The organism is Enterococcus sp. AZ177 (assembly GCF_050544585.1).
GTDB classification, from domain to species: domain Bacteria; phylum Bacillota; class Bacilli; order Lactobacillales; family Enterococcaceae; genus Enterococcus_L; species Enterococcus_L plantarum.
Genome location: NZ_CP172944.1, coordinates 3,050,610 through 3,108,280, shown reverse-complemented (window position 1 = coordinate 3,108,280; position 57,671 = coordinate 3,050,610). Strand labels below are relative to the sequence as shown.

Sequence of the window (57,671 nt, the reverse complement as noted above, 5' to 3'; positions counted from 1 at the left end):
CAATGTAAAAGATCTGACAAAAGATTACGATGCGATGCAAAAACGAATTATGGAAGAATTGAAAAAAGCATTTCGTCCTGAGTTTTTGAACCGTGTGGATGAAACAGTTGTCTTCCGTTCATTGGATCAAGAAGAAATTCATGAAATCGTAAAAATCATGAGTAAATCGATCGTTCAACGATTGAAAGAGCAAGACGTTAATGTGAAAATCACCGCAGCGGCTATTGAAGTGATTGGAAAAGTTGGATTTGATCCAGAGTATGGAGCACGACCAATTCGTCGAGCATTGCAAAAAGAGGTTGAGGATCGTTTAAGTGAAGCATTACTTTCTGGTCAAATCCATCTAGGTGATAAAGTAACTATTGGTGCCAGTAAAGGTAAAATAACGTTGAATGTTAAATCACCTAAACCTGAACAAGTATTACAAACAATTTAATCATAAAAACTGTGCAAAACGAATCTGTTTTGCACAGTTTTTGTGTTGATAACTCTAAATCAATAGTCTTTATTTTGTGAAAAATAAGCGGTAAAATAAAGAGTGACTATTGGAATGTTTGTGAACCTGTGCTACTATAAAACAGTTGTTAGAAGACTGTGTAAAAAGATAAACATATTATTTTTAAACAAGTTTGTTCATAAACGAACAGAGTGATCAAGCTTTTAAATTATCTAGCTTTATGAGCTAGCTCCTCAGGAAAAAGATAAAAATGGATTGTGGCAGAGAGCGCCACCCTCAATTTTTCCTATTTTCCAGTCAGAGCTGAACATGCTCATACAGCTTTTAAAGGAGGACACAATATGATTGAAGTTATTGCGACTGCTGAATCTATTGATCAAGCGGAGGCATTATTAGCAGCCGGTATTGACACGATATATATTGGAGAAGAGGTGTTTGGATTACGCTTGCCGACGTCTTTTTCACGTGAAGAACAGCGAACTATTACTGAAAAAGCACATGAAGCCGGTAAAAAAGTGACGGTGGCATTAAATGGGATCATGCATCCTGAAAAAATGAAGAAAGTTCCAGAATATTTATCATTTTTGCAGGACATAAAAGTGGATCAAATAACAGTCGGTGATCCAGGGGTTGTCTTTGTGATGCAGCGTGATGGAATCGGTATTCCCTATATTTACGATGGTGAAACCTTAGTGACGAGCTCTCGCCAAATCAATTTTTGGGCAAAGCGTGGAGCAATTGGTGCAGTATTGGCACGAGAAGTTCCTTTTGAAGAGATGAAAGCAATGAAGGATAACTTGATGGTTCCAGCTGAAGTTCTTGTGTATGGTGCTACATGCATCCATCAATCAAAGCGCCCCTTACTACAAAACTACTATAATTTTACTAAAAATGATGAATCAACTGGTAAAGAGCGAGGTTTATTCATATCAGAACCTAAAAAAGAAGAGACACACTATTCAATTTATGAAGATAGTCACGGTACACATATATTTGCAGATAATGATGTGAACTTAATAGGTGAACTGGACAAGCTTCATGGACATCATTACACAAAGTGGAAGCTTGACGGGATCTACGCGCCAGGAGAAAACTTTGTGAAAGTTGCTAAATTGTTCGTAGAAGCTAGAGAAAAACTAGAATCAGGTATTTGGTCCAGTGAGCAAGCACAAAAAGCGATTGAACAAATTGAGACCCTTCACCCAGAAAATCGTGGGTTAGATATCGGATTCTTTGATTTGGATCCAGACGAGATAAAATAAGGAGAAAAAACACATGACAAACGAACGAACATTGAAGCGTCCTGAGGTCTTAGCACCAGCAGGGACGCTAGAAAAACTAAAAACAGCCATTCATTACGGTGCAGATGCGGTATATATCGGCGGAAATGCTTATGGTTTACGCAGCCGAGCAGGTAATTTCACAAAAGAAGATATGATTGAAGGTGTAGCATTCGCTAATGAACATGGAGCGAAAGTTTATGTGGCAGCAAATATGGTCACGCATGAAGGTAATCAAGAAGGAGCAGGGGACTTTTTCAGAGAAATTCGCGATGTTGGTATTTCTGCAGTAATCGTATCTGATCCGGCTTTGATTGAAATTTGTGCAGCGGAAGCACCGGGCTTACCAATCCATTTGTCTACACAAGCTTCAGCTACCAACTATGAAACACTGGAATTTTGGAAAAATGAAGGATTAGAACGTGTTGTTTTGGCGCGGGAAGTATCGATGGACGAAGTGGCAGAAATCCGTAAAAATACGGATGTTGAGATAGAAGCCTTTATTCATGGAGCGATGTGTATTTCTTACTCAGGTAGATGTACGTTATCTAACCACATGTCGATGCGGGATGCAAACCGCGGCGGTTGTTCACAATCTTGCCGCTGGAAATATGAGCTTTATGATATGCCTTTTGGTGCTGAACGTACAAGTTTAACAGATAAAGGCGAAGTTGAAGAAGAATTTTCAATGAGTGCAGTGGATATGGCGATGATTCAGCATATTCCAGAGTTGATTCAAAATGGTGTCGATAGTTTTAAAATAGAAGGAAGGATGAAATCAATCCACTACGTTTCAACTGTAGCAAATGTGTACAAAAAAGCAGTAGATACCTATATGGAAGATCCTGAAAATTATGAATGCAAACAAGAATGGATCGATGAACTCTGGAAAGTGGCACAAAGAGAACTTTCAACTGGTTTTTATTATCATGTACCGACGGATGAAGAACAATTATTTGGAGAACGCCGCAAGATCCCTCAATACAAATTTATCGGGGAAGTTATGGCATACGATTCTGAAACAAAAGTCGCAACAATTCGCCAAAGAAATCATTTTAGTGTGGGTGATGAAATTGAATTTTACGGTCCTGGGTTCAATCACTTCCATCAAACAGTAGAAGTTATGTATAATGAAGAGGACGAGTCGATTGATCGAGCACCAAATCCAATGATGATTTTAACGATGCCAGTTGAAAAACCAGTGGCTGTTGGTGATATGATTCGTAAGAAAAAATAAATACTATGATTGAGGGATTCGCTATTACAGCTTATCCCTTTCATTGCAAGGAGGATAAGTAACTATGTCAAAAGAATATGATTATATCGTCATCGGTGGTGGGAGTGGAGGAATTGCTTCTGCTAATCGTGCCGGTATGTATGGCGCTAAAGTATTACTAATTGAAGCTAGTGATATTGGTGGAACATGTGTCAATGTGGGCTGTGTACCTAAAAAAGTCATGTGGCAAGCAAGCTCAATGATGGAAATGGTAAAACGCGATACACAAGGGTACGGAATGGATGTAGAAGTAAAAGGCTTCAGCTTTAAGAAGCTTGTTGAAAATCGTGAAGCGTATATTGATAACTTACATGCGGCTTATTACCGTGGATTAGATAGTAACAAAGTAGAGGTTTTAGCTGAGTACGCTACATTTATTGATGATCATACAATTGAAGCCGGTGGTGAAAAGTATACAGCACCTCATATTTTGATCGCTACAGGCGGACGACCTAAAAAATTAGGCATTCCTGGTGAGGAATACGCGATAGATTCTAACGGTTTCTTTGCTTTAGAAGAACTACCAAAACGAGTTGTATTTATTGGTGCGGGCTATATCGCAGCTGAACTTGCTGGAACTATTCATGGATTAGGTGCGGAAACTCACTGGGCATTTAGAAAAGAACGGCCATTGCGAGATTTTGATGATATGCTATCTGAAAAAGTAGTTGAACATTACCTTGAAGATGGAATGCACATTTATCCGAATTCAATACCTCATTCAATTGAAAAACTTGAGTCTGAAGAATTAGTGATTACCTTTGAAAATGGGACTAAAATTACGGCAGACAGTATTGTTTTCGGAACTGGTCGCCAACCAAATACAGATAATTTAGGATTAGAAAATACCCACATTGAATTGTCGGATAAAGGCTATGTGAAGGTTGATAAGTTCCAAAATTCAACACAGGCTGGCGTTTATGCAGTAGGAGATGTCATTGGAAAAATAGATTTGACACCAGTTGCTATTGCTGCAGGAAGAAGATTATCCGAACGTTTATTTAATGGAAAAGAAAATGAATATTTGGATTATGAAACAATCCCTACAGTTGTCTTTACTCATCCAACAATTGCGACTGTTGGACTAACAGAAGCACAAGCAAAAGAAAAATATGGTACTGAAAATATCAAAATATACAGCTCAACATTTACACCAATGTATTTTGCACTAGGGGAGTATCGCCAAAAATGTGATATGAAGTTAGTGTGTGTTGGGGAAGAGGAAAAAATCGTTGGACTACACGGAATCGGTTTAGGTGTGGACGAAATGCTGCAAGGATTTGCAGTAGCTATAAAAATGGGTGCTACGAAGAAAGACTTTGACAATACAGTAGCCATCCACCCGACAGGTTCAGAAGAATTTGTCACAATGAGATAAAAAATAAGGATGAGAAAAAACTGAGTTTAGTTTTTCTCATCTTTTAATTTTTGATAGTTCAGTGTGATTTATTTATACAGACAAATTATATTAGGAGTAATAGTTTAGTATGAACTTTATAAACAGCTATGTTAAAAAAATAGTTAAGAAAACTATTTTCCTTAGTACTACATTGGTGGTTTTTATGACAGTAGGATTAGTTTTCATATTTATTGTTAAGGGGTTTAAAATGCCTCATGCAACGATAGAAGATATAGTAATAGTCCTTATTCTGGGTTTTTCATTGCCAATCATAATTCTTGGAATAGTAATAGGGTTACCACTTTTAAAAATAAATTATCAGATCAATAAGTACCTTACTGAGAGTCAAAAGCTAGAGCAAGAGGAATTATATACTTTGCTTAAAAGAGAATGTTCAGACAAAGAGGCTAAGTGGCATCTTCAAGCACGCTATAGCAATCAATTTATGGTTCTCTTACCAGATGTTATTATAAAAAGAGATGACTTGTCATCATGCAAACGGTTTGGCACAAAGCAGTATCGGAAAGGGACCTATTATCGGGTGAAATTTAAGTTAAAAAGCGGTAAAGAGAAAGTGATTGACTGTTCTTCGACACTTAGCGTGGATGCTACCATCAGATGGTGGGAACAAAAATAGGTTAGGCCTATCATTGATCATGGCCTAACCTATTTTAATTTGTTCGTGCAAGAATAGCCTGTGTGATTGTGAACAATTTATTTTTAGCATCAGTAGATGTTTCAGGTAATTTAGTAATACCTTTCAAAGCTTGTTGTGTATACTTTTCAGCAAGTTTTTGCGCTTTAGTGACACCGCCAAATGAATGAACAAGTTTGTAGATTTTATTTGTCTCAGCGTCTGTTAGCGCTTCTCCTTTTTTAAGGTAAGGAAGTAACGTTCCACGGCCTTCTTCTAAAGCATATAAAAGCGGCAATGAATAAATCCCTTGACGGACATCTTCTAGAACAGGTTTGCCGATTTGTTCTGGACTTTGTGTATAGTCTAAAATGTCATCGATAATTTGAAAAGCAATCCCGATATTTTCCCCGATCTGACCACAATTTTTAGCAAACCGCTCTGAAGTTCCACTTTCGTAAGCGCCGACGAAGCAGCTTAATGAAAAAAGCTCAGCAGTTTTACCAGAAATATTTTCGAGGTATTGATCGATCGTCATATCAAGATTATAGCGATTATCCATTTGGCCCAATTCACCGCTCAATATTTTTTCCATACTTCTAGAATTCAGTTGAATACTCTTTAAAGAAGATGAATAGTCAGCAAGTAGTTTAAAACAGCTGACAAATAAATAATCACCAGCATAAACGGCTGTACTATTACCGAATTGAGAACGTATAGTTGGCAAGCTGCGTCTGATATCTGAATCATCTACAATATCATCGTGAATCAGCGTTGCAGTGTGCAGTAACTCGATAGCTGCAGCTAAAGCAATAGCTTTTTTGCTCTCTCTATTCTCGCCAAATTGTGAAAATAAAAGTTGGTATGCTGGTCGTAATAGTTTGCCGCCAGAGTGGATCATGGACATAACAGCATTTTCGACCTCTTTATTTTTTAAATTAACGCTATTTTCCATCAACTTCAGTGTAGTATTTAATTCTTTAGCTAGTTCAGGATATGTTTTCCACATAGGATGAATGTTCATAAGATGACTCCTTCGATTGTACTCAGTCAAGCCAAAATGTTACTGGAAATATTGGCTCCATTTATGTTTCGTTGTCGATTCGTAATTTAATTGAAATTGCCGTAAGGTTTGAACATGGCGTAATAGGTAATTTGCTGCGATTCCTATCGCGATTCCGGATAATAAGCCGATAAATGAAAGGAACGGTAGATAAAGCATCGGAGCCCACGATTGAGCAAAGAAACAAGTGGTCAATAGTTGTCCAACATTATGTAAAAATCCACCAGCTGCACTGATTCCGATAATACTGACACGTTTTGGTCCTAATTGCATGATGACGAGCATACCTAAATAACTAAGTAATGCACCACTAGCACTATAAAAGAAGGTAGAAATTGTTCCCCCAAGTAACGTCGTTAAAATCAACCGCAGACAGACTAAAAAGAAACTGTCCCTTTTTCGCATGGTAAAAATGGCAATAATAGTAATCAAGTTAGCCAGTCCTAGTTTTGCACCTGGAGCGAAAGCAAAGGGATAGGGAATCATATTTTCAATTAAGCCGATAATCACGCCTTGGGCAACCAACATGGATATATAGATGTTTTTTTGTAATTTGCTCATAATATACTGGCTGCTTAATAAATCAAACTGCCATCCTCACTCCCGTCAGAAGCTTCAACTGTGATGAATAAATTATGTGGTAAGCAAGCAATCGGTGTTTCTCCTGCTTTAGATATCCATCCTCGTTGTACGCAAATTTGATCTCCGCAGTTGGTTTCAACCATACGGATTCTGTCTCCGCTGACTTCGATCAAGTTGTAATCACCATCAGCTGCTTCGTATTTGTATGTATAAGTGGGGCCATCTTCTTTTAGCTCGAAGACTTTTATGACTTCGCCATCCACTTTTAAGACTGCTTGCTTTGAAGCATCGTCTTGGGCAGTATTTTGTATGCCAAAAACAACAAGGGGCAAGAAAGAACTAAATGTTAAAAGTAAAATAATGGCAATATCCCATGGACGTATATAACTTTTTTGAATAAATTCTTTAAAATTCAACTCTTTCCTCTCCTTTGTAGTTTTTAGTTGAATATATCTTATCATAATGAGAAAAGAAAGTTCTAGGAGCAAACCTAGAACTCTCTTAGATTGTTACTATAAATAGGACTTATTTACTGCCGTATCTAGATTTAGGTGTTCCGTACCACCATTTACCTAGTGTACGTTGTACCCAAGGGATAACCCAGCGGTCTAAACCAAGTGCACGTCCAGAGCCATTCATTAAAGCGAAGGCTACAAAGATAAACCAGATGTTTACCCAGTAGAACATACCTGATAGACAGAAGGCAATTGTTAAACCGATTGTAGCTGCACTACTTATCCAAGTGAACAATCCAGCGATCAATGCTAAAGCGATCAAGACTTCAACAATCGTCATGAATTTTTGCATGAATAACGCAACTTCTTGGTTAGGCATCATGAATTTCATCACACTCTCAAACCATTTAGGCATGTGATCGAATACTTGCATTGGTTCTTCACCATATGCGTAGCTTAAACCAAATTGAGCAGCTTTTGCTGTAGTCTCAGTTGTTTCAGCTCCTGCAGCAGATGCACCAGTTGTTACTTGTTCTTGTAACCATGGGAATGGGAAGGCAACTTTGTCCGTAAACCATGAACCATCACCGAACCAAGTGCTTGGTTTCAAGTAATCGCCAGTTCCGACAATTTTCTTCATCGACTCGACTAACCAAACCATACCGTAGAATACACGCAATGGAACGCTCCATAAAACATTACCATAACGAGAAGAATGTCCACGTGTTACATTGCGGTCATCTTTAATATGGAAGAACTCGTGCATGATATATTGGAACATGTAGTAACCAGAACGGATGTCAAAGAAATATTTCAAGTTAACGATATGTTTCATAATGATTGCTAAGAAACCGCTAAGGTGGATTTTATCAAATAAGTTTGCTACACCCCATTTAGCGCCGACAGAAACCATAAAGCCTTGATAATTTCCTTTGAATTTGTGTTTTTCACTACCTTTGATGTCAGCTACGATATTTGCAGCCGCTGTATGGCCAGTTTGCTCAGCAGCTTGAACGATTTGCGGAGTTGGCGTTTCAGGGAATTCTTCGTAATACACCAAGTCACCAACGATATAGATGTTTTTATCTTCATATCCTTTAGCTTGCATAAATTCATTTGCAATCAAACGATTGCCACGAGCTGATTCTAAACCGAAGTCAGCAGCATCAGAAGTTGCTTTAACACCAGCAGTCCAGATCAATGTGTGCGTTGCAACAGAAGAACCATCTTTTAATTTGATATGGTCTGCAGCGACTTCTACGATTGGCGCATTAAGTAATAATTTTACATTTTTCTTCTCTAAATAACGTTCAGCTTTAGCTGCATCATTGCGAGATAACATGTTTAAGATTGTCGGCATTGCTTCAACGACCATTAATGTAAATTCATTGGGATCAAGCTTGAAATCTTTTGCAAGACGATCTTTCCAGTCGATTAATTCACCGATCATTTCGATACCAGTAAATCCTGAACCACAGACAACAAATGTTAGCATTGCCTTACGAACTTCTGGATCGGGTTCGATTGCTGCTTTTTCAACTGTTTCCAAAATATGTTCGCGAATTTTCAGAGAGTTTTCAAACGACCATAAAGTAAATCCATGTTCCTTCACTCCAGGAGTACCAAAATCATTTGGCTCGCCACCCATACCGATAATCAATTGGTCAAATTCATAAGAACCTAACTTGGTTTGAACGACTTTTTTGTCTTTATCGATACCAGTTACAGTGTCTGTTACAAGGGTAACGTTCTTTTTACGTGAGAATAAACGTTGCAAGTCATATTGGATAGCAGAAGGCTCAACACGTCCTCCAGCTACTTCATGCAACTCAGTCATCATGGTGTGGTAAGAGTGACGATCAATTAAAGTAATCTCAACGTCAGAATCTTTTTTCAATTTTTTTGCTAAAAATTTAGTAGCTGAAACTCCAGCATAACCAGCTCCCACAACGACAATTTTTTGCTTTGTCATTGATAATCCGCTCCTTAAAAAAATAAAATAGAAAATGATAATAATTACACAATCGAATTCATTATATAGCGATAATCGGGATTTGTCTAATAACAATTTATAAATATAGGAAATAAACTTTTATTATTAAAAAAGTGTGAAAAACGGGTAAATTTTTGTCTTTCTTTTGTAACTTTAATTGACATAATTGAATTTTTCTATAGAATGTAAATTATATCACAAACTTAATTTGTGAATGTTTAAGAAAAGGAAAAGGTGAACAAAAATGAAAATGAACAAAATTGTAAAGGGCTTCACAGCTATCGCACTTTCATCTCTTTTACTAGCAGCATGTAACTCAGACAACAAAAAGGATACCGCTAAATCATCTGATTCAAGCACGGCCACATCAAAAACAGCTGAATCTTCTAAAGCAACAGAAAAAGAAGCTGGTGCAGATTTACAAGATGGTACGTATAAATTAGAAGAAAAGAACGAATCGAACGGTTACCGTGCAACATTTGAAATGACTGTTAAAGATGGTAAAATCACAGAATCTAACTACGATAATATCAACGCTGATGGTAAATCAAAAGCGGATGACAAAGACTATAATAAAAATATGAAAGAAAAATCAGGCGTAGGCCCAGCGGAATACATCAAAGAATTAAACGATTCTTTTGTTAAAGCACAAAGCGCTGATGGTGTAGAAGTAGTAACAGGTGCGACTCACTCTAGTGAATCATTCCAAAACTATGCACAACAATTAATTCAAGCAGCTCAAGCTGGTGACACTAAAACAATCGAAATCGATAATGGTGCTGATCTTAAAGATGGCACGTATTCATTGAAAGAAAAAAATAATTCAAATGGCTACCACACAGAATTTTCAATTGTTGTTAAAGATGGTAAAGTAACTGAATCTAACTACGATAATGTGAATGATGAAGGCAAATCTAAAAAAGATGATGCTGATTACAACAAGAACATGAAAGAAAAATCAGGCGTAGGCCCAGCGGAATACATTAAAACATTAAACGAAGAATTAGTAAAAACAATGGGTGAAGAAGGCAAATCAGCTGCTGATGTAGAAGTCGTAACAGGTGCAACTCACAGCTCTCATTCATTTGTAACGTATGCAGAACAATTGATCAATGCTGCTGAAAAAGGCAATACTGATGAAATCGTTGTAGACAACATTGTAATGAAAAAATAATTTTTCATAGAATAAATTGAAAGATAATGATGTGAGTCTGCGACAGAAGCATTTCATCCCGAGAAATAAGAAGGGATTGCTTCTGCTCTCACCGTTTATTCGGATTTAGGGTGTGAAACAAAAGTGATTTTTACTTTTGTCCCACACTCTTTTTGCTTTGAATCTCCACGACTGGCTTTTTGCAAAGTGGATGATGAACAGTACTTGGCGACAGGAGGAAGAGAAGCAACCACACTAGGAATCACCAAGCGCTCTTATTCCGAATATCCAAATAGTAATCAGTGGAAGATATCGTACAAACGAATTGCCAAGAATCGAAGAGCATGTGACTGCAAGGAGCGTTGTTTCATTGTCTTGATTTACATAGTGCGATGTCCTCCTAGAAAATATTATTTTTAATTGATCTAAAAACACCAACAAAAATAGAAAATCCTTCCCATTAATGCCAAAAAGCGCTACTATAAATAAGACAATTTTTCTATTTAGAAAGAGGGATACGATGAAAAACAAAAAATCGCTAATCATTTTAATAGCAGCACTATTTTTAGTCATTTTAGCAGGATGCAATGCGAAGAACCAAGGGACAAAAATCAATAAAGAACCTTATTCGGATCAACAATCATTGTTAGGAACCTATGTCCAAGTGAGGATTTATGACGACGGTAAAAAAGATGTATTAGAAAAAGCCTTTGATCGTGTCAAAGAATTAGGCGATAAAATCACAGTAAACGAAAAAGGCTCAGAAATTGATGCAATCAACGAACAAGCTGGAATCAAACCAGTTAAAGTTTCTGATGATATTTATCCATTGTTAAAACGAGCATATGAATATAGTGAAGATTCTTCAGGTGGTTTTGATATGGCAATCGGACCAATCACGCAATTGTGGCATATCGGCTTTGATGATGCCCGCAAACCATCGCAGGGAGAGATTGACCAAGCATTAAAATTAGTTGATTATCATAAAGTAAAATTAAACGATGAAGATAAAACAGTTTATCTTGAAGAAAAAGGTATGCAACTGGATTTAGGTGCAATCGCAAAAGGATTCATTACAGACGAGGTCGTGAAAGTGCTAAAAGACAATGGCGTAACAACAGCAATCGTGGATTTAGGTGGTAATGTTTATGTACTTGGACATAGCCCACGTGGTAAGGATATGGATTGGAATGTTGGAATTCAAGATCCGAACAAAGCACGCAATACGGTGATAGGAACAGTTCAAGAAAGCAATAAGACTTTAGTAACTTCTGGTATCTATGAGCGCTTTTTAGAAGTAGATGGTAAAAATTATCATCATTTATTTGATCCTAAGACGGGCTACCCTTTTGATAATGATATTGCTGGTGTGACAGTAATTACAAAAGAATCAATCGATGGTGACGGATTATCAACAGCTGTATTTTCTATGGGGGTCAAAAAAGGGTTGGAGTATGCTGAAGGATTGAAAGATGTTGACGTGATTTTTGTGACAAAAGAAGATAAGGTCTTTGTAAGCAAGGATATTGAAAAAGAATTTGAGTTAGGAAAAGATTCAGGTTATACGATGGGTGATCGTAAAGATCTGAAATAAGGAGAACAGATATGTCATTGAAAGTATTTTTGCAAGTAGTGGAAATTCAGACAAAGTTAGCCAGTCTGTTTCCCTTTGCAATTGGGGTATTATTTTCTATTGCTTATTTCAATCAGTTTCAATTAGGGTACACAGTTCTTTTTTTCACTGGGATGGTCGTCTTTGATATGGCGACAACAGCGATAAATAATTATATGGACTTTAAAAAAGCGAAGTCCGAAGTATATAAATATAAAGAGAATATTATTGGCAGTTCTGGAATCGCACCCGTTATTGTAAGAAATATGATCTTTGGGATGATTGCTTTTTCAGCAGCGATCGGGTTCTTTTTAACCGTCAAAACAGGTTGGTTGTTCTTAGTGATGGGCGGTGTATGTTGTTTTATCGGTATTTTTTACACCTTCGGACCGATCCCGCTCTCTCGAATGCCTCTAGGTGAGGTGTTTAGTGGATTTACCATGGGACTTGGGATCTTTGCGATGACAATTTATTTGAATGTACAAGAGGATCGTCCGTTCTACCTAATGCTTGATTGGCAGCGTGGAACATTCGCTTTGAACGGAAATTTATGGGCGTTATTTGCTATTGTTTGGGCATCTTTACCCATGGTGTTTACGATTGCCAATATTATGTTGGCGAATAATTTGAGGGATTTAGATACGGATATTGACAATCATCGCTATACGTTGGTTTATTATATTGGACGGAAACAAGGCGTGATAGTATTCCAATTATTGATGTTTGCTTGTTATTTAGTTATTTTGATTGGCTTACCATTTGGTGTATATCGTTGGCCAATTCTGACCGTATTTTTATCGTTGCCTATTGTTTGGAAAAATCTCCAATCATTTAAGAAAGACTTACCACATCCTAAAAGTTTTGGGTATTCAATAAAAAACTTGATGGCGTTTAACGGAAGTTATTTATTAGGTTTGTTACTGACGATTAGTTTAGAAAAAATATAAATAAAAAGAAGGAAGCAGAGACCAACAACGGTTTTGTTTCCTTCTTTTTTAGAAAAGTACTCTATACTTGCAACGGATTTAAGGAATTTCTAATATTTTTTATGGTGTAAATTCTAAATCGTTGGATTGATACTACTTAGGCTAATTTCGCCAGAAGACAGCACTTTGTCTGTTTTATCTTGAAGTGTTACAACAAGCTCACCGTGTTCGTTGATTGCTGTGGCGATTCCTTCGTAGTTGACACCTGCTTGTGTAAATGAAACAGTTTTACCAAGGACAAAGGATTTTTGACGATATTCTTCTAGAAAATTTTGATCAGGTAAGTGATTCAGTATGCGATAAAATTGGTTCCAGATAGCACCAATTAATTCATTACGTGTCATTGTAGGTTCTTTTTCTGGGAATAAAGAAGTAGCTTTTTCTCTCAGTTCTTCTGGAAAATCATCTTGTTTTAAACAAAAATTGATCCCCATACCAATGATGACATTTGAAATTTGTCCTGATTCAACATCGCTCATGGCTTCTGATAGAATCCCACAGACTTTTTTGCCATTGATATAGATATCGTTGACCCATTTGATTTCAGTTTGTACAGAAGTGAAATCATCCATGGCTCTAGCGATTGCTACTGCCATGATTATGGTATATTGTGCCATTTCTTCAAAGTTTTGATTAGGCCTCAATAACATGCTCATATAGATACCGCTACCTGCTTTTGAGAAAAAAGGTCGGCCGAATCGTCCTTTAGGGGCTTCTTGAATGTCGGCTACGATCAAAGTATTGTCTGGTTCGCCATTAATCGCTGCGAGTTTAGCATCTTTCATCGTAGACTCTGAGGCACTTAAAACGGTGATTGAAAGTTTAGGTGTTTTCGAATCTAGTGATAAACGAATTCCTTCTGCAGATAAAACGTCGGATTTATCATAACGATAGCCTTTGTTTCGGCTACTGGAAATAAGGTGTCCTTCTTTTTTTAATTCATTGATTGCTTTCCAAATGGCTGTTCGAGATAAGGAAAGTTGTTGCGCCATTTCTTCTCCGGAAATAAATGAGGGTGTTTGTTTCATTAATAGGGTTAACACCTGACTTTTAGTAGACATAATATTCGCTCCTTTATAATAGTTTCATTGTATCTGATGAAAGGAATGGGGGTCAACCACAATACGGCTGAATGAGGAGAAGAAAATCCATCTAAGGATGTATGTTTTCTTTTGAAAGGCTTGCTATACTTAAATAGCAGGAACGAAGAACACAGAGCAAAATTGTTCTGGGAATAGAGAATTTCAGAGATGGAGTGGGGAAGAATGGAAAAGCAACAATACGTTTGTGATAAGTGTGGAAATGAACAGTATGTTTCCGATCAGTTTCAAGCAACAGGAGGAAACTTTGCGAAAATATTTGATGTGCAAAATAAAAAATTTATCACAGTCAGCTGTACGAGATGTGGCTTTACGGAACTATACCGTGGCCAAACGACAGACGGTTGGAATGTGTTAGACTTTTTGATGGGTGGTTAATAGCCTCTAGATAAAAGTGGCTGGGACTGAAACTGTTAATCCTTAAAATAAGAAGGGATTGCTTCTGCTCCCATCGTTTATTCGCATTTAGGGTGTGAAACAAAAGTGATTTTTTACTTTTGTTCCACACCCTTTTTTAACCCAATAATAATTGATCGTCTTTTAATTCGGTACCACTATTTTTGTGGAACATATCCATTAATTCATTGACAGTCAACTCTTTTTTCTGATCAGCAGGTACATCTACCACAACTTGGCCTTGGTGAAGCATGATCAAACGATTGCCGTAACGAATCGCATCTTCCATGTCGTGTGTCACCATAAATGCCGTTAAATTTTGTTCTTGGATCAACTGTTCAGTTAGCTCCATAACAGTGATCGATGTTTTAGGGTCAAGTGCTGCAGTGTGTTCATCCAATAAAATCAATTCTGGTCGAATCAAGGTAGCCATGAGCAACGTGATTGCTTGTCGCTGTCCGCCAGATAGTAACCCAATTTCTGTGCCTAAACGGTTTTCTAGTCCTAAATTCAAACTAGCTAATTGTTCTTTGAAGAAATTGCGGTCATGTTTACGCACACCATTTCCTAAACCACGTTTTTTTCCTCGTTTCATAGCAAGGGCCATATTTTCTTCTACAGTTAAACGAACAGCGGTCCCCATCTTAGGGTCTTGAAAAACACGGCTGATTTGTTTAGAGCGAGCAACGACACGTTGTTTTGTGATGTCTTTGCCATTTAAAGCTAGCTGACCTTCTTCTATCGGTAATGTTCCAGCAATACTGTTTAACAAAGTAGATTTACCAGCGCCGTTTCCGCCTATGATCGTAATGAATTCACCTTGGTTGATCGTTAAATCGATTCCTTTTAATACGTGGTTTTCATTAACCGTTCCGCGTTCGAAATATTGGTGCAAATTTTTGATTGTTAATACAGGTTCCATTAGTTTGCCCCTCCTTTACGTTTTCCTAGTTTAGAAAAGCCTAATTTTTTTTGAATCAAAGGTGAAGAAAGACAGATGACCAGGATAATCGCTGAGAATAATTTCAAATCTGCCGGATCAACACGTAATTCTAAAACGCATGCAAGGATAAAGCGGTACAAGATCGCACCGATCACAATCGTAATCAACCTTAAACCAAGTGATTTATTCTTAAAGAGAACTTCGGCGATGATGATTGAGGCAAGTCCGATAACGATTGTTCCAATACCAGAGTTTAAATCGGCAAAATTATTATTCTGTACAAGTAAAGCACCTGCCAAAGCAATACAACCATTTGAAAGCATATAACCGATGATCTTCATGTTGTCTGTTTTAATTCCGTTCGCTTCACTCATCTCAATGTTGTCACCCGTAGCTCGCGTAGCCAGGCCAATTTCAGTCTTGAAGAATAAAACAAGTAGAAGGATAACGATAAATACAATAATTGCACCGACAACTATCGCGCTGTTGATTTTAGAAAAACCTAATGATTGTGCATGAGAGAAAATGGAGTTTGTGCCAATCAAAGAAATGTTTGGAGCGCCCATGATTCGTGAGTTGATACTGTAAAGGCCAGTCATCGTAATGATTCCCGCCAATAACGCAGGGATTTTTAGTTTTGTATGCAGAAGGCCTGAAACAAGACCCGCCAGCATACCAGCAATAAATGCAAACAGTAATGCAATAATAGGTGCAACCATATAATGGACATCAAATAAAGACTGGATCGATGTAGGCCAAGTAGTTGGGTCTTTTGCTAAAATAACAGCGGCAACAGCGCCACCTAATGGAAAGCTCCCTTCAGTGGTTAAGTCGGCAATGTCTAAAATACGGTATGTCAGAAAGACTCCGATGGCTAATAGTGACCAAAGAAGGCCTTGAGAGGTTGAGGAAAGTAATATGTCTAACAATAAAATCAGCTTCTTTCAATAATATTTATGTATTTCCCGCAAAAATGCGGAGAAATTTAAGGTGCTTTGATCGTATCTGGATCGATGTCCAAAGCTTTTGCCATATCTTTATTTACGAAAAGTGTTAAGTCTTTTGCTTTTTCAACAGGCATTTCGGCAGGTTTTGCTTCACCTTTTAGAATTTTTGCCGCCATAGCACCTGTTTGTTTACCAAGTGATTGGTAATCGATTCCCACAGTTGCCAATCCGCCTTCTTCAACTTGCTCAATTGAACCTGCGATGACGGGGATTTTGTGTTCTTTTGCTACTTCGCCGATAACCGCAGAGGCCGAAGCGAAGGTGTTGTCGGTTGGAATGTAAATCGCGTCGACATCTTTTGCTAAGCTAGTTGTTACTTGTTGGACATCATTTGTAGAGTTGGCAGTTAAAACTTTAGAGTTGATTCCAGCATCTTTTAGGGCTTTTTCAGCCATATCCGCTTGAATTTTAGAATTTGCTTCGCCTGCGTTATACATGATCCCAACGGTTTTCGCATCAGGTACGATGTTCAATAATAAAGAGATTTGTTTATCAATGGGTACGATATCAGTGGTTCCAGTAACGTTACCTCCAGGTTTCTCATCTGATTTGACTAATTTCGCACTAACTAAGTCAGTAACTGCTGTGACTAGAATTGGAATATCGGTTGTTTCGTTTACTAATGATTGAGCGGCAGGTGTTGCAATTCCCAAAAGTAGGTCGGGTTTTTCTTTGACCAATTTTTCACTCATACTTTTCAATTGTGCCTGATCGTTTTGTGCATTGCTGTATTCAATAGTTAGGTTATCGCCGTCTTTAAAGCCGTTTTCAGCTAACCCTTCTTTGAATCCTTCAAACGCTGCATCAAGTGACCCGTGTTCAACAGGCTGTAACACACCGATTTTCTTACTGTCGCTGTTTGCGCCATCATTTGCTTTTTTACCGTCGCCACATGCGCCAAGAGCCAATAAAGCTACTGCTGATACGATACTTAATCCGACTAATTTCTTTTTCATTTTGATTCCTCCAATTATAATTGATAAAACAAAAAATCCATTCAGACAATATGCCTAAATGGATTGATAAAAGTCGTAGATAAACACTTCTTCATTCGCCACTTAGGATTGTCTACGTGGCTGTTTGTTCAGTACAAAGCGCTTTAGCCATCATGGATACAAAAACAGGTTTTTGCTGTTTGTACCCACGATTGCATGAATACAAAACTATCTAAAGTAGCTAAAGTAAGCTTTATTCAGTTGTGGGTTGATTGAATGTGTCATAGAAATCCCTCCGCAAATTGAATTGTGTATAGTATAAGGGAAAAGGAAGCCAACTGTCAACAGATTATTTTAAATTTTCTGAACATTCATTTAACAACGATGAATAAAAAAGAGTATATATTTGTGAATTATTTAAATTAATAGTAATAAATCATTTGAAAATAGATATCTTTATGAATGTAAACGGATTCGTGGTAATATTTAGTTGAATAAATAGCAATTACTTAGGAGGATGTATATGATTTCGAAAAAATTAATTACATTAGGCACGTTAGCAGCAACAGTGTTGGTATTAGGCGCATGTAATGGTGATAAGAAAGAGTCTAAAGATAGTTCTTCTGATAGCAAAACAGAAACTCCAATGAGCTCAAGTGTGGATGCAGTGAGTGGCGCTTCAATTAGTGATAAACCAGAAGTGATCGAAAAAGCGTTGAGCAAAGACGGTAACTGGATTGTTGCAGCAACAGCGGATCTTACGTTTGATAAAGATGTAACAGTTGCGGGTGAGTTCCATGATAAAGGGGAAGCTTCAGGCGATATTTATAGAAAATTAGCGTTATATGCACAAGATTCAGATAAAAAAGTTACAGCTGAATACACTGTAACGGTTCCTCAATTAATTGTTGAAACAGAAAACTTCAACATCGTTAATGGGACTGTTAAAGGTGATATCTTAGTTAAAGCGAATGGATTTGTCTTAAATGGAACAAAAGTTGAAGGGAATGTAACGTTTGAAAAAGAAGAATACAAAACTTCAGCAACATTAGACAAAGAAGGCGCTGAAATTACTGGAGAAACGACCGTTCAATAGAGAAAAAACAGTAGAAGACATTCGATCTTTATCGAGTGTCTTTTTTCGCAGTTGATAGGGTCTTTTAGACTCGCGAAAACCCTTGACTTTTGCTATAGAAGGAAGTACAATGTATAGATGCAAAAACTATCTGAAAAATGACAAAGCAGGAGCGAAATATTGTCCGTTCCGGTTTTTAATAGGGAAACAAAAGTAGAAACGCACGAGAAATTTTCAAGAGCACATTCTATTTTTGGTTTTTTTTTGCCTAAAAACTGCAAAAAATGCTCAATATTACAGATATTTAATATTTGTAATATTAAAGAAATATTTTCGGTTAGTGTTTTGATAGACTTTTAATTAGAGGAGTGAAGAGCTTGGCTGGACACGTAGTAAAATACGGAAAACACCGCGAACGTAGAAGTTTCGCCCGGATCAGTGAAGTGTTGGAATTACCCAACTTGATCGAGATTCAAACAGACTCTTACCAATGGTTTTTAGATGAAGGACTAAGAGAAATGTTTGAGGATATTTTACCGATCGATGATTTTCAAGGGAATTTATCTTTGGAATTTGTGGATTATGAATTAAAAGAACCTAAGTATACGGTAGAAGAAGCGCGTGCACATGACGCAAACTATTCTGCACCGTTACATGTTACTCTACGATTGACAAACCGTGAATCTGGAGAAATCAAATCACAAGAAGTATTCTTCGGTGATTTCCCTCTAATGACTGAAATGGGAACATTTATCATCAATGGTGCAGAACGTGTTATCGTTTCTCAATTAGTCCGTTCACCAGGTGTTTATTTCCATGGAAAAGTAGATAAAAATGGTAAAGAAGGCTTTGGCTCAACAGTGATCCCTAACCGTGGCGCATGGTTAGAAATGGAAACTGATGCAAAAGACATTTCTTATGTACGTATCGACCGTACACGTAAAATTCCTTTAACTGTATTAGTTCGTGCCTTAGGTTTTGGCTCTGACGATACAATTTTTGAAATTTTCGGTGAAACACTAAGCTTACGTAATACGATCGAAAAAGATTTACACAAAAACGCGAGCGATTCTCGTACTGAGGAAGGGTTAAAAGACATCTATGAGCGTCTACGACCTGGCGAGCCAAAGACAGCAGACAGTTCTCGTAACTTGCTGAATGCTCGTTTCTTCGATCCAAAACGTTATGACTTAGCGAACGTTGGTCGTTACAAAGTCAACAAAAAATTAGATTTAAAAACTCGTCTATTGAACCTAACTTTAGGAGAAACATTGATCGATGCTGAAACTGGCGAAATCATTGTTGAAAAAGGGACAGTATTAACTCACCAAGTAATGGAAACATTAGGTGAACATATCGATAATGGCTTAAACAGCGTCACTTATTACCCAAGTGAAGATGGTGTGGTTACTGAACCAATGACAGTTCAAGTAATCAAAGTTCTTTCTCCAAAAGATCCAGAACGCATCGTGAACGTCATCGGTAATGGTTATCCTGATACAAGTGTGAAGACTGTTCGTCCAGCGGATATCGTGGCTTCAATGAGCTATTTCTTTAACTTACAAGAAGACATCGGTAACGTAGATGATATCGATCACTTAGGAAATCGTCGTATTCGTTCAGTGGGTGAATTACTGCAAAACCAATTCCGTATTGGTTTAGCGCGTATGGAGCGTGTGGTTCGTGAAAGAATGTCGATTCAAGACACTGAAACATTAACACCACAACAACTGATCAATATCCGTCCAGTAGTAGCAAGTATCAAAGAATTCTTTGGTTCTTCTCAGCTATCACAATTCATGGATCAAACAAATCCTCTAGGTGAGTTGACACACAAACGTCGTCTATCTGCCTTAGGACCTGGTGGTTTGACTCGTGACCGTGCCGGCTATGAAGTTCGAGACGTTCATTATTCCCACTATGGCCGTATGTGTCCGATCGAAACACCTGAGGGACCAAATATCGGGCTGATCAATAGCTTATCAAGTTATGCCAAAGTGAATAAATTTGGGTTTATCGAAACGCCTTACCGTCGTGTTGATCGTGCCACAGGAAAAGTAACCGATCAAGTGGATTACTTAACTGCTGACACAGAGGATCACTATATCGTAGCGCAAGCAAACTCACGTTTGAATGAAGATGGAACATTTGCTGAAGAATTAGTAATGGCTCGTCTGCAAAGTGAAAACCTTGAAGTAACCATCGATAGAGTCGATTACATGGACGTTTCACCTAAACAGGTAGTAGCTGTTGCGACTGCATGTATTCCTTTCTTGGAAAACGATGACTCCAACCGTGCCTTGATGGGTGCCAACATGCAACGTCAAGCAGTGCCGTTGATCCAACCTCGTTCACCACTTGTGGGAACTGGTATGGAATACAAATCAGCACATGACTCGGGTGCCGCTTTACTATGTAAACATGATGGTGTCGTTGAATATGTGGATGCATCAGAAGTACGCGTTCGTCGTGACAATGGCGCATTAGATAAGTATATGGTCACAAAATTCCGTCGTTCAAACTCAGGAACAAGTTACAACCAACGTCCAATCGTTCTTTTAGGCGAAAAAGTTGAAAAAGGCGATACATTAGCTGATGGACCTTCTATGGAAGAAGGCGAAATGGCTTTAGGGCAAAACGTCCTTGTTGGATTTATGACATGGGAAGGGTACAACTACGAGGATGCGATCATCATGAGTCGTCGTTTGGTGAAAGATGATGTCTATACTTCTATCCATATCGAAGAATATGAATCAGAAGCTCGTGATACAAAATTAGGCCCTGAAGAAATCACGCGTGAAATTCCAAACGTCGGAGAAGATGCTTTGAAAGATCTTGACGAAATGGGCATTATCCGAATCGGTGCTGAAGTTAAAGATGGCGACCTATTAGTAGGGAAAGTAACGCCTAAAGGGGTAACTGAGTTATCTGCTGAAGAACGTTTACTACATGCAATCTTTGGTGAAAAGGCGCGTGAAGTTCGTGATACATCTCTACGTGTGCCTCACGGTGGCGGTGGGATCGTTCATGATGTGAAGATCTTTACTCGTGAAGCCGGAGACGAATTATCTCCAGGCGTAAACATGTTAGTTCGTGTGTATATCGTTCAAAAACGTAAAATCAACGAAGGCGATAAAATGGCCGGACGTCACGGTAATAAAGGGGTTGTATCCCGTATTATGCCGGAAGAAGATATGCCATTCTTACCAGACGGTACACCAATTGATGTCATGTTGAACCCACTAGGGGTACCATCACGTATGAATATCGGACAAGTACTAGAATTGCACTTGGGTATGGCTGCTCGTCAGTTAGGTATCCACATTGCAACACCAGTATTCGATGGTGCTAATGATGATGACGTTTGGGAAACTGTTCGTGAAGCGGGCATGGCTCGTGATGCGAAAACAGTTCTTTATGACGGACGTACTGGTGAACCATTTGATAACCGTATCTCTGTTGGTGTGATGTACATGATCAAATTGGCCCACATGGTCGATGATAAATTACATGCCCGTTCTATTGGACCATACTCACTTGTTACCCAACAACCACTTGGAGGTAAAGCTCAATTTGGTGGACAACGTTTTGGGGAAATGGAAGTATGGGCACTGGAAGCATACGGTGCAGCTTACACATTACAAGAAATCTTAACGTACAAATCTGATGACGTTGTTGGTCGTGTGAAAACATACGAAGCCATCGTCAAAGGTGAACCAATTCCAAAACCAGGCGTTCCAGAATCATTCCGCGTATTGGTGAAAGAATTACAATCACTTGGATTAGATATGCGCGTATTGGACATTGAAGAACAAGAAATCGAATTACGTGATATGGACGATGATGATGATGACTTGATCACTGTTGATGCCCTAACAAAATTCGCGGAACAACAATCAGCGAAACAATTAGAAAAAGAAGCAGCTGAAGCAAAAGAAGCAGCTGATGCAGTGCTTGAACAAGAAATAGAAACTGCTGAAGATACAAAAGACTAATTGTTTCACATTTTGTATAAAGTGCCAATGAAATCCGTTAGTTGTGGACTAGAAAGATCAACCTGATTGTTTCTAGTTCCAAACTACGGTGAATAGCTCATTCAGCTTTTCTAACTAATTGAATGGAGGGAATCCCTTTTGATCGATGTAAATAAATTCGAAAGTATGCAAATAGGTTTAGCTTCTCCAGAAAAGATCAGAAGCTGGTCTTACGGTGAAGTAAAGAAACCCGAAACGATTAACTACCGTACGTTAAAACCTGAACGTGAAGGTTTGTTCTGCGAACGCATTTTCGGCCCAACTAAAGACTGGGAATGTGCGTGTGGAAAATATAAACGTATTCGTTATAAAGGTATCGTTTGTGACCGTTGTGGTGTAGAAGTAACTCGTTCTAAAGTTCGTCGTGAACGTATGGGACATATCGAGTTAGCAGCACCCGTTTCACATATCTGGTATTTCAAAGGTATTCCATCTCGTATGGGTCTTGTTTTAGATATGAGTCCTCGTGCTCTGGAAGAGATCATTTACTTTGCATCGTATGTAGTAATTGATGCTGGAGATACATCTTTAGAGAAAAAACAATTATTAACAGAGCGTGAATACCGTGATAAACGTGATCAATATGGTCAAGGGTTTACTGCAGCAATGGGTGCAGAAGCGGTTAAACAATTATTGGATAACGTTGATTTAGATGGTGAAGTAGCTGGCTTAAAAGAAGATTTAAAATCAGCACAAGGTCAAAAAAGAACGCGTGCAATCCGTCGTTTAGATATTTTAGAAGCATTCCGTGCCTCTGGAAATCTACCAAGCTGGATGGTTATGGATGTCATTCCTGTAATCCCACCAGATTTACGTCCTATGGTTCAATTAGAAGGTGGACGTTTTGCAACTTCTGATTTGAACGACTTATACCGTCGTGTGATCAACCGTAATAACCGTTTGAAACGTTTATTAGATTTAAATGCGCCAAATATCATTGTTCAAAATGAAAAACGTATGCTGCAAGAAGCAGTCGATGCATTGATTGATAATGGTCGTCGTGGCCGTCCAGTTACAGGACCAGGTAACCGCCCATTGAAATCTCTTTCTCATATGTTAAAAGGGAAACAAGGTCGTTTCCGTCAAAACTTACTAGGTAAACGTGTGGATTACTCTGGTCGTTCAGTTATCGTCGTAGGACCTAACTTGAAAATGTACCAATGTGGACTTCCAAAAGAAATGGCGATTGAATTATTCAAACCATTTGTGATGCGTGAATTAGTTCAACGTGAAATTGCAACAAACATCAAAAATGCAAAACGTAAAATCGAACGCGGAGAAGATGAAGTTTGGGATATTCTAGAAGAAGTTATTCAAGAGCATCCAGTATTGCTTAACCGAGCACCTACACTACACAGACTTGGTATCCAAGCTTTTGAACCTGTGTTGGTTGAAGGTCGTGCAATCCGTCTTCACCCATTAGTTTGTGAAGCCTATAACGCCGATTTCGATGGAGACCAAATGGCCGTTCACGTTCCGTTGAACGAAGAAGCACAAGCAGAAGCACGTATGCTAATGTTAGCTGCTCAAAACATTTTGAATCCAAAAGATGGTAAACCAGTTGTAACACCTTCTCAAGATATGGTCTTAGGTAACTATTACCTAACAATGGAAGAAGAAGGACGTGAAGGGGAAGGTATGATCTTCCGCGACATGAATGAAGCTGTTTTAGCATGGCGTAATGGATACGTACATTTACACTCACGTATCGGTGTTCAAACAACATTACTTGGTGACAAACCGTTTACGGATTGGCAAAAAGAACGTATTTTGGTCACAACTGTAGGTAAGATCATCTTTAATGAAATCATGCCTGTAGAGTTCCCTTACTTGAATGAACCAACTGATTACAACTTGACAGTGCAAACGCCTGACAAGTATTTTGTAGAAGCTGGTACAGACATTCCTACTCACATTAAAGAGCAAGAATTAGTCTTACCATTCAAGAAGAAAAACTTAGGAAATATTATCGCTGAAGTCTTCAAGAGATTCCATATCACTGAAACTTCTAAGATGCTTGATAGAATGAAAGACTTAGGGTATAAACATTCGACTCATGCTGGTATGACTGTTGGTATCGCCGATATCATGGTATTGCATGAGAAACAAGAAATCATTGATGATGCCCATAAACAAGTTGAAAATATTACGAAACAATTCCGTCGTGGTCTGATTACAGATGACGAACGTTATGAACGTGTTATTGCTGTTTGGAACAAAGCCAAAGATGAGATCCAACAAAAACTGATCGAAAGTATGGACGCTAAAAATCCGATCTTCATGATGTCAGATTCAGGAGCCCGTGGTAACATCTCCAACTTTACTCAGCTTGCTGGTATGCGTGGACTTATGGCCGCTCCGAACGGACGTATCATGGAATTACCGATCATCTCGAACTTCCGTGAAGGACTTTCTGTCTTAGAAATGTTTATCTCTACCCATGGTGCTCGTAAAGGGATGACCGATACAGCCTTGAAGACAGCCGATTCAGGTTACTTGACTCGTCGTTTAGTTGACGTGGCCCAAGATGTTATTATTCGTGAAGACGATTGTGGAACTGACCGCGGTCTAGTGATCCAATCAATTCGTGAAGGGAATGAAATCATTGAGCCTTTAGAAGAACGTTTACTTGGACGTTACACTCGTAAATCAGTGATGCATCCTGAAACTGGCAAAATGATTATTGGTGAAGATCAACTGATTTCAGAAGATCTAGCTAGAGAAATCGTAGATGCTGGTGTTGAAACCGTAACGATCCGTTCCGTATTTACATGTAACACGAAACATGGTGTATGTAAACATTGTTACGGCCGTAACTTAGCAACTGGTTCAGGTGTTGAAGTTGGGGAGGCAGTGGGTACAATTGCTGCTCAATCAATCGGAGAACCTGGTACTCAATTAACAATGCGTACGTTCCATACAGGTGGGGTTGCCGGAGATGATATTACTCAAGGTCTACCTCGTGTCCAAGAAATCTTTGAAGCACGTAATCCTAAAGGACAAGCAGTTATCACAGAAGTAACCGGTGAAGTAATCGATATTTCTGAAGATCCTGCAACACGCCAAAAAGAAGTAACAATCAAAGGGAAAACTGATACACGCACGTATACAGTTCCTTATACAGCTCGTATGAAAGTCGCTGAAGGCGATACGATCCGTCGTGGTGAGCCATTGACAGAAGGTTCGATCGATCCTAAGCAGCTGCTACAAGTTCGCGATGTTTTATCTGTTGAAAACTACCTATTGCGTGAAGTACAACGCGTTTACCGTATGCAAGGAGTAGAAATCGGTGATAAACATATCGAAGTAATGGTTCGTCAAATGCTTCGTAAAGTTCGTGTCATGGATCCAGGTGACACTGAAATCTTACCGGGTACATTGCTAGATATCGCTGAATTTAAAGATCGTAACTATGACACATTAGTAGCTGGTGGCGTTCCCGCAACAAGCCGTCCAGTCTTACTAGGGATTACAAAAGCATCATTAGAAACAAATAGTTTCTTATCTGCTGCGTCATTCCAAGAAACAACTCGTGTGTTAACAGATGCTGCGATTCGCGGTAAAAAAGACCCATTACTTGGTTTGAAAGAAAATGTTATCATTGGTAAGATCATCCCAGCTGGTACTGGTATGGCTCGTTACCGTAACATGGAACCAAAAGAAGTTGGCGTAGCGAGCGAAAATGTCTACAGTATCTCTGATATTGAAGCACAAATGGCTGCTGAAGATGCTTTGAATGAGTTGAATAAATAGAAAAAAGAAAAAGGCTTGAAATCAATCGATTTCAAGTCTTTTTGCTTAGTAAAGCTTTGAAGCAGCTTCTTGATCTAGTACAATCGTTACGTTAGGATGTGTTTGTAATAAAGAAGCGGGTATTTCATTTGTAACTGGACCAAAGAAAGCACGCTTGATAATTGTCGCTTTCTTTCTGCCGGTGGCAAAGAGCACAATTTCTTTGGCTTGCATCACACTTTTTGGTCCCATGGTGACGTAAAAGTCTGGACGCTCATTTTCATCGCCACCGACCTCGCTTAATAAAATATCTTTCATATGTTCAGTAGCGTCTTCCCCAACATAAGAAGTCAAATTTTCAAATTTCGTTGTCCCTGGTAGGTTCCCACAATAATGACCATCTGTTCCGATACCTAATAAGATCAAGTCTAATCCACCATCTTGTTCCACTCGTTTATCTTGTGATTGATAATTATTTTCATCGAGTGGGTGTATATGACTCTCAGGAATTTCTGCAGGTTGAAAGAAGAGAGTATTGAGATTTGTCATAGTTACGCCATACCCTTGCTTTTGTTTAAAAGGAATTTCATCAAAATTGTAGTAATGAACGTTGTCAAAATAGGGTTTATTCTTCGTGTCAGCAACTAAGTATTCATACATTTTAACAGGTGTTGAGCCAGCAGTTATTGCTAAATTCACTCGTTTATTTTGATACATTTTGCCTAATAGAATATTTGCAGCGACCCGGCTCATTTTTTCGTAGTTTTCTTCAATGATGATTTTCATTTTTTTAACAGCTCCTTCTTTTTACTCAATTTATCATATGGGAACCATCCCATGTCAATTAAATAATATTATAGGATTTATTACTTCATATGTTTGTAAGAGCAGTAGATGTTTTTTGTATATCAAAAAGTTCAAAACAGCATAAAATTATAGTCGCTTGAAAGAGGAATAATAAAGGAAAAAAATTTTTCTATTAAGTAGTTGTAATTATAATTGCACTAAAATATAATTAACATATTGAGTAAATTAAGTTATAAGGATGGTAAAACCATGGATATAAAGTTAGAATTAGGAAAAAAAATCCGGATGTTTCGAGAACAAAAAGGTCAAAGTAGAGAATCATTTTGTGATGATGAGTTAGAATTGACCGTTCGACAGCTTTCAAGGATAGAATCTGGGGAGTCGTTACCTACATTACCAAAGCTTACGTATATATCAAAGCAATTATCTGTACCCATCTCTCATCTGATAGACGAAGAACGAATGGTACTGCCAAAGCGTTATTTACAATTAAAAACTAGTTTATTCAAACGTCCACCACAATATAATCAAAAAATGAAAGAAATAGTGGAAGGTACATTTAATGAGATTTATGAAGACTTTTATGAATTACTTCCTGAAGAAGAACAATTGTTAATAGACGTTGCTCAAGCTCAAAATGATGTTAACCTTTCAGAAAAAGTAGATTTTGGAAAGGGGATTTTAGGAGAATATCTTTTTCAGGTGAAAAATAAGCAGAAGTATTCAGAAAACGACTTATTAATTGCTCATTTATATTTTGAGTGTTGTCAATTTATGTCTGTTGAGGCGGAAGAATTTGATACTTTAATTGAAAAATGTATAGAGCAAGTGGATTATACCTCAGAATTAGGGTTAGTTTTATTAAATAGAATTTTAGTCATGATTATGGGTTTATATGTGATTTCAGAAAGTTATGATAAGATCATTGATTTAGTGAAAGTCTCTAATACGATTATGAAGACTAGTCAAGACTTCCATAAAAAACCGATTATAGATATGGTGGAGGGAAAATATTGGTTGCACGTTGGAAAAGTAGAGGATGCAGACAGGAAATATAAAAACGCTGCGTTGCTTGCCGAATTACATGGGGAAGATCAGTTGGCAGCGAAAATTAGACTTGAGTGGGAAGAAGATCTAAAAAATAATAAGGTTAGAGACTATTAAGACATGTCCGATGTTTTAATAGTCTTTTTTTTGTCTAAAAAATTGATCTATAAATGTAAAAATTGTTAGTAAAAATGATGACAAGAATGTCCTGTTGGGAAAAGAAGAAAAACAGTAAAGTAATACATGTAAACAAAAGCAATAAAATAAAGAGAAAAAGGAAGAGGAAGCAATGATTGAATTGTTGAATATATTATGGTGGATCAATTAATAAGGATGATGACAAGAATGTCCTGTTGAGGAAAGAGGAAAAACAGTAAAGTAATACATGTAAACAAAAGCAATAAAATAAAGAGAAAAAGGAAGAGGAAGCATTGATTGAATTGTTGAATATATTATGGTGGATCAATTAATAAGGATGATGACAAGAATGTCCTGTTGAGAAAAGAGGAAAAACAGTAAAGTAATACATGTAAACAAGAGCAATAAAAAAAGGAAGTGGAAGTAATGATTGAATTGTTGAATATATTATGGTGGATAAATTAAATATAAAGTCGTATTGAGAATGTATGATTCAAAATGACATAGACTAATTAAGAAATAAAGGAAACGAATACATAAATTGTACAAAAGGAAAGGAGAAAACAAATGGCCAAAATAAAATATTTTATTGAAGATAAAACAGTTAGACATAGGAAATTAATCATTATCAATAATGGTGATGAAGATAAACTTTTGAAAGTAATAAATAAAGGGGAATTGCTAAAAATTGTTATGATTCCTCAAAAAACAGAGAAAGAATTACTTTTTGAAGATTTAAAGGTAGAAGATATTGAAGTATTAGAAATAGAATAATACGACAAAATGAAGAACAATAGAGGGGGATAAGAATGAAGATGTTAAGAATGAAAATGTTGTGTTAAAAACTAAACGACTAATTATTTTTCGGTATTATTCTAAAAAAGTAGAATAATAAATTTTTCTCAGAAATTTATTAACATACAGGAAGATCGTAAAACACTATGAATATAGCCGTGGAATAGATTCAGAAACTAGGTTTTAGCATGTAATTTTATATAAAATTTTTATAAGGGAGAGTTGTTTTTAAGGAGAATACTATGATATCTAGCTTATAAATGATCATATATCCAAGTAAGACATGAAAATTCCATCGAAACATATCTAATAATATCATGAAATGAGGGGAAAAATATGGAAAATAGAAATACGTATCCATTAGTAAAAACAACAATATTAACAAAGAAGTACAAGGAGTATCAAGCTGTCAATGAAGTATCTATGACAATAAATAAAGGAGATATTTATGGATTTATTGGAAAAAATGGGGCTGGAAAAACGACGTTTATTCGCCTACTAACTCGATTGATTGAGAAAAGTTCTGGGGATTTATCGTTCGGTGAAAATGTAGTAACAATGGGTGCAGTGATTGAGGGGCCTGTTTGTTATCCTTATTTATCAGCGAGAGAAAATCTAAAATACTATGCATTACAAAGAAATATTAAAGATAAGAAACGAATTGATGAAATTCTGACATTTGTTGGTTTGGCGGATGTAGACTCTAAGAAAAAATTTAAAGATTACTCATTAGGAATGCGACAACGATTAGGAATTGGACTAGCGATTTTGGAAAAACCAGAATTTCTTATTCTAGATGAACCAATTAATGGGCTTGATCCTCAAGGTATTGTGGAGATTCGTGAAATTATCCATCGTTTAAATCAAGAACATGGTACAACCATTTTGATTTCCAGTCATATTCTGTCAGAACTTTCATTAGTAGCGAACCGTTACGGCATTATTCATGAGGGAAAATTAATGAAGGAATTGACTCAGGAAGATTTGGAGGCCGAGTGCGGACATTTCATTACATTAAAAAGTTCGGATAATATAAAAACATGTGATCTGTTGCAAAAGAGTGGTTATACTGTGGAAAAAGAGCAGGATTTTTTGATCGTTCGTGAAGGAAAAGAAAGTATGGCATTGATCTCAAAAATTTTGCATCAAAATGATATTTATTTACTAGAGTTTAATTATAAAGAGGAGAATTTGGAAGAATATTATTTGAATTTGATTGAGGGAGGAATATAGAATGATTATTTTTAATACACTAAAAGCAGATTTTTATCGAATTATAAAAAGTGCGTTAGGTTTTTATTCCATAGTTGGCTTGATGGTACTAGGATTGCTGTTCGCTTTCCTTGGAAAAGACACATCAGCTCTTGAGACTATTGAGAGTGGTTTGGGGAATGGAACGTTACTTTTACCAGTTTTTTTAACAAATGTTTTTGTTATCGCTTGGGGACATGAATTTAGTTTCCGAATAGTTAATAATTCGTTGATTTCAGGCATGAAGAGAAGTCAGTTTTTTATCAGCAAAGTATTATTGACGTTTATTTTGACTCTGATTTTTGTAGGGATGTATACAGGCAGTCTGTTATTAGGGACTTACTTTTTTTCAGGCGGGTTTGACATTATGCCAGTATTCAAGGTTATCGCTTTACAAATACCTCTTTATTTAGCGGCTGGTTCATTAGGAATTTTATTATTTAATGTTTTGAAAACTAGTTATGTATGTATTGCTGCGTTTATCTCTATTGCTTTTATTGGAGATAATTTACTAGGGAATGTTATATCAACTTATTTTTCTCAATATGATTTTATTTTAGATACGTTGTTTTTTTCTAACTTAAGAACAGTTGTTGGTTATGAAGCATTATCACAAGGAACTTTACAATTGATGATAGTGAGTAGTGTTATTTACGGTTTTTTAGCATTGATAGTGAGTTTTAATGTATTTCAAAAAAGAGAATTTAAATAATTGGAGGAATTAATATGAAAAAGAAATTAATCATTATTTTAGGTGTGTTGTTGACGATTGGAGTTTTTGGATATACCTCTGTTTCAGGAGCAAGTACGGATACTGAAGTGAATTTAGATTGGAAGTTAGACGGAAAAGACTTAAAAAAACTGGAGTTGATTGGTGCAGAGCAGGATGTCTTTATTCAGGTGGAACAAACAGAAAATAAAGAGACTAGTATTCATTTGGAAGGTAAAGTTTCTGATAATACTGAGCGAAATTTGAAGAAAGTTAGACAAACAGAAGATGTTTTAAAAATAGAACTGTCCTCTTTGAATAAAGTACGTGTAATGGCAACGAATGAAGGCAAGGACCGGTTAAAATTAGTTGTGTCTTTAGGGAGAGATGTGTTGTTGAAAGAATTTGATATAAAATCTGCTATTGGTAATGTAGAGGTGACAGTTCCTGCGAACTTTAAAGGAGAATATTTGTCAGATAACAAAGGGTATGGAGAAATCACTGTTCTTAAATCAGATAAGGCAGCTAATCAGCTGGTTTCTGTTGAAACAATGGGAGATATCACAATCAAAAAATAGAAAGGATGGATTGAATGTATGCTCATTATATGCAAAAGTCCAGTACTGATTGCGGGATTGCCTCGTTAAGAACGGTATTAGCACAGCTTGAAGTGAAGATTAAAAATACTAAAGAGCTCTATAAAAGCTATAGTATAAAAAAAGATCAAGGTCTATCTCTTGGAGAGTTAAATCGTATACTGATGAAATATGGCGTGAACTCTAATGCTTATTCGTTAAGCGATTTTAATGAAATACGAAAACTAGATAATTTTCCGATGGTGCTGGTGGTGGAAAATGATGGGTGTGCCCATTATATTGTTCTTCATAAGATAGAAAATAATAGATACCTTATTTCTAATCCAGCTGAACCAAAAATTAAGGAATATGATGAAGAGTATTTACAATCGATTTTCTTGGGATTTCTTATATACATTGAAGGAATGGGCGAGCCTGTAGTTTTAGAAGAGTTTGAAAGTTTCAAACAGGACGAAAATGAAAGTATCGGTACGGTTCTTTATCAAGAATTGATGCATGAACTTCCAATGAAGTTGAAAGTAAATATGGCATTATTACTGTTAGCAAAATATTTATTGCCTCTTATATCAACGTTTATTATACAGATGTTCATGTCTCAAACGTCGGAATATTCTAGTTCTAGTGAGATTTTATTACCAGGACTAATCGTCTTTTGGACAATTATTTTCTTCTATTATGTCAATCTAAAAGAAGGAAAACAGAGAATATTACTGGAGAACAAGATGCAGGAGCGGGTACTTTTAAATTATTATAAACAGAAAATCAATGATTTAGATTCTGGGAAAAATTGTGATAACGTAACTGGTTATTTTTGGAATTTAATTTATTCTGTGTCAGGGTTAGTTCAGAAGTTCTATTTTAAATTAAATGTAGTGTATGTCTTATTCTTATCATTACTTTTAGTAAAATTCTCTGTCTATATGATGTTGCTTCTATTGTTTTGGACAACTATCTTTGCAATATATCTAAAAAGAAATATTCAAACAGTTAAAAATAACGAATTAAATATTATTGGGAAATCATCTGCTTTTTCAGCTTCTGTTGAAAATAATATAAAAACATCTTTAGATATTAATTTATTTTCTAAAAATAAACAATCTGAAGACTTTCTAAAGAGTAAGATGGGTGAATTTTTAGAAGCAAGAATAGCCAGCTTTTCTTCTGAATTAAAGATTGGATCTGTCTATCAGTCATTTCTGACTTTGATGAGCCTTAGTACGTTCATCGTTTTAGGTTTTTTGACAATTTTAGGTGGAAGTCAGCAGATTTTGGATAATAGTAATGGAATTTTGATTATTTCAATTATCTTAAGTAGTTTAGCACCAGTTATTGAAAATTGGTTGTCGTACCAAAAAAGTACAGTTGCTATTGATCATATTCAAAGCTCAGATGACTATAGTACAGAAAAGGTAGAAGCGACAAAACATGAGTTGGAACTTTTAGAGATTAAGGAGTTATCTATTAAGGATTTAACTTTCAGTTATGAAGAAGATCAGCTTATTTTGGATAAGTTAAATATTCAGATGAATTCTGGAAATATTTACGGTATCAAAGGTGAAAATGGAGCAGGCAAGTCTACCTTTGTAAAACTCTTATCTGGTATTTTGGAACCTGATTCTGGGACATTTGTTTTTAATAAAAATGAACTGGAAATGACATCTTTAAAATCGGAAAATATTAATGAATTCATTAGTATGTACTCCCCAGAATTTAATGTTTATGGGAATACCGTTGGACGAAATATTCGTTATAAAGTATTTAATGAAACATTGTCTGAACAAGAAAAAACAGGATATCAAGATATTTTTAATTTGGGTATGAGCAATAATTACCTGCTACAGACCGATGGAGTAAATATTTCTCAAGGTCAGAAACAGAAGATATTAATCATGCGGGCTCTTTATCAAAATAAGAGTATTTATATATTTGATGAACCTACAGGTAATTTAGATGATACGTCGAAAAAAATCCTAGTTAACGAACTACAAAAATTGGCTTATAAAAAAGATAAAATAGTGATCTTAATTAGTCATGAAGAAGAGGTTTTAAACTGTGCAGATGAAGTTTTACAGATACAAAAATTGAGAAAAGAGGAGTGATGAATTGAAAAAAAGTCTATCAATTGGATTTATAACTGTAATAGCAATGGTTGGCTTCTTATATTTTAGTAAAGATATAACAAAAGACTATACAAAAAATAAAATAGATGCAGATGAAATAGTGGAGATGAGTAAAAAAGATGATAAGTTATACGTCTTGATTGGAAATCGCTCATGCGCATCTTGTAACGAGTATAAGCCAATTTTACAAAAAGCCATCAATGAAACTAAAACAGAGGTTTATTACATGGATACAAACAACAGTAAAAACGGTTCATTTTTAAAAGAGCACAACATTACAGCTACGCCAACAATTTTAGTGATCAAACAAGATAAAATTAGCCGTATAGAGGGTAGCATCAGTTTGAAAGATACGAAAACACTCCTCAACGGAGGCGTGTCTTAGATGAAAAAAACAAAATTTATTGTAATGATAGCTAGTCTTTTCTTAGTAAGTAATATTTTGTTAATAACTAAGGTTGTATCAGCAAATGATGAGTTAGAAAAGCAAAAAGAAGAACTAACTCTAGCAAAAGAAAGCTATCCGAAAATTTACAATTATCTAAATGCAGTTACAGTTGAGAACTTTGAAACTAAGGTTGTAAATAAAGAAGATTTCTATGTATATTTTGGTCGTCCTACTTGTGGAGACTGTAATGATTTTGAACCTCATTTGATTAAATTAATCAAGAAACATAAGTTGCAGAATTCTTTGGTCTATCTAAATGCAGCGGAGTTGAGGAAAGATAAGAAGTCCTGGGAGTTATTCAAAGAAACATATCAATTATTATATACACCTACACTAGCTAAATTTGAAAACGGAAAGTTAGTTTCTAAAGAAGAATGGACGCCTGAAAACGGCATAGCAATAGAGAATGTTGAAAACTGGATTATGGAAAATATCGAAAGGAAGAATCGACTATGAAAAAATTAGATCATAAACGAGCAAATCAAATAAAAGCAGGAAAAAGAGTAAGCTTATTTAGTAAATGGTCATATTTCGCTGTTTTGAATAGAAGATAGATAAAGCAATTACGGAGAAGACGTTAGTGTAAGTTTGATATATGTAAATAGCACGTATAGATTATACTTGTAATTAATAAATAATGAGAAAAAAAGAGGGAAATAATTTATGGATAAAAAAATGGAAATCGTAAAAAAATTAAGAGCTGGTTTAGAAGCTGGAGAAATTGAAATGCGCGAAGTATCAAGCATGCAGGCGCTAGATCTTGAGAGCCAGGAAGAAGTAACAGGAGGAGCAGGGTGTTGGTTTGTATGGAATGGCTGGGGTTTTTTCTGTAAAAAATAAGGAGGAATAAAAGATGAATCAAGAAGCGCTTTTAAACGAGTTAGAATCAAAACTGAAATCAGGTGAAGTGAAAGTAAAACAGGTACAAGGATTAAAGCAGTTGGATGAAGCAACATTGGAAGAGATCAATGCAGGTTGGAAATGTGTAATTAATATTTGGGGCTTAGGCATCATTTGTAGTTAATAAATAATAAGAAAAAAAGAGGGAAATAATTTATGGATAAAAAAATGGAAATCGTAAAAAAATTAAGAGCTGGTTTAGAAGCTGGAGAAATTGAAATGCGCGAAGTATCAAGCATGCAGGCGCTAGATTTTGAGAGCCAGGAAGAAGTAACAGGAGGAGCAGGGTGTTGGTTTGTATGGAATGGCTGGGGTTTTTTCTGTAAAAAATAAGGAGGAATAAAAGATGAATCAAGAAGCGCTTTTAAACGAGTTAGAATCAAAACTGAAATCAGGTGAAGTGAAAGTAAAACAGGTACAAGGATTAAAGCAGTTGGATGAAGCAACGTTGGAAGAGATCAATGCAGGTTGGAAATGTGTAATTAATATTTGGGGCTTAGGCATCATCTGTAGTTAACATAAATAGCATTGAAGCTTAGTATCAATGCTGTCCTGAGTTAGAGTGATTAGGGGAAATCCAAAGAACTAAATCAATTAGTATGATTCCTAGAGGAAATTTCCTCTAGGTCTTTTTGTTGTGTGTTCTGAAAACCACCTGATATGTGGGTGGTTCCTTATTGAAAAAGGACAATCAAAGTTTATCACACACCGTATGGAAATGTAAGTATTACATCGTCTTTGCACAAAAATACCATCGCCAAATCATTTATTGGTCAGTATTCCACCGAAATTAAGTGTCTCGAGTTTTATCGGTTAACTAAAAGGAAAAAGTAGTTTAATGATCTTCGACAGACATGCGAATTTAAAGTATCGATACGGCAACCGTAAGTTTTGGTGTCGTGGCTATTATGTCGATACCGTTGGCCGAAACAAAAAACAAATAGAAGAATATATACGCAATCAAGTTCAGGAAGATTATATAGCAGATCAGCTGACATTGTTTGAGGAGTATGATCCGTTCACAGGTAATAAAATAGCAAAAAATAAAAAATGAAATTCTTTGAGAATCAGCGAGAAGAAGTGGTGCGCAAGGGAAATCCGCTCAGAAGGCCTTTCAGCCGAAGTTTGATTTATTTACATACAAATATAAGGAATAATCCGATACTTAAAAACGGTACAAAAGGGAGCTGTTCCATTTTTTTCTTTAAAATGTATTGGTAAATAAAAAGAAAAAGCAGACCACTGCTACTGGCAATAAACAATATTAAGACAAGAGAGTTACCGCCTAAAAGCGCCCCCCATACAGTTAATAAAAGAATGTCTCCACCCCCTATGGAATCAGGCAAGATATAGTTTAACCCATGTAAACTAAAGAAAATAATTCCGCTAGTGAAAAAATAAATCGGTAAGGCTAGGTAAAAGTGTCCAATACATAATAAAATAGACAACGGATAAAAAATTTTAGGCTCAACGATTAAATAGAAAATATCTGTTAAAGATAAGATAACTGCTGTAAATAAAAAGGAAAGGGAATATAACGGGTGAATCGACTTAAAAGTTATATACAAGCAAAGAAATCCACCAATCACCTCACTGTAGAAATAAATGGATGATAATTTGTATCCGCAATAACGGCAACGAAAGCGCAGAAAAATAATGGAAATAATCGGAATCAATTCAGGAATCGTCAACTTAGTCTGGCAATAAGAACAATGAGAAGCAGGGAATAAGATGGATTTTCCAATAGGGATTCTTTCAGCAGCTAAACAAAGAAACGAACCCATCACACTACCAAAAACAAAATAAATCATCAACATATAAAAACTCCTTTCATAAAGAAATACGCAAATGACTGGCTTTTTAACTAGACAATTCTTTTTTTATTCGGAATAATGAAAGTGTGAAATGAGGCGAGAAGATGGAAAAAATAGCAATTGGTATAGATATTGGTACGACTCAGACAAAGGCTGTCGCGTTTAGAAAAGATGGGACAGTTCAGGCATCGTTCTATGTTCGTTATCCGCTTATTCAGGAAACCGAAGGCATGGCAGAACAAGATGTCGATCAAATTTTTCAAGCGGTAGTTGCGTGTATCCAACAAGTAGTAAGTGCGGTGAAACCGCTTGAAATTTCACTAATCTCATTTTCTACGGCGATGCATGGATTGATCGTTATGGATAAAAATAATCAACCACTGACTCGAGTGATTACTTGGGCGGATAACCGAGCAGAAAAATATGCGGAAGAGTTGAAGGATACGATTTTAGGAAAGACAATGTATCAAAATACAGGATTGCCGATGCATCCCATGACACCTTTTCATAAAATCCGTTGGCTAAAAGAAGAATACTATGAAATTTTCGAGCAAGCAGGGAAATTTATTGGCATGAAAGAGTATGTTTTTTATCGTTTATTCGGTCTGTATATGACAGACATTAGCACGGCTTCTGGGACGGGTTTTTTAAATATCCATGATCTTATTTGGGATCAGCAAGCCTTATCGGAAATGGATATTACCATCGAACAGTTACCGACACTGGTCACCCCCACCCATCAATTAACGGATTTAAGTGCTGAATGGTTGGAGCAATTAGGTTTGTCTACGAAAACAGTTTTTGTATTGGGAGGGGCAGATGGTCCGTTATCCAACTTAGGATTAGGCGCCATGACGAAAGGAATAGCTACATTGACGGTTGGAACAAGTGGTGCTTTACGGTATGTTGTAGAGCAGCCGCGTACGCATCCACAAGCTGAGACTTTTTGCTGCGTGTTGGATGAAAATCATTGGGTGATTGGAGGAGCGACAAGTAATGGCGCTGGAATCTTCGATTGGGCATGTGAGATTTTAGTGAAAGAAGTTCAAACTGAAGCGCGAAAATCCGGAGAAAATCCCTATGATAAGGTAATGGCGTTAGTAAAAGATACGCCAACAGGAGCTAAGGGATTGATGTTTCACCCGTATTTACTTGGAGAGCGTGCACCGTTATGGAATGCAGAAGCTACCGGGAGTTTCGTCGGTCTGAAAAGAAATCATGATGACAAATTAATGATGCGTGCAGTAGTTGAAGGCATTTGTTTAAATTTGAAGCGTATTTTAACAGAATTAGAAGAGCTTGGTGGAACAGTGAAGGAAATTCGAGCTACTGGTGGTTTTGCTGATTCAGAGGTGTTTAAAAAAGTGATGGCTGATGTTTTTGGACATAACCTTTCATTAACTGAAAGTCTTGAAGCTTCAGCTTTAGGAGCTGTTTTATTAGGTTGGCAAAGTTTAGGTATAATGCCAGATTTAGAAACAGCATGTGAACAAGTTGAGATTTATGAAATAGTTGAACCTAATGCTGAAAACTATGAAATTTATCAACAGATCTATCCCCTGTTTATAACAACGCAACAACAACTGTCAGCCAGTTATCATCAATTATCAAAATTAAGAGCGGATTTAGAATAAATTATTTTGACAAATACCTCTGAACTTGCTTTACTAGTAGTAAGAGAACGGAGGAAAGGAAATGAAAAAGTTATGGATCACCTCTTTACTGTTAGTAGGAATTTTTCTGACAAGTTGTGGATCTAGAGGTATCTCAGCAGAAGACGCTGGGGCGTTGTTTGTGGATCGTTTAGTTTATCAAAAAGAAAAAAATAATTTTGCTAAAGAATTTCGTGATGGCGAACAAGTTGGTAAAGAACTGGATCAAAATAGTAAAATGTTCGAAGAAAATTTTGTGAAAGGATTATCTTCCACAGGAGCAAAGGTTCCAGAAAAACAAGCAGATCAGTTAACAAATGAGCTATTGCAACAAGCAAGAGAAAAAGCAACCTATAAAATCGTTCAAATAGATGAAACAAAAACTGGCGCAACAATCTCTTATTATGTGACTGGCTTGGATTTGGTGAGTGCGATGCAAGAGATGACAAGGCAGCTGGTAAAAGACACACTAGCAAATCCTGAAATAGCCAAAGATGAGCAAAAAACACTGGAAGCGACTTTTTCTATTTTAGAAGAACGAGTCAAATCAATTAAAATCAAAACAGATCCAGTTGAATTAACGTTACGTTTAGAGAAAGAAAAAGGGAAGTGGTTTGTACCAGATAATCAAAAAACGGCTGTCTCTAATTTGTTCATGTCATTCATCTCTGGTTCGAAAGATACTAATACGATGAATGAAGAACTGGAAGAAGCATTAAATGAAGTAGCTAAGGAAATTATCGATTCATTGGACACGTTACCATTACCTTAATGTCCTAGTTTATAATTATTATTAAATGAGAAATAGTTTAATGATGAGGATTTTAGTGTACTTTTTCATTGTTTCGTACTACAATTAACTATAGATAAAAATTTAGGAGGATGATGTATAATGAAATTTGAACAAACTAAAGAAGTATTGAACCAACTAGTTGCGGATTTAAGCCAGTTTTCAGTGGTGATCCACCAAACACACTGGTATATGCGTGGCCCAGAATTCCTGACATTACACCCTAAAATGGACGAATATATGGACCAAATCAATGATCAATTAGACGTTATTTCTGAACGCTTGATCACATTAGATGGCGCTCCTTACTCAACATTACAAGAATTTGCTGATCATACAGGTATTTCAGATGAAATCGGCACATACGAACGTACAATTCCTGAACGTATGGAAAAATTAGTAGAAGGCTACCGTTATTTAGCTGATTTATACCAAAAAGGAATTGAAGTGTCTGGTGAAGAAGGCGACGATTCTACACAAGATATCTTTATTGCAAACAAAACAGATATCGAGAAAAATATTTGGATGTTGCAAGCAAAATTAGGCAAAGCGCCTGGTATTGATGCAGATTCACGTGCGAAAACTCGTTAATCAAAAAAGTTAAATCTTCTAAAAGATAGCATACTATCTTTCAGAAGATTTTTTAGTTTTCTTCGCTTTCTAGTTTCAGCTTACTACGTTCAATTGCGGCTTTCACTTGATCGAACCCAGTTCCACCGTATGAATGCCGACGCTCAATGGCTGTTTTTGATGATAAGGTTTGATAAATATCAGATTGGATCAAAGGTGTAATTGCTTGATATTGTTCTAATGGAACATCTTGTAAATAAATGCCTTGTTTTGTACAATCTAAAACTAATTTTCCAACCACTTCATGAGCTTGTCTAAAGGGTATTCCTTTGCTTGCTAGATAATCTGCTAGTTCTGTTGCATTTGAAAAATCTTTTTCAGTGGACTTTTCCATGATCTCTTGATTCAGTTTCATCGTCTCTACCATACCAGCCATGATCTCTAAACTAGTTAAAATCGTGTGAGACGTATCAAACATGCCCTCTTTGTCTTCTTGCAGATCTTTGTTATAAGCTAGAGGCAATCCTTTTAAAACCGTTAAAAGGCTGAATAAATTGCCATATACGCGCCCAGACTTTCCACGAATCAATTCTGCCATATCTGGATTCTTCTTCTGTGGCATAATCGAGCTACCTGTAGAAAAAGTATCTGTTAATTCAACAAATTGAAACTCGTGACTGCACCATAAAATGATTTCTTCGCAAAATCTGGAAAGATGCATCATCAGAATGGAGCTATTGCTAAGGAATTCTAAAATGAAATCCCGATCACTTACGCCGTCTAGACTATTTTCGTAAATGGAAGAAAAACCTAGTAATCCAGCTGAATAAGCACGATCGATTGGAAAAGTCGTGCCGGCAAGAGCTGCACAGCCTAATGGTGAAATGTCGATTCGCTTCAAGCTTTCGGAAAAGCGTTCTTGATCTCGTGTCAACATACCGTAATAAGCCATCATATGGTGAGCAAACGAAATCGGTTGTGCATGCTGTAAATGGGTGTAGCCAGGCATGATGGTCTCAATGTTCTCTTCGGCTTTGTGGACTAAAACTTGACGGAATAAGTGGATCTTGCTAATGACTTCTTGAACGATTTCTTTTAAATAAAGATGCATGTCTGTAGCGACTTGATCATTTCTACTACGGCCGGTATGCAATTTTCCAGCAACTGGACCGATTTCATCATGTAATAGTTTTTCGATATTTAAATGGATATCTTCGTTTTCTATACTGAATGTCAGTTGATCGGCAAGTAGTTTTTCTTGAATCGTCGTAAGTCCTGAACTGATTTGTTCGGCTTCATCTGCCGTTAAAATCCCTGTCTTAGCCAACATTTTTACATGAGCTAAGCTCCCGATAATATCTTGTTTGGCTAATTTTTGATCAAAAGGAATCGAAGCGCCAAACGCATCGATCCATGCTTCGCTTTTTCCTTCAAAACGTCCGCCCCATAATTTTTCCATGCTACACACCTCATTTATGTATTATTATTCATTGTGATAAGAAAGAAGGTCGGACAGAAGCATTTTACTCCGAGAAAATAAGAAGGAGTGGTTTCTGTGCCAACCGTTTGTTCTGATTTCTTGAGACTAAAATGAAGACGTATCGATTTCCTTATTTTGATCCGCAGACCAAAAAGAAATTCTCCTTGGATAAGTCATTTAAAATAGGTGAATCGGATAACCTTATTTACAACACTGTAAAAGTTAACTCACGTAGAGATTCAACCTAGGAAAATAAGTGTATCAATGCTTATTTTTTTGAAGAGATGCTTGGACTTCTGCGTTGACTTTGGTTGGAAGTCCCCATAGTTTGATAAATCCGACAGCAGCGTCTTGGTCAAAGGTATCGGCAGAAGTATAAGTCGCTAAGTTTTCGTTGTATAAACTGTTTTCAGACTTACGCCCTTCAACGATAGCATGACCTTTGAAGAGTTTAACCCGCACTATGCCATTTACGTATTTTTGGGTAGATTTTAAGAAAGCAATCAAGGCATCAGTTAATGGGTTGAACCATAATCCGTCATAAATGATTTGTGATAATTGATTTTCAATGATTGGTTTGAAATGAGCTACTTCACGAACAAAGGTCAAGTCTTCCAACTCTTTATGCGCAGTCATTAGTGTGATCGCTGCTGGACATTCATAGACTTCACGTGATTTGATCCCAACCAAACGATTTTCCACATGATCGATCCGACCAATGCCATGCTTACCAGCTAAATCATTCAAGTCTAAAATTAAATCGGATAACAGCATTTCGTTTCCGTTGATTGCTGTTGGAACGCCTTCAACAAAAGTTAATTCGATAATATCCGCTTCATCTGGTGCATTCTCTAAACTAGCAGTTAACTCATAAGCACCTTCTGGAGGTGTTGCCCAAGGATCTTCTAAAATGCCACATTCATTGGCACGGCCCCAAAGGTTTTGGTCGACAGAATAAGGATTGTCCAAGTCCGCAGGGACGGGTACACCTTTTTCTTTGGCATAATTGATTTCTTCCTCACGTGACCATTTCCATTCACGAACTGGTGCAATCACATTTAACTCAGGTGCAAGGGCGTTAATCGCAACTTCAAAACGGACTTGATCATTCCCTTTTCCTGTACAGCCATGAGCGATTGTGGTTGCACCAGTTTCGTGAGCTAATTCTACTAATTTCTTAGCAATCAGCGGGCGGGATAAAGCGGATACTAGTGGATAAGATTGTTCATAAAAGGTATGACCTTGTAATGCAATCAAAGCAAATTCCTGTGCAAATTCTTCCTTAGCATCAATTGTATAAGAAGCAGAAGCGCCAACTTCTAATGCCTTATTTTTGATAAAATCCAAATCTTTCTTTTCACCAACATCTAAACAGCAAGCAATCACATCGTATCCTTCATCCACTAACCATTTAACAGCAACAGAGGTATCTAGTCCTCCAGAATAGGCTAAAACAACTTTTTCTTTCATGAGTAACACTCCTTATTTTCTAATTGTCTTTTTTGATTGTTCTCATCATATCACTTGAAAATGCAAAAATCAACACTTTTTATAAATAAATATACATAAAAATAAATATTTTAGGAATAATATACATTTTCACTTTTGGAAGGTGCGTAATATACATTACGCATATTTAGGTGTTTTCTATTTTGAAATTAGAAGTAAATTTTTTTTATCGTAAAAAATTAGAAGAAAAATAGTGGAAAACCTTAGAAATTCATTGACTTTACTAGTGATAGAAGGTATCATATTAAATGGTATTGTTTGCCCCACAATGAGCCCCGGAAACTCAAGTGAATGTCAAACATCGAATAGAAAATTGGAGGAAAGAATCGTGCGTACAACATATATGGCCAAATCTGGCGAAGTAGAACGTAAATGGTATGTAGTAGATGCAACAGATATCCCAATGGGACGTCTATCAACTGTAGTTGCTTCTATCTTACGTGGAAAAAATAAACCAACATTCACACCACATGTGGATACTGGAGATTTCGTAATTGTAATTAATGCTGATAAAATCAAATTAACTGGTAATAAAGCAAGTGATAAAATTTACTACCGTCACAGCCAATACCCAGGTGGGTTGAAATCTGTTACTGCTGGTGAATTACGCGATAAAAACTCTCGTCGTTTAATCGAAACTTCTGTAAAAGGTATGCTTCCTAAAAACACTTTAGGCCGTAAACAATTTACTAAGTTAAACGTATACGGTGGAGCTGAGCATCCACATGCTGCACAACAACCAGAAGTATTAGATATTACTAACCTAATTTAAGGAGGGAAATTCATTGGCTCAAGTACAATATATCGGCACTGGCCGTCGTAAAAATGCAGTTGCCCGCGTACGTTTAGTACCTGGTACTGGTAAAATTACTGTAAACAAAAAAGATGTTGAAGAATATATTCCACACGCTGACTTGCGTGAAGTTATCAACCAACCATTTGGCGTAACTGAAACTAAAGGCGCTTATGATGTAATGGTAAACGTTAATGGTGGAGGTTACTCTGGTCAATCAGGTGCGATCCGTCACGGAATCGCTCGTGCATTATTAGAAGTAGATCCTGATTTCCGTGCTGCTTTAAAACGCGCTGGACTTCTTACTCGTGATGCCCGTATGGTAGAACGTAAAAAACCAGGTCTTAAGAAAGCCCGTAAAGCTTCACAATTCTCTAAGCGTTAATTATTGGAATCGTTGCGAATTTATTCGCTTACGAGTACCATTCAATTACAATGTTTCAAGACACTTTCCAAACTTTTGGAGAGTGTCTTTTTTGATATGGTTAGAGTTTGGTTTGTCTGTCTATATTCTTCCAAGCGTTTAATTATGTCAATTTTTGTTTGCTCATTTGTATGTCCGTAAACTTTCTAATCCTATTAGAAGTTTCTGCATGATCGGAAAGAAATTTAATAATTAGACAATTAATTCCTTGATTTAGTAAATCTGAAACAAATGTTTGTTGTAAGCTTTGGGAACGGATGTGAGGAACTCTCTATTTTTTTATTAATTTCAAAGGTTCTTGAACGATTTTTATAGAGTAACATTTTTTCGCTGTTTCTATTCTCGATCTTTTTTATTTTTTAGTCAGGTATATTTTTTTATTTGTCGGGTTTACTAACTATCCAAGGATGTTATAATTATTATGACTGTTTAATTGTTAACGGTAATAATTAATAGGAGTGTGAAAAAATGGGAGAAACGGTCAGTACAGATGGAAATGCAGTTGCTAAATTTGCTGCGGATATTTTAGTTGCAAAGGGAAGTATTGATTTTAAGCCAACAAATAGCATTAATACGTCTACAAGTCCGGCAACAAATGAGTTGAAAACTTTAATAACTAGTTTTCAACAAACAATTGATACTTATAAAACCTGTTTAACCACAGAGGTAAGAAATGTACAAGCCGTACATAATGCAATTGAAGAAGCAGATAAAAAAATAAAAGATAGCATATCAACAACGATGCAAGCATGAGGTGGAATAGATGGATAAAAATTTATTTAGCTTGCGTATGAAGGTAGAGGAAGCAGAAGAAGATTTCAACAGTTTGAAAAAGAAAACTGGAGAGATTCCATTTGCTTATGAAGAGTGTCAAAAAGCGATCAATCGACAAAAAGAGATATGGGAACGTGTCCTACATTATTCTAAAGGGACAGATTCAGAAAGACAAGTCTATCAAAAATTAGATGAACTGGAAGAAAAGCAAAGGGAACTTACAAAAGTTTTTTCTATTGCAGATGAAGAAATTGAAGACGAACTGACGGATAGAAAAGCAGTTTATGAAAAAGCTGAATTACTATATGAAGAAACTAGAAAGGAGGACTCCGATGAAAATAATGTATGAGGAACTAAGTGATGTAAAAAGTAGTATTAGCTCTGAACGGCTAAATGCTGTAAGTAGTTTTAATTCTGTAACAAGTTCAATAGATGGATTAGCAGGAAATAGAAATTTATTAGGTGGTGGCTGGGTTTCAACGGTGAGCCACCTTCAAGCGTATCAGGAGATAGACAAAGCGCTATTCAACGTTTATTATGAGATGGACAACAGCTTAAATAGCTATCTAACAGATTTTGTTGGTGAAGTTGGAAAGACAGATGAGGTGTTAAACACAGAAGATTTGGCAGGCTTGCTTAGAGACTTACAAACCGCTCAAAATGAGTACACTAATTTAATGAGTGATTTGGCTAAATCGATGAAGAATGTTCCTGTATTAGGTGATTTTTTTAAACAACAGAGCATTGACCCTATTAAAGAAGATATTGAGATTTTACAGAAATATCAAGCTTTCGAATCTAGTCATGCCTCTCATTATTCGGAATTATCTAGTTTGATTAGTGATGTAAACACAGGATTAGCACAACTAGGCAATCCAGCAAATTTTCTTAATCCAAGAGACGGATATAGAATTGTTGATTATGGTAATCAACAATGGTTTAAAAATTTAAAAGGATATAATGATAGCCAACCAAAAAGTCGTGTTGAAACGGTGACAGAATTAGATGATGCTGGAAATGTTGTCTATGTTGTTTATACAAATGGTGTAAAAGATGAGAAGCTAACAGCTCAACTAACAGAGGCGATGAAAGGAAGTTGGCTTGATCGAAGCATAGATGCGGTTGCTCAATTTTTGGATATTGTAGGGAATGTTGTTAAAACAACTTTGGGTGTGGTAACAACAATCACTGGTATAATTGGAACGATTGGCGGTTGTGCCGTTGTAACATTAGCTACAGGTGGTGTGGGAATCCTTGTGGATGGTGTGATAGTGACAGAAGGTGTAGTTGTTACGACCGCTGGTGTTACTTTAACTGTCGATGGTATTAATGGGTTAACTACGAGTAATTTTGCTTCTAAAGGAGGGGCAGGAGAGCAACGTAGTTTAAAGAAAATAGATGGAAATAAAGCTGCTAATAAACAAGCAAAAAAACAAGGATATGATGATGCTCATGATTTTAAGGAATCGTTTGTGGGTGAAAATGCAGTCTCAAAATTTGATATTTTATATGATACGGTTACAGGACAAATTCTTTTAAAATCACAGCGAGGGAATGTAATTATAGAAACTGGACATTTCTTTATAAAATAGATGGAGGAACTTATGAAATTACCAAAAATAAAAATTAGCTTAGTTGCTGATGGTAAAGATTTTAACTTAGAAAATATGACACAAAAACTAGAGATACAACCAACAAAAGTTAGAACTAAAGATGATTGGCCAGATGCAATAAAAAATAATCCTAATCTACCCGATGAATATAAACCAAGACATAATTGGTGCTATAGTAAAACGTTCGAAGAAATGTATGATTTTACTTTAGCATATCAGGAGATACTAAGTAAATTTAAACCTAAAACTAGTATTCTGAAAAAAATGGCTAATGATGAACAAATTAAATATGCTGTAGTGTTATCAATAGATTGTTATGATGGCGATTTTCCAGCAATGGTAGTAGACACACCGATGATTCATTTTCTAAGTGATATTAATGCTGAAATAAGTTTTGATATTATTACCTATGAAGAAGATTCTGAAAGTTAGCATTACTGCATGATTAAGGAATATTTTGATAGCAAAATGAAAAGAAAAGCTCATTTAGTTTATAAAATATGATATAAATAGGCATTAGATAAAAGAGAAGTTTATCTGTGTCTATTTTTATAGTTTAAAGTATGACATTTAGATGCTCTAGAAAATTTTTTTGTAATGGTAATGACTAGTAAAATCACCAAAAGGGGTAAAAAGAGATGGTTCATGGGGGCATAATTCTAGTGGTCAGCCACCTAAACTGACTAAAAAGATATTAAAATGGTTACAAGATATAGGTTGGAAACTACCTTAATATGAAGGAGTAATAACATGGAAAATATAGATGAATTTATTGCAGAGTGACAAGATAGTTCTAATGAAGTTTATTCAGACCACATAGACTTTTTTATAAATAAAACGACATTTGATTATAAAGACTGTTTAATGGTTATGAAGGAAGTGAGAAAAAAACTAAACGCTCAAGGGTTCGACAAAATAAAAATAATGATAAAAATACAATGTGGGCAATCGAAAAAAATGCAAATCTGGGGAGAAAATTTTTGGAATTTGGTAGATGCTACCTTAACTCCACCAGAATTTTTTATAGGGGAAAAATTTCCAAAGGATTCTTGGACGAATTGTCATAAGATTAATCATTCAAATCAAATAGAAGGTATTGAAAATTATATTGTTTCTTATCCTGTTGAAGATGGATTCATTAGATGCCTTAATTTAGTAGAAAATGAGGTGTCGTATGTATAATGTTGCTAATTTTTTAGAAAAAGTAGAAAAGAAAAGTAGTAAGCGGATATCTGCAGATGATGTGTTGAATAAAGATATATTTACTTATAGAGAACTAATATCTTTAATTAATAGTTTTGTTGTGAATTTAAAGAGTGAACAATTTATAGAATGCCAAATCTCATCAGAAACAGAAATAGATACAGGAAGTAAAGAAGCTTTACTAGATGCACATGTAGATACAGAATGGTCTATTCCAGATATTGAAATTAATGAAAACTTAGTGTGGTATCCTCAAAAAAACGAAACAACTATAGAACTTGACGAATTATCAGAATCACTGATTGCTATTTACTCTTCTCAATCGGATTATTGTTTAACAATAGTATCTAAAGAAGTTTTTTATGATAGGAAAGTTTTAGATGTGGTTCAGTCGTTATTAACTGATATTTCTTTTGGAGATATTAATTTGGTTGATAGTGGGAAGCTCATTGGGGAGAAAAAACTTAGAGAAATTGTAGATCATTTAATCAAATTAGATTATGTTTTTGTAGTCAGAAAAAAACTGGTTAAAGATATGGAAGAAATTATTATGGAAAATACTGTTGATTGGGAAATTATAGAGAACTATAGTATTGAATTTACAAAAAAAGGTAGGGAAGATTATTTAAGTAATGTTCTAGGTCTTGAAGTGATGAGATTTATGAGTTTAACATAGGATCAGTGAATTAATGAATAAAATGTGAACAAAAAATAACCATCAAAAAAGGCTATAGCCACTATGTTAGTAAATCATATTGACTATAGCCATTTTTTTTAACGATGTTACTTTTAAAATCTAGTATAATATATAGTGATGCTCTTTCATTAAAATATTTTACTCAAGATGCTGATAATGTGAGATTTTACACCTCTATCAAACTACAGAATAGCAAATTAGGTTTTAAAAAGCCCGTAAAGCTTCACAATTCTTAAAAAATGTTTACACCTTTTCTTTCATATCACGCGTTATTCCGCCACATTCCCACTACTCAAATAATTTCCTTTTTCATCCAAAGGCAACCAATCCAAGAAATTTTTCACATATTTATCCCAAAAATCCCACTCATGTCCACCCTCATCTTCAATATAAGTAAGTGGAATTTTTTTCTTATCCGCAAATGATTTAAAGCTTCGAACACTTTCAAGTAAGAAATCTCCTGTACCGATTGGGAGATATATTTTAGGAATATCTTGTTTATTTTCGATCAGTTGATTGATTAAATAGTAATAATCTTTATCACTATCCTTGATCGTATCGATTCCTCCAAAGGAATTGTCATAAAAGTCTAAACTCCAACCTGTAACGGATAATAATTCAGAACGCGCAATAATTTGATCGATCATCAAACCTGGTGAAAAAGCACCGATATGGCTAAAGGTTTCATGGTATTTCAATCCGTTGATCATAGCACCGTAGCCACCCATTGAAAGTCCAGCGATGAAGGTATCTTCTTTTTTATGAGACAAAGGAAACATATTTCTCGTAAATTCAACGAGTTCATCTGCCACGTAGGCACCGTAGTTTTCACCACGATTTGGTTTATCGACATAAAATTGATTTTCACCTGACGGCATGATAACAGCTAGATTATGCTCTTCAGCCCAGCGTTGGATTCGGGTACCAGATAAATAATCCGTATAATTGCCAAAGGCGCCGTGTAATAAATACAATGTTTTTAGTGGTTTTTGTTGGACCTCTTCTTCTTTTCCAAATGAGATATGATCTAAAGGAATAATTGCGTTAAAGGTTACCGTGCGTGATAACATTTTTGAAATAAAGTTTACTTGTACTAAAGCCATTATGCATCCTCTTTTCTAATTTTTATCGTATCTTTTTGTCTAGCAGTTTGCGCATTCTTTTTCTTTTGAATACTTAACAGAATAAAAGAGCATGCACTTAATAGAATAAGACCTATTCCACTCATTAAAAAGCTATCGGAAGCAGTTGTCATCCCAAAGGTTTTACTTAAGAAACTATTGATTGTGGGAGATAAAAAGACGCCTAAGTTGATCCCGACTAATAACACACCTGTCGCTAAGTTAGCGGAATTCTTCGGTGCAATTTGCCCAACTAACATAAACATGAAAGGCGCTGCTAAACTAAAGGCTAAACCTGAAACAATGGCACCGAGAGTTACGATCGCAACTGAATTGGCGGATAAAATAATGATAAAGCCAAGACCGATACCCAATAGTCCAATTGGCAATACCAGCTGTTTTAACCACTTGAAAATCTTGCCATAGAAAACACCGACAACAATCCCAACAATTGTAACGGAGCCTAAAATACTTGCGGCAGTTTCTGGTTTCCCAATGCCAGTTTCTACCAGTAAAGTAGCTGTTTTTAACATGATCACAAAAAATAAAGCGTATACAATTAAAGCGAAAAGCATTAAGCCGATGGTCGCTCCGTTGATACTTTCTTTTTCTTTTTTAGTGTTAGCGGTTGGATTATCTAGCTTTTCAGCTGCAGGTAAGGTCACAAAAAGAGCGAATAATGCTAATGGTAAAACGGTAATTGCGTAAACTAAAAAAGAATTCTGCCAACCAAATTTAGTAAAGTAGCCAACTAATAAGGTCATCACAGTGCTTCCAATCGATCCCATGGCTCCTTGAAGCCCCATTAAACTGGCCTGCTCATCCCCAGAATAAAGTTCAGTAATTAAACTTACGGCAAGGGCATTAAATAAACCGACTCCTGCTCCAAACATAAAGCGTGAGGCTAAGATAACTGTATAGTTTTCTATAAAAACAGGAATAAGGCCAGAGATCAACGCAAGGATGAGCCCTAATAAAACCGTCTTTTTCTTGCCTAGAAATTTAACGAAGATATTGCTTAACAAAACAAAAATTAAAATCCCAAAGTTTGGAACCGTGGCAATAAGTTCAATTGACGAGGTGCTTTGATCTGGAAAAGCCTGCTGCATCAAAGGGATGAGTGATGATACGGCGGGTCCCGCTACTAAAACTAATGAGATAGAAAGTAGTGATGCTTTAAATAAAAAGCTGTTTTTGTTCATGATAGGTCCTCCAACAGATTATTGTAATCGATTACAAATAAAGGATATCACGAATTCACAAATTAAAAGGGGCGGAATCTATCGAAAAAAAGGTCATTTTCTGCCATTCTGTTTTGTTCGATAGTCCAATTGATATTTTTTTGGTGTTTGATGGAAAACATCTTCGAAGGTTCTTCTGAATGATTTCTCATTAGGGAAACCTACGATATCAGAAATCACATGGATTGGTTTTTCACTATGAAGTAATAATTCTTGCCCTCGATTGATTCGAACTAGCTGGACATATTTCATGACACTTAATCCAAGACTCTTTTTAAAAAGTTTGCTTAAATAATTCGTTGACATATGAAAGTTGTTCGCTAAAATTCCAACAGATAATTCTTGCTGATAATTTTCTTGGATAAAGGAAATGATCGGCTGCATCTGACCTAAATTTCGATGGTAGACATTTGAATTGATTGGCATTTTTTCACGATGCATCCAATCTTTTGCCATTAAATAGATTAATTCGTAAGTTAAACGGATTAATTGCAACTCTAAAAACTCTTCCGGTTCCCGTCTGACCAGATGATAAAATTGACTGAGAACTTCCCGTAATTGATTGAGTTGTGCAAGTTTTCCTGAAGGTAGATGATCAAAACGCATATACTCAAAGTCAGGAATCAGCTTACTTAAAAACTCATAAGGAATCTGGATCGTCAATGCTTCTAGATCAGCGCAATAACTGGAAACAGCACCGTGAACCTCTGCTGAATTAATGAATAAAATGGTGCCAGGTTCTGTTTGATAGGTGACATTATTGATTGTATAGTTTTCGATTTTTCCAGAATAAGTGTAGGAAATCTCGAAAGAAGTGTGCCAATGTGGCAATACTGTTCCTGCTGAGTGATCCGCGCCATGAACAATCCAATTAACGGGGATCAATTCGTGTGTATATTCAATAAATTCATGTTCAAAAACCATAATTGCACCTCTTTAATTTTTTTCATGCCAATAGCTCTTTGGGGTCATATTTTCATATTTTTTGAATACTTTAATGAAATAACTTGTATCGTTGAAGTGAAGTAATGAGCTGATCGTGTTTAAATCGTACTGTTTAAATTCTAATAATCGCTTACTTTCTTCTATTCTTTGCTTCATCACATATTGATTGAGGGAAAGTCCTACCTCTTTTTTAAACAACATAGATAAATGAGGGACAGAGTAATTGGTGTAAGCCGCAATCATCGGGACAGATAAATTCGAGTAGATATTTTTATGAATAAACTCACACGTTTTTTTGACCGTAGTAGAGTATTTGATATAATTGTATTTACGTACCTCTTTACAAAATAATAGGAGTATTTCTAAGACGGGTGGTTGGGCGCTCTGAAAGTGATTTTTTCGTTCAATATCTTGAATTAAGTTGTCGCTTAAAGTATACGCTCGTTCATGTGGAACGCCACCTTTAATCGCATATCTTGTGGAAATCGCTACGGCTACAATTAAGATATTTTTTTGATTTCTCAATTCTGATTCAGTTGAAAGTAGGCCTGTTTGGCTATTTTTTTGAAAAGCGTAATAGTCTCTTTTTAACCCTTCTTCGTTACCGTTCATTACTTCGATAAACATAGCCTCTTCACTTTCAAAGTCGTGGTGATAAAGTTGTTGTTCGATTTGTTCACTTAGTACTTTTTCAATGATCGTTTTTCTTAGGTAGAGAATATTTTGATTGAGAGACTGAACTTCTTTAGTGGTGAATTCTTTTTCCTTCATAAATAGATGAATGGTTTCAGAAATCTTCAATAATCGATCGTTATGAGAAATGAAATTGCCGACTTCATCATCAATGAATAGACAAACCAATTGATTTAACTCGTCGGTATCGTAAGCGAATAGTAGCAATTTTTGTTCTTTGAAATAGTAATTATGAATGATACTTGTTTGCGTGATTATTCGTTGAATTTGTTTATCTGTCAACTGAATCTTGGTAAGATTCTTCTGGTGACTGATCTGTCCATTTACTTTATCCACAACAATATAAGAAAAAATAGCGATATCGGATAGATGATTCAAAAAATTTATAAGCGCTATCATCGTTTTCAGCTCCTTTGATATAAAAATACCATTAATCATAAAATTATACTATTATTTCTCTCTGAAACGAGTAGAATACAATTGGAAGCGCTATCAAAATCTTTTCAAGAGATAATAGGAGGAAACCCGAATGACTGAATTAACCACTCACTTTTTAAGTATTGATATTGGAGGCACCTACATGAAGCACGCCTTAATTAATCGTAGTGGCCAAATTATTTTTGTGAAAAAAGAAGAGACACCAAAGAATATTGAAGAGTTCAAAAGCTGTTTAACTGGTATTCTTGATCAATACAAAGGACAAGTTAAAGCGGTAGCTGTTAGTTGTCCGGGTAAAATCGATTCAAAAGAAGGAGTTGTCTATCATGGAGGAGCGTTGGTTTACTTACATCAGTTTCATTTGAAAGAATTTATTGAATCTTATATGAACCTGCGATGTGCGATAATAAACGACGGTAAATCAGCTGCACTTGCTGAATTGTGGTTAGGGCAATTAAAAGACATCGAAAATGGCGGTGTGATGACGCTTGGTACAGGCATTGGTGGCGGTCTTGTTTTAAATAAATCACTTCACTCGGGTAGCCATTTCCAAGCAGGAGAGTTAAGTTTCATGCTCCTTTCAACTGATGCTCCAATCAGTTTGAAGACTGTGGCGGGAGCGAAAGGTTCGGCAGTAAATTTCATTCGACAAGCGTCAAACTTATTGACGTTAGAGGACCCTTTAGACGGTAAAAAAGTATTCGAAGAATTAGAAAAGAAAAATGAATTGATTTATCCATTATTTGAAGAGTTCTGTCGCAATGTGGTGATTGTGATCATGAATGTTCAATCCGTCGTTGATTTACAGCGAATCGCTATTGGCGGTGGTATTAGCGCGCAGCCAATTCTTGTAGACGAAATAAAACAGCAATATCAACGATTACTTACATCAGTTCCATTGTTAGAGAATATGCTAACACCAGTAGAAATTGTCCCCTGTCATTTTAGGAATGAAGCTGGATTGCTGGGGGCTTTATATCATTTACTTGAAGAATTAGAAGGAAATTGAGCATTTAACGTTTAGGAGGAATACTAATGGCACGAGAATACGATCTAAAATTAGTAGAAGCAATTAAAAATAAGCAATATACAGAAACACGTCGCGATGTGTCGGTCATCGTAAAACCAATTCCAGATTGCGATATTGATGGTGCGATGGATCCACGGGTGTATAAAGGGGCTAAAAAAATGAGCCTACTGATGAAATTTATCCCCAAAAGTATGCTGAAAATGGATGCTAGCCCAAAATCAATCAAACGTTTGCGAAAAATGTTTAATAGCGTAGATTCAACACCCATGGTTGAAGAAGACATTAAAGAAATGACTTTTACGATTAAAGCGGAAGATGGTTTTGATATTCCCGTGACTCGTTTTCAATCGGAAAAACCAATGGCTCATTCACCTGTGCTCTATTTTATTCATGGCGGTGGCTTTTTTGCTGGTAGTACGGATGTTGTGAGAGAAGCCTTGAGATTATTTGTTAGTCAAACCAATATGATTGCGGTCAGTATCGACTATCGTTTAGCACCTGAAAATCCTTTCCCAATCGGACACACAGATTGTTACACTGGCTTAAGGTGGCTAGCCGACCATGTGGAAGAATGGGGAGCTGATAAGCGGAGTATTTTCGTAGCGGGAGATAGTGCTGGTGGAAATTTAACAGCCTATTGTAGTAACCGAAATATTGAAGAAAATCGTGATGATGTATGCGGTCAAATTTTACTTTACCCAACACTTAATATGGGTGGGATCAAGGATCAATATACTGAATTTGATATTGATCAGGATGTAGCGATTTACTCGAAACAAGCCAATGTTATTCGTCCCGGTATTGAGATTTTTGGTGAAATGACGACCAGTTTATCCGATATTTTAGGGACAAAAGATATTTTAACTAAATACTTAACACCCTATATGTCAGTCAGTGAAAAAATGCCAACAACGATGATCACCTCAGGAGAGCATGACTTCTTAACCTTTGAAAGCTTAGCTTATGCTAAAAAATTGGTTGATTTAGGAGTGGATACGACCTTTACTTTATACAAAGGTATGGGGCATGCGTTTATTGATCACGTAGGGAATTATCCGCAGGCAGAGGATTGTATGCGAGATATTAGTGAATTTATTAAGAAAAATAGGCGTTAAACCGAGTAAAACCTTTCCTTGAAGCATGTAGAAAGGTTATGCTAGTCTAGTTAGCTATCATTTAAAGATAGACGAGGCGTATAATGTATATTATTATAACAGGGATAAGTATAGTTTAAAGGTTATACAAAAGACTTGGAGGATTTGGTGTGAAAAAAATAAAGAGCACTATTTTGTTAGGTTTGAGCCTGGTGTTTCTGGGGGTTTTAGTAGGGTGTAACAATTCTGGTAAATCAAGCGTAGATACGGTTACAATATCATCTAGCAGTAGAGAAACTACAGAGTTGACTACTAGTATGAAAGAAACCAAAGAAACTAAAGAAACCACAGAACAAACAACTACGCAATCTAGCATAGTTCAGGAGACAAAAGAAACAGATGCATCACAGGAACAAACAGGAGAAGGGCAAGCAAACGAAGTCATTGAATCGATGGACCTTTCTCAAATTCAACAAGGTGATTTCACAAGTCTCAATGGAACTTGGGTAAATGGATTAGGAAATACAATTTTTGTGGCAAACAATACAATGAGTTTTACAGACATTTCTAATCAGAAGCAAGCAGGAGAAATAACAGGGCTAAACGTAGATATTCCCAATCTAAACTCAGCAGATGGAACACCTGATTTAGTATCATATATGGGCGATAGTAACAAAGTTAAGTCCTATGAACAGCAATTAGGACTTGAAGAAAATCAAGGATTTATTTCTTTAAGAAGTAATCTCCCTGGTGCAGTAATCTATGTATCATTTTTGCCCAAAGGTGTAATGGGCGATATAATAGAGGGAGATATAAGCAGGGATAAAATTGTTGCGGTGGGTACGCAAAATACCGCGACATCAGTTCGTGCAGAGTATGTCTATTATAAAGCTGACTAAGTTGTTAGGATACCTTGATAATAAAACAGTGGGATATCTTATATGAAGTACCTACAAAAAGTAGGTGCTTTTTTTATACTGTTTTTTTCGTACTTACTAAATCTCGAAAATAAATTAGTTTTACACGGTACGTAATAGTTGAGTTTACGCCATTTTAAGTGATTTGAGTTTGTTTAAAATGTATTCAATTTTAGTAGAGTGTTATCAATTTAATCATTGAATGCTAAGAAGATAGCTTATCTAAAGTTTGTTGTTGCTTCTCAAAAGCTTCTGTTACTTTTTTTCCAAACTGACCTTTAACTGCTCCTTCTAAAGTTTGAGAGGAAGAAGACAATGCCTTTTTAGCACTTTCTATGGCTGTTTCACCTTGTTTCTTAGATTCTTGTTTCATGTTATGAGATTTCTGTATCTTGGCTGAACCAATTGCTTGTACACGTATTTTTTCTAAATTCTTTTTTAACTCTTTCAATAATTTTTTTGCTAATTCTTCCAATAGAACAACTCCTTATTCTTTATTTGCTTTTTGGAGGTCATTTCGATAGTCTTGTTCAAGTTTTTCTTGTTGTTGATATAGCTGTTTTTTTGCTCTTGATAACGCTTCGTGATAGTCATTTTCTACTTGCATAATTGATTGTTTGGCACGATCAAAAGGCTCGTTATCTACAGCTGACTGTTGAACAATTCGGTAAATATCTGACAACGTTTCTTGTATTAATTGTTCTCCTGTTCGTTGTGTATTTTTTAGTATATCTTCATCTGCTTCTAGTTCACGGCGTTTTCGCTGATAATCGCCTGTAATCTGTTCCTCTTTCATACGTTAGCTCCTTGTTAAGGCTTTAATTGTTGCGCTAGTTGTTGATCTGTTTGAACCATTTTGTCGATTTTACTCTTGATTTCTTTCGCTAACGATTCGAATTTTTTATCCATCATTTTTGCCTTATTGATTTTTTGTTGAAAAAATTCGGTTGGTTCACCGACTATTCGTTGTTCAGTAGCTCCTATCGCTGATAAACTATCCTTCATTTCATTATCAGACAGTACTTCTATTTGAGAACGGGCTTCCCGTAATGTTTCTTGCCAGATATCTTCTGCATCTGTAATTGCATTTTGATATACTTTTATAGCATTAGCCATCGCATTTTGATAAGTTGCTCGACCTGTATTAACGGCTAGTAACGCCTGTTGGTCATCTAAATAAATTTTTTCATTATTGGATAGTCCGCCCCCACTGGCTTTTAGTTTAGCTTTTAGTTGATCTAACATAGTCAATTGAGTTAAAAATCCACGCATCAGAAAATAACTAGCTTGTATCATAGCTCCTTCTGAATTGCCCAAACTATCTGATATCTTTAGCTGTCCTGTTTTTTTATCAAATTCCCAGCTAGTTAATTTATGACTATTACCATCTACCCATACAATTGTTCCAAAATCATCACTATTTCCCCATTTAGAATTGAAATCATTCCATTTCGTCACATCGTCATTTTTTTGACGGTAATTTAAAAATAAGTGAGGATTTTCTTTCATAAATTTTTCCTCCGCTGGTGTTAAGGAACGATATTGAAACCAGCCACTAAAAACTGTTGTCGGTATTTTAAAGTGAGCGCCTACTTTTAGCATATAAGCTGATTGAGAATAGCCAGTTAGCTGATTAATTGTCCAATTCGGATTGTTGTCAATAAGATTCCCTACATACTGTAAAGCAACGTCAGCTTGAGGAGAACCGTTCGGAGACATTCCTTTTAAAGCTGCTTTAATGTCTTTACTATCACTAGGGTAAGTTCCGGCAGCCACTACTGTGACTTGTCCATAGTCTGGAGTGCCATTCACTATGGGAGCCACTGCCATTCCTTGAAAACCATAGTCACCATCTTTAACAGAAAGTACTTTGAATTTCTGATCCCCGGCTTTGATTATATTCCTCTCGTTACTTTTTAGTTGATTGTCAGCTTTATCAGTATACTTAAT

The 57,671-nt window shown here is 36.2% G+C and carries 57 protein-coding genes and 1 pseudogene (2 of these 58 cut by a window edge); 39 read left to right on the top strand and 19 right to left on the bottom strand.

The window, feature by feature from the left end; translation table 11 throughout:
- The 5 genes from IGJ34_RS15235 to IGJ34_RS15215 form a co-directional block, all read left to right on the top strand.
- Positions 1 to 436, top strand: the 3' end of a protein-coding gene (locus IGJ34_RS15235) for an ATP-dependent Clp protease ATP-binding subunit (protein ID WP_069653482.1). Its footprint begins 2,054 nt before the window's first position; the window shows 436 of its 2,490 coding nt (coding positions 2,055-2,490); its start codon lies beyond the left edge, outside the window; the stop codon is at positions 434 to 436.
- A gap of 362 nt (positions 437 to 798) precedes the next feature.
- Complete coding sequence (locus tag IGJ34_RS15230; RefSeq protein WP_206833891.1) at positions 799 to 1,719, top strand: peptidase U32 family protein; 921 nt, start codon at positions 799 to 801, stop codon at positions 1,717 to 1,719.
- Between the two features lie 13 nt (positions 1,720 to 1,732).
- Complete coding sequence (locus tag IGJ34_RS15225) at positions 1,733 to 2,974, top strand: peptidase U32 family protein (protein ID WP_111248132.1); 1,242 nt, start codon at positions 1,733 to 1,735, stop codon at positions 2,972 to 2,974.
- Positions 2,975 to 3,038: 64 nt separating this feature from the next.
- Positions 3,039 to 4,391 carry a glutathione-disulfide reductase gene (gene gor, locus IGJ34_RS15220; RefSeq protein ID WP_206833892.1) on the top strand — a complete coding sequence of 451 codons (1,353 nt, stop codon included), beginning with the start codon at positions 3,039 to 3,041 and terminating at the stop codon, positions 4,389 to 4,391.
- A 109-nt stretch (positions 4,392 to 4,500) separates the two neighbouring features.
- A complete protein-coding gene (locus IGJ34_RS15215) occupies positions 4,501 to 5,049 on the top strand; it encodes a hypothetical protein (RefSeq protein ID WP_430597799.1) in 549 nt (182 codons plus the stop codon).
- Between the two features lie 34 nt (positions 5,050 to 5,083).
- Here IGJ34_RS15215 and IGJ34_RS15210 read toward each other — a convergent pair whose 3' ends face one another.
- The 4 genes from IGJ34_RS15210 to IGJ34_RS15195 form a co-directional block, all read right to left on the bottom strand.
- Complete coding sequence (locus IGJ34_RS15210; protein ID WP_069653477.1) at positions 5,084 to 6,070, bottom strand: polyprenyl synthetase family protein; 987 nt, start codon at positions 6,068 to 6,070, stop codon at positions 5,084 to 5,086.
- Between the two features lie 39 nt (positions 6,071 to 6,109).
- Positions 6,110 to 6,670: a Gx transporter family protein gene (locus tag IGJ34_RS15205; RefSeq protein WP_111248128.1), complete on the bottom strand. Its 561-nt coding sequence runs from the start codon at positions 6,668 to 6,670 to the stop codon at positions 6,110 to 6,112.
- A 14-nt stretch (positions 6,671 to 6,684) separates the two neighbouring features.
- Entirely contained in the window at positions 6,685 to 7,107 is a 423-nt protein-coding gene (locus IGJ34_RS15200) for a NusG domain II-containing protein (protein WP_111248127.1), read from the bottom strand.
- Between the two features lie 109 nt (positions 7,108 to 7,216).
- Positions 7,217 to 9,118: an NAD(P)/FAD-dependent oxidoreductase gene (locus IGJ34_RS15195; RefSeq protein ID WP_069653474.1), complete on the bottom strand. Its 1,902-nt coding sequence runs from the start codon at positions 9,116 to 9,118 to the stop codon at positions 7,217 to 7,219.
- Between the two features lie 265 nt (positions 9,119 to 9,383).
- Here IGJ34_RS15195 and pplA point away from each other — a divergent pair, with 265 nt between their 5' ends.
- The 3 genes from pplA (at position 9,384) to menA (ending at position 12,851) form a co-directional block, all read left to right on the top strand.
- Positions 9,384 to 10,313, top strand: coding sequence for an extracellular electron transfer flavoprotein PplA (gene pplA, locus IGJ34_RS15190; protein ID WP_069653473.1), 930 nt, complete (start codon positions 9,384 to 9,386; stop codon positions 10,311 to 10,313).
- 499 nt (positions 10,314 to 10,812) lie between these two features.
- Positions 10,813 to 11,886, top strand: a complete 1,074-nt coding sequence (locus IGJ34_RS15185; protein ID WP_069653472.1) for an FAD:protein FMN transferase — start codon at positions 10,813 to 10,815, stop codon at positions 11,884 to 11,886.
- Between the two features lie 11 nt (positions 11,887 to 11,897).
- Positions 11,898 to 12,851 carry a 1,4-dihydroxy-2-naphthoate polyprenyltransferase gene (gene menA / locus IGJ34_RS15180; protein WP_430597798.1) on the top strand — a complete coding sequence of 318 codons (954 nt, stop codon included), beginning with the start codon at positions 11,898 to 11,900 and terminating at the stop codon, positions 12,849 to 12,851.
- Positions 12,852 to 12,964: 113 nt separating this feature from the next.
- Here menA and IGJ34_RS15175 read toward each other — a convergent pair whose 3' ends face one another.
- Positions 12,965 to 13,951: a biotin--[acetyl-CoA-carboxylase] ligase gene (locus IGJ34_RS15175; RefSeq protein WP_069653470.1), complete on the bottom strand. Its 987-nt coding sequence runs from the start codon at positions 13,949 to 13,951 to the stop codon at positions 12,965 to 12,967.
- A gap of 204 nt (positions 13,952 to 14,155) precedes the next feature.
- Here IGJ34_RS15175 and IGJ34_RS15170 point away from each other — a divergent pair, with 204 nt between their 5' ends.
- Positions 14,156 to 14,368 carry a zinc ribbon domain-containing protein gene (locus tag IGJ34_RS15170; RefSeq protein ID WP_206833895.1) on the top strand — a complete coding sequence of 71 codons (213 nt, stop codon included), beginning with the start codon at positions 14,156 to 14,158 and terminating at the stop codon, positions 14,366 to 14,368.
- 136 nt (positions 14,369 to 14,504) lie between these two features.
- Here IGJ34_RS15170 and IGJ34_RS15165 read toward each other — a convergent pair whose 3' ends face one another.
- Genes IGJ34_RS15165 through IGJ34_RS15155 form a run of 3 tightly spaced genes read right to left on the bottom strand, consistent with a single transcriptional unit; the run spans position 14,505 to position 17,292 of the window.
- On the bottom strand, positions 14,505 to 15,308 hold the full coding sequence (locus IGJ34_RS15165) for an ABC transporter ATP-binding protein (protein WP_111248122.1): 804 nt from the start codon (positions 15,306 to 15,308) through the stop codon (positions 14,505 to 14,507).
- Positions 15,308 to 16,258 (bottom strand): ABC transporter permease, encoded by a 951-nt coding sequence (locus IGJ34_RS15160; protein ID WP_430597797.1) that lies wholly within the window; start codon positions 16,256 to 16,258, stop codon positions 15,308 to 15,310. Before IGJ34_RS15160 ends, IGJ34_RS15165 begins: the two co-directional genes overlap by 1 nt.
- A gap of 56 nt (positions 16,259 to 16,314) precedes the next feature.
- Positions 16,315 to 17,292 (bottom strand): ABC transporter substrate-binding protein, encoded by a 978-nt coding sequence (locus tag IGJ34_RS15155; protein WP_430597796.1) that lies wholly within the window; start codon positions 17,290 to 17,292, stop codon positions 16,315 to 16,317.
- Positions 17,293 to 17,794: 502 nt separating this feature from the next.
- Here IGJ34_RS15155 and IGJ34_RS15150 point away from each other — a divergent pair.
- From IGJ34_RS15150 to rpoC, 3 genes are all read left to right on the top strand, one after another.
- Entirely contained in the window at positions 17,795 to 18,367 is a 573-nt protein-coding gene (locus IGJ34_RS15150; RefSeq protein ID WP_430597795.1) for a polymer-forming cytoskeletal protein, read from the top strand.
- 356 nt (positions 18,368 to 18,723) lie between these two features.
- The gene (rpoB, locus tag IGJ34_RS15145; protein WP_069653464.1) at positions 18,724 to 22,341 is read left to right on the top strand and encodes a DNA-directed RNA polymerase subunit beta; all 3,618 of its coding nucleotides are present in this window, start codon (positions 18,724 to 18,726) and stop codon (positions 22,339 to 22,341) included.
- A 138-nt stretch (positions 22,342 to 22,479) separates the two neighbouring features.
- Entirely contained in the window at positions 22,480 to 26,133 is a 3,654-nt protein-coding gene (gene rpoC / locus IGJ34_RS15140) for a DNA-directed RNA polymerase subunit beta' (RefSeq protein WP_069653463.1), read from the top strand.
- 45 nt (positions 26,134 to 26,178) lie between these two features.
- On the opposite strand, the gene IGJ34_RS15135 is transcribed toward rpoC, so the two are convergent.
- Positions 26,179 to 26,898: a glucosamine-6-phosphate deaminase gene (locus IGJ34_RS15135; RefSeq protein WP_430597794.1), complete on the bottom strand. Its 720-nt coding sequence runs from the start codon at positions 26,896 to 26,898 to the stop codon at positions 26,179 to 26,181.
- Between the two features lie 270 nt (positions 26,899 to 27,168).
- Here IGJ34_RS15135 and IGJ34_RS15130 point away from each other — a divergent pair, with 270 nt between their 5' ends.
- The 13 genes and pseudogenes from IGJ34_RS15130 to tnpA all read left to right on the top strand — a co-directional run bounded on the left by IGJ34_RS15130 (position 27,169) and on the right by tnpA (position 35,977).
- Positions 27,169 to 28,083: a helix-turn-helix domain-containing protein gene (locus IGJ34_RS15130; protein WP_430597793.1), complete on the top strand. Its 915-nt coding sequence runs from the start codon at positions 27,169 to 27,171 to the stop codon at positions 28,081 to 28,083.
- 588 nt (positions 28,084 to 28,671) lie between these two features.
- On the top strand, positions 28,672 to 28,878 hold the full coding sequence (locus IGJ34_RS15125) for a hypothetical protein (protein WP_206833899.1): 207 nt from the start codon (positions 28,672 to 28,674) through the stop codon (positions 28,876 to 28,878).
- Positions 28,879 to 29,235: 357 nt separating this feature from the next.
- Positions 29,236 to 30,132 carry an ATP-binding cassette domain-containing protein gene (locus IGJ34_RS15120; RefSeq protein ID WP_206833900.1) on the top strand — a complete coding sequence of 299 codons (897 nt, stop codon included), beginning with the start codon at positions 29,236 to 29,238 and terminating at the stop codon, positions 30,130 to 30,132.
- A gap of 1 nt (position 30,133) precedes the next feature.
- Positions 30,134 to 30,862 (top strand): hypothetical protein, encoded by a 729-nt coding sequence (locus IGJ34_RS15115; RefSeq protein ID WP_206833901.1) that lies wholly within the window; start codon positions 30,134 to 30,136, stop codon positions 30,860 to 30,862.
- A gap of 14 nt (positions 30,863 to 30,876) precedes the next feature.
- A complete protein-coding gene (locus tag IGJ34_RS15110; protein WP_206833902.1) occupies positions 30,877 to 31,437 on the top strand; it encodes a DUF4097 family beta strand repeat-containing protein in 561 nt (186 codons plus the stop codon).
- Positions 31,438 to 31,451: 14 nt separating this feature from the next.
- Entirely contained in the window at positions 31,452 to 33,554 is a 2,103-nt protein-coding gene (locus IGJ34_RS15105) for an ATP-binding cassette domain-containing protein (protein ID WP_430597792.1), read from the top strand.
- Positions 33,555 to 33,558: 4 nt separating this feature from the next.
- Entirely contained in the window at positions 33,559 to 33,960 is a 402-nt protein-coding gene (locus IGJ34_RS15100; protein ID WP_206833904.1) for a thioredoxin family protein, read from the top strand.
- Positions 33,961 to 34,479, top strand: a complete 519-nt coding sequence (locus IGJ34_RS15095) for a thioredoxin family protein (RefSeq protein ID WP_206833905.1) — start codon at positions 33,961 to 33,963, stop codon at positions 34,477 to 34,479. It begins immediately after the preceding gene.
- A gap of 207 nt (positions 34,480 to 34,686) precedes the next feature.
- Complete coding sequence (locus IGJ34_RS15090) at positions 34,687 to 34,863, top strand: hypothetical protein (RefSeq protein ID WP_206833906.1); 177 nt, start codon at positions 34,687 to 34,689, stop codon at positions 34,861 to 34,863.
- Positions 34,864 to 34,876: 13 nt separating this feature from the next.
- Positions 34,877 to 35,047: a hypothetical protein gene (locus tag IGJ34_RS15085; RefSeq protein ID WP_206833907.1), complete on the top strand. Its 171-nt coding sequence runs from the start codon at positions 34,877 to 34,879 to the stop codon at positions 35,045 to 35,047.
- A gap of 32 nt (positions 35,048 to 35,079) precedes the next feature.
- Positions 35,080 to 35,256: a hypothetical protein gene (locus IGJ34_RS15080; RefSeq protein ID WP_430597791.1), complete on the top strand. Its 177-nt coding sequence runs from the start codon at positions 35,080 to 35,082 to the stop codon at positions 35,254 to 35,256.
- Between the two features lie 13 nt (positions 35,257 to 35,269).
- Complete coding sequence (locus tag IGJ34_RS15075; RefSeq protein WP_206833907.1) at positions 35,270 to 35,440, top strand: hypothetical protein; 171 nt, start codon at positions 35,270 to 35,272, stop codon at positions 35,438 to 35,440.
- Positions 35,441 to 35,600: 160 nt separating this feature from the next.
- A pseudogene (gene tnpA / locus IGJ34_RS15070) lies at positions 35,601 to 35,977 on the top strand (IS200/IS605 family transposase).
- 76 nt (positions 35,978 to 36,053) lie between these two features.
- Here the strand turns inward: tnpA and IGJ34_RS15065 are convergent.
- Positions 36,054 to 36,740 carry a prepilin peptidase gene (locus IGJ34_RS15065; protein ID WP_206833908.1) on the bottom strand — a complete coding sequence of 229 codons (687 nt, stop codon included), beginning with the start codon at positions 36,738 to 36,740 and terminating at the stop codon, positions 36,054 to 36,056.
- A 101-nt stretch (positions 36,741 to 36,841) separates the two neighbouring features.
- On the opposite strand from IGJ34_RS15065, the gene IGJ34_RS15060 reads away from it, so the two are divergent.
- The 3 genes from IGJ34_RS15060 (at position 36,842) to IGJ34_RS15050 (ending at position 39,770) form a co-directional block, all read left to right on the top strand.
- The gene (locus tag IGJ34_RS15060; protein ID WP_430597790.1) at positions 36,842 to 38,371 is read left to right on the top strand and encodes a gluconokinase; all 1,530 of its coding nucleotides are present in this window, start codon (positions 36,842 to 36,844) and stop codon (positions 38,369 to 38,371) included.
- Between the two features lie 61 nt (positions 38,372 to 38,432).
- Complete coding sequence (locus tag IGJ34_RS15055; RefSeq protein ID WP_206848863.1) at positions 38,433 to 39,161, top strand: DUF5105 domain-containing protein; 729 nt, start codon at positions 38,433 to 38,435, stop codon at positions 39,159 to 39,161.
- 120 nt (positions 39,162 to 39,281) lie between these two features.
- Positions 39,282 to 39,770 (top strand): Dps family protein, encoded by a 489-nt coding sequence (locus IGJ34_RS15050; protein ID WP_010762221.1) that lies wholly within the window; start codon positions 39,282 to 39,284, stop codon positions 39,768 to 39,770.
- Positions 39,771 to 39,822: 52 nt separating this feature from the next.
- Here IGJ34_RS15050 and argH read toward each other — a convergent pair whose 3' ends face one another.
- Together argH and IGJ34_RS15040 are read right to left on the bottom strand one after the other, a co-directional pair.
- Positions 39,823 to 41,208, bottom strand: coding sequence for an argininosuccinate lyase (gene argH / locus IGJ34_RS15045; protein WP_430597789.1), 1,386 nt, complete (start codon positions 41,206 to 41,208; stop codon positions 39,823 to 39,825).
- 282 nt (positions 41,209 to 41,490) lie between these two features.
- Positions 41,491 to 42,699, bottom strand: coding sequence for an argininosuccinate synthase (locus IGJ34_RS15040; protein ID WP_206833911.1), 1,209 nt, complete (start codon positions 42,697 to 42,699; stop codon positions 41,491 to 41,493).
- A gap of 364 nt (positions 42,700 to 43,063) precedes the next feature.
- Between IGJ34_RS15040 and rplM the strand changes: the two genes are divergently transcribed.
- From rplM to IGJ34_RS15000, 8 genes are all read left to right on the top strand, one after another.
- Positions 43,064 to 43,510, top strand: a complete 447-nt coding sequence (gene rplM / locus IGJ34_RS15035; RefSeq protein ID WP_303393681.1) for a 50S ribosomal protein L13 — start codon at positions 43,064 to 43,066, stop codon at positions 43,508 to 43,510.
- A gap of 13 nt (positions 43,511 to 43,523) precedes the next feature.
- On the top strand, positions 43,524 to 43,916 hold the full coding sequence (gene rpsI / locus IGJ34_RS15030; protein WP_010762225.1) for a 30S ribosomal protein S9: 393 nt from the start codon (positions 43,524 to 43,526) through the stop codon (positions 43,914 to 43,916).
- Between the two features lie 507 nt (positions 43,917 to 44,423).
- Positions 44,424 to 44,708 (top strand): TIGR04197 family type VII secretion effector, encoded by a 285-nt coding sequence (locus tag IGJ34_RS15025; protein WP_208930431.1) that lies wholly within the window; start codon positions 44,424 to 44,426, stop codon positions 44,706 to 44,708.
- Positions 44,709 to 44,718: 10 nt separating this feature from the next.
- Entirely contained in the window at positions 44,719 to 45,078 is a 360-nt protein-coding gene (locus IGJ34_RS15020; RefSeq protein WP_208929913.1) for a hypothetical protein, read from the top strand.
- Positions 45,062 to 46,321: a T7SS effector LXG polymorphic toxin gene (locus tag IGJ34_RS15015; protein WP_430597788.1), complete on the top strand. Its 1,260-nt coding sequence runs from the start codon at positions 45,062 to 45,064 to the stop codon at positions 46,319 to 46,321. The genes IGJ34_RS15020 and IGJ34_RS15015 overlap by 17 nt, the downstream gene beginning before the upstream one ends.
- Positions 46,322 to 46,333: 12 nt before the next feature.
- Positions 46,334 to 46,774 (top strand): DUF4279 domain-containing protein, encoded by a 441-nt coding sequence (locus IGJ34_RS15010; protein ID WP_206837766.1) that lies wholly within the window; start codon positions 46,334 to 46,336, stop codon positions 46,772 to 46,774.
- Positions 46,775 to 47,221: 447 nt separating this feature from the next.
- Entirely contained in the window at positions 47,222 to 47,524 is a 303-nt protein-coding gene (locus tag IGJ34_RS15005) for a hypothetical protein (protein ID WP_206837763.1), read from the top strand.
- Positions 47,517 to 48,221: a hypothetical protein gene (locus IGJ34_RS15000; RefSeq protein WP_206837760.1), complete on the top strand. Its 705-nt coding sequence runs from the start codon at positions 47,517 to 47,519 to the stop codon at positions 48,219 to 48,221. Before IGJ34_RS15005 ends, IGJ34_RS15000 begins: the two co-directional genes overlap by 8 nt.
- Positions 48,222 to 48,511: 290 nt before the next feature.
- Here the strand turns inward: IGJ34_RS15000 and IGJ34_RS14995 are convergent, their stop codons facing one another.
- The 4 genes from IGJ34_RS14995 to IGJ34_RS14980 all read right to left on the bottom strand — a co-directional run bounded on the left by IGJ34_RS14995 (position 48,512) and on the right by IGJ34_RS14980 (position 52,641).
- Complete coding sequence (locus IGJ34_RS14995; protein WP_430597787.1) at positions 48,512 to 49,345, bottom strand: alpha/beta hydrolase; 834 nt, start codon at positions 49,343 to 49,345, stop codon at positions 48,512 to 48,514.
- Complete coding sequence (locus IGJ34_RS14990) at positions 49,345 to 50,565, bottom strand: MFS transporter (protein ID WP_430597786.1); 1,221 nt, start codon at positions 50,563 to 50,565, stop codon at positions 49,345 to 49,347. Before IGJ34_RS14990 ends, IGJ34_RS14995 begins: the two co-directional genes overlap by 1 nt.
- Positions 50,566 to 50,658: 93 nt before the next feature.
- Positions 50,659 to 51,528, bottom strand: coding sequence for a helix-turn-helix domain-containing protein (locus IGJ34_RS14985; RefSeq protein WP_430597785.1), 870 nt, complete (start codon positions 51,526 to 51,528; stop codon positions 50,659 to 50,661).
- Between the two features lie 12 nt (positions 51,529 to 51,540).
- Positions 51,541 to 52,641 carry a helix-turn-helix domain-containing protein gene (locus IGJ34_RS14980; protein WP_430597784.1) on the bottom strand — a complete coding sequence of 367 codons (1,101 nt, stop codon included), beginning with the start codon at positions 52,639 to 52,641 and terminating at the stop codon, positions 51,541 to 51,543.
- A gap of 130 nt (positions 52,642 to 52,771) precedes the next feature.
- Between IGJ34_RS14980 and IGJ34_RS14975 the strand changes: the two genes are divergently transcribed.
- The 3 genes from IGJ34_RS14975 (at position 52,772) to IGJ34_RS14965 (ending at position 55,703) form a co-directional block, all read left to right on the top strand.
- Complete coding sequence (locus tag IGJ34_RS14975; protein WP_430597783.1) at positions 52,772 to 53,689, top strand: ROK family protein; 918 nt, start codon at positions 52,772 to 52,774, stop codon at positions 53,687 to 53,689.
- 26 nt (positions 53,690 to 53,715) lie between these two features.
- Positions 53,716 to 54,825, top strand: coding sequence for an alpha/beta hydrolase (locus IGJ34_RS14970; RefSeq protein ID WP_430597782.1), 1,110 nt, complete (start codon positions 53,716 to 53,718; stop codon positions 54,823 to 54,825).
- Positions 54,826 to 54,974: 149 nt separating this feature from the next.
- Entirely contained in the window at positions 54,975 to 55,703 is a 729-nt protein-coding gene (locus IGJ34_RS14965) for a DUF6287 domain-containing protein (protein WP_430597781.1), read from the top strand.
- Between the two features lie 223 nt (positions 55,704 to 55,926).
- Here IGJ34_RS14965 and IGJ34_RS14960 read toward each other — a convergent pair whose 3' ends face one another.
- The 3 genes in view from IGJ34_RS14960 to IGJ34_RS14950 are tightly spaced (at most 14 nt apart) and all read right to left on the bottom strand, a layout consistent with a single transcriptional unit that may run on beyond the window.
- Positions 55,927 to 56,196 (bottom strand): hypothetical protein, encoded by a 270-nt coding sequence (locus tag IGJ34_RS14960; protein ID WP_086443686.1) that lies wholly within the window; start codon positions 56,194 to 56,196, stop codon positions 55,927 to 55,929.
- A gap of 12 nt (positions 56,197 to 56,208) precedes the next feature.
- Complete coding sequence (locus tag IGJ34_RS14955) at positions 56,209 to 56,517, bottom strand: hypothetical protein (RefSeq protein ID WP_430597780.1); 309 nt, start codon at positions 56,515 to 56,517, stop codon at positions 56,209 to 56,211.
- Positions 56,518 to 56,531: 14 nt separating this feature from the next.
- Positions 56,532 to 57,671 carry the 3' portion of a hypothetical protein gene (locus IGJ34_RS14950; RefSeq protein WP_430597779.1) on the bottom strand. 75 nt of this gene lie beyond the right edge of the window, so the window shows 1,140 of its 1,215 coding nt (coding positions 76-1,215); the start codon falls outside the window, past its right edge; it ends in the stop codon at positions 56,532 to 56,534.

Bases quoted from the DNA above. Each gene is read 5' to 3' on its own strand.
- IGJ34_RS15015 (WP_430597788.1), top strand. From the start codon at position 45,062: ATGAAAATAATGTATGAGGAACTAAGTGATGTAAAAAGTAGTATTAGC.
- IGJ34_RS15055 (WP_206848863.1), top strand. From the start codon at position 38,433: ATGAAAAAGTTATGGATCACCTCTTTACTGTTAGTAGGAATTTTTCTG.
- IGJ34_RS15125 (WP_206833899.1), top strand. From the start codon at position 28,672: ATGGCCAAAATAAAATATTTTATTGAAGATAAAACAGTTAGACATAGG.
- IGJ34_RS15155 (WP_430597796.1), bottom strand. From the start codon at position 17,292: ATGAAAAAGAAATTAGTCGGATTAAGTATCGTATCAGCAGTAGCTTTA.
- IGJ34_RS15020 (WP_208929913.1), top strand. From the start codon at position 44,719: ATGGATAAAAATTTATTTAGCTTGCGTATGAAGGTAGAGGAAGCAGAA.
- IGJ34_RS14995 (WP_430597787.1), bottom strand. From the start codon at position 49,345: ATGGCTTTAGTACAAGTAAACTTTATTTCAAAAATGTTATCACGCACG.
- IGJ34_RS15170 (WP_206833895.1), top strand. From the start codon at position 14,156: ATGGAAAAGCAACAATACGTTTGTGATAAGTGTGGAAATGAACAGTAT.
- IGJ34_RS15195 (WP_069653474.1), bottom strand. From the start codon at position 9,118: ATGACAAAGCAAAAAATTGTCGTTGTGGGAGCTGGTTATGCTGGAGTT.
- IGJ34_RS15165 (WP_111248122.1), bottom strand. From the start codon at position 15,308: ATGGAACCTGTATTAACAATCAAAAATTTGCACCAATATTTCGAACGC.
- IGJ34_RS15150 (WP_430597795.1), top strand. From the start codon at position 17,795: ATGATTTCGAAAAAATTAATTACATTAGGCACGTTAGCAGCAACAGTG.
- IGJ34_RS15110 (WP_206833902.1), top strand. From the start codon at position 30,877: ATGAAAAAGAAATTAATCATTATTTTAGGTGTGTTGTTGACGATTGGA.
- menA (WP_430597798.1), top strand. From the start codon at position 11,898: ATGTCATTGAAAGTATTTTTGCAAGTAGTGGAAATTCAGACAAAGTTA.
- IGJ34_RS15175 (WP_069653470.1), bottom strand. From the start codon at position 13,951: ATGTCTACTAAAAGTCAGGTGTTAACCCTATTAATGAAACAAACACCC.
- IGJ34_RS14990 (WP_430597786.1), bottom strand. From the start codon at position 50,565: ATGAACAAAAACAGCTTTTTATTTAAAGCATCACTACTTTCTATCTCA.
- IGJ34_RS14975 (WP_430597783.1), top strand. From the start codon at position 52,772: ATGACTGAATTAACCACTCACTTTTTAAGTATTGATATTGGAGGCACC.
- pplA (WP_069653473.1), top strand. From the start codon at position 9,384: ATGAAAATGAACAAAATTGTAAAGGGCTTCACAGCTATCGCACTTTCA.
- IGJ34_RS14970 (WP_430597782.1), top strand. From the start codon at position 53,716: ATGGCACGAGAATACGATCTAAAATTAGTAGAAGCAATTAAAAATAAG.
- IGJ34_RS15215 (WP_430597799.1), top strand. From the start codon at position 4,501: ATGAACTTTATAAACAGCTATGTTAAAAAAATAGTTAAGAAAACTATT.
- IGJ34_RS14985 (WP_430597785.1), bottom strand. From the start codon at position 51,528: ATGGTTTTTGAACATGAATTTATTGAATATACACACGAATTGATCCCC.
- IGJ34_RS15095 (WP_206833905.1), top strand. From the start codon at position 33,961: ATGAAAAAAACAAAATTTATTGTAATGATAGCTAGTCTTTTCTTAGTA.
- IGJ34_RS15060 (WP_430597790.1), top strand. From the start codon at position 36,842: ATGGAAAAAATAGCAATTGGTATAGATATTGGTACGACTCAGACAAAG.
- IGJ34_RS15000 (WP_206837760.1), top strand. From the start codon at position 47,517: ATGTATAATGTTGCTAATTTTTTAGAAAAAGTAGAAAAGAAAAGTAGT.
- IGJ34_RS15040 (WP_206833911.1), bottom strand. From the start codon at position 42,699: ATGAAAGAAAAAGTTGTTTTAGCCTATTCTGGAGGACTAGATACCTCT.
- IGJ34_RS15130 (WP_430597793.1), top strand. From the start codon at position 27,169: ATGGATATAAAGTTAGAATTAGGAAAAAAAATCCGGATGTTTCGAGAA.
- IGJ34_RS15105 (WP_430597792.1), top strand. From the start codon at position 31,452: ATGTATGCTCATTATATGCAAAAGTCCAGTACTGATTGCGGGATTGCC.
- IGJ34_RS15225 (WP_111248132.1), top strand. From the start codon at position 1,733: ATGACAAACGAACGAACATTGAAGCGTCCTGAGGTCTTAGCACCAGCA.
- gor (WP_206833892.1), top strand. From the start codon at position 3,039: ATGTCAAAAGAATATGATTATATCGTCATCGGTGGTGGGAGTGGAGGA.
- IGJ34_RS15120 (WP_206833900.1), top strand. From the start codon at position 29,236: ATGGAAAATAGAAATACGTATCCATTAGTAAAAACAACAATATTAACA.
- argH (WP_430597789.1), bottom strand. From the start codon at position 41,208: ATGGAAAAATTATGGGGCGGACGTTTTGAAGGAAAAAGCGAAGCATGG.
- IGJ34_RS15025 (WP_208930431.1), top strand. From the start codon at position 44,424: ATGGGAGAAACGGTCAGTACAGATGGAAATGCAGTTGCTAAATTTGCT.
- IGJ34_RS15205 (WP_111248128.1), bottom strand. From the start codon at position 6,670: ATGAGCAAATTACAAAAAAACATCTATATATCCATGTTGGTTGCCCAA.
- IGJ34_RS15135 (WP_430597794.1), bottom strand. From the start codon at position 26,898: ATGAAAATCATCATTGAAGAAAACTACGAAAAAATGAGCCGGGTCGCT.
- IGJ34_RS15065 (WP_206833908.1), bottom strand. From the start codon at position 36,740: ATGTTGATGATTTATTTTGTTTTTGGTAGTGTGATGGGTTCGTTTCTT.
- IGJ34_RS15050 (WP_010762221.1), top strand. From the start codon at position 39,282: ATGAAATTTGAACAAACTAAAGAAGTATTGAACCAACTAGTTGCGGAT.
- IGJ34_RS14980 (WP_430597784.1), bottom strand. From the start codon at position 52,641: ATGATAGCGCTTATAAATTTTTTGAATCATCTATCCGATATCGCTATT.
- IGJ34_RS15115 (WP_206833901.1), top strand. From the start codon at position 30,134: ATGATTATTTTTAATACACTAAAAGCAGATTTTTATCGAATTATAAAA.
- IGJ34_RS15075 (WP_206833907.1), top strand. From the start codon at position 35,270: ATGAATCAAGAAGCGCTTTTAAACGAGTTAGAATCAAAACTGAAATCA.
- IGJ34_RS15010 (WP_206837766.1), top strand. From the start codon at position 46,334: ATGAAATTACCAAAAATAAAAATTAGCTTAGTTGCTGATGGTAAAGAT.
- IGJ34_RS15185 (WP_069653472.1), top strand. From the start codon at position 10,813: ATGAAAAACAAAAAATCGCTAATCATTTTAATAGCAGCACTATTTTTA.
- IGJ34_RS15085 (WP_206833907.1), top strand. From the start codon at position 34,877: ATGAATCAAGAAGCGCTTTTAAACGAGTTAGAATCAAAACTGAAATCA.
- IGJ34_RS14955 (WP_430597780.1), bottom strand. From the start codon at position 56,517: ATGAAAGAGGAACAGATTACAGGCGATTATCAGCGAAAACGCCGTGAA.
- IGJ34_RS15080 (WP_430597791.1), top strand. From the start codon at position 35,080: ATGGATAAAAAAATGGAAATCGTAAAAAAATTAAGAGCTGGTTTAGAA.
- IGJ34_RS15090 (WP_206833906.1), top strand. From the start codon at position 34,687: ATGGATAAAAAAATGGAAATCGTAAAAAAATTAAGAGCTGGTTTAGAA.
- IGJ34_RS15230 (WP_206833891.1), top strand. From the start codon at position 799: ATGATTGAAGTTATTGCGACTGCTGAATCTATTGATCAAGCGGAGGCA.
- IGJ34_RS15210 (WP_069653477.1), bottom strand. From the start codon at position 6,070: ATGAACATTCATCCTATGTGGAAAACATATCCTGAACTAGCTAAAGAA.